Source organism: Bradyrhizobium sp. Ken01 (assembly GCF_055807355.1).
In genome coordinates this window covers 1-42,123 of record NZ_JBVVPC010000061.1, presented here as the reverse complement: position 1 = coordinate 42,123, position 42,123 = coordinate 1, and the positions used below count along the sequence as shown (strand labels likewise).

Here is a 42,123-nt window from a genome sequence, read left to right as displayed (position 1 = left end):
TCAACGCCAAGGCACGCGATGCGCGCACCGCCTACGCCAATGCAACTTGACAACAGAGATAGTCGCTCACCCGGCGCGCGGGACGATGCTTCGCATCGCCCGGGCGCGCCGACCTCTCCCGCAAGCGGGAGAGGCTCAGACCGAACCAGCGGTGAGATCAACTTCGCCAATTCGCACGAGATGCCAGCTAGATCTTGTTGTTCTCCGGCGCGATCCCGAGCCGCCGGACGATCTCCGTCCCCACGGCGCGCGCCTCGAGCCTCGACCCGATCCGAGGGCTGCGAAACCGTCGTCCTGAGAGCAAGCGGATCACGACGATGCAGTGCTCGTCCTCGGACCGGCCGCGGCGCTCGACCGTGATCGTCTTGACGTCGCGCCCTTCGATGTGGTCGGCGCGCAACGTGCCGTCGCCCCACAGGCGTTCGACGCGGATATCGCCCTGGCGGATGATCCAGAAGGCGCCGGTCACAAGGTTGGCATATCGATAAACGCCGAAAGCGGCGATCGCGCCGACCGGCAGCAGCATGATGTCGACCGGCCCGGGCGACAGGCCACGCCAAAGCCTGTAGGCGTAGGGAACGGCGCACAATGCGACGACGATCAGTGCGACGATCCTGATGTCTCTCTTCGAGAACGGCTCGAGGGGGTCGCCGAGACGCATCTCGGGATTGCTGGCATCGAGCGGATTGACAGGAGACTCGACGTCGGGAACGTCGAATTGCGCGGCGATCCGCGCCACCGTGTCATGCACGTGGGTGACATCGGTGATCGGCGGCGACGTCAGGCGCTCACCGGAGGCGAGCGTGAAGGCGAGCTGGAAGCGGGCTTTCGCCCTCTTGCTTCCGGGAACCTGCAATCCCCTGATGTCGTCTTTGGCAACGATCCGCGTCTTTAGTTTTCCGAACGGACGCTGCTCCCCGATCAGGATCTCGTCCGGCGTGATGATCCACACCACCGCTGGCGCCAGCATGATGATTCCGACGAACGCCGCTCCCACCAGCAGCGCGACCACGGAGATGATCACCTCCAGGAGGTCGTGCGTGAACAGGCCCGGCGTGAAGCACAGTGCAACGGCGGCCGCAAAGCCGGACATGACCAGCCGCTGCGCGATCGAGGCGCCTTCACGAAGGCGAATGTCGGTGCTGCTGGTGGCGTCGTCCATTGCGGGCGGCTGATTCCGTAGCCCGCGAAACTCCACGGACGGGTCCGTGGAGTCAAGCAGCAACGGCGAGACCCGCGCCGGGTGTTAGCTATTGGCGTTCAGCAGCTTTGCCACGGTGCGGTCGATCTCGTCATAGCGGCCTTCGCCCGCGTGCTGGAACACGATCTTGCCGTTCTGGTCGATGATGTACTGCGCCGGCCAATACTGGTTGCTGTAGGCGTTCCAGGTCCTGGAATCATTGTCCTGCGCCACCGGATAGGTGATGCCGTGCCTCTTCAGCGCCGCCTGGACATTGGAGGCCGAGCGCTCGAACGGGAATTCCGGCGTGTGCACGCCCACCACGACGAGACCCCGGTCCTTGTACTTGGTGTAGAGCTCGGTGACGTGCGGCAGCGTGTTGACGCAGTTGACGCAGCCATAAGTCCAGAAGTCGACCAGCACGACCTTGCCGCGGAGGTCGGCGAGGCTGAGCGGCTTCGAGTTGAACCAGTTGTTGATGCCGGCGAAGTCGGGCGCAGTCTGCTGGCTTGCGGCAGCGGTGACGACAGGGACAGCACGCGGAGCCTCGTCGCAGATGCCGGGGATGACGGCGCCTGTTACGGCGATGCCGATCAGAGCGGCGGAGACGGCGAGCAGTTTGAAAGTCATGGACGAGTCCTCCGGTTGAGATGCGCGATGATCACAGGCCGATCTGGCCGGTGGGATAGAAGCCGGTGAGCCACGCCACGATCAGCGTGTCGTATTGAAAATAGGCGGCGAGCGCGAAGCCGATCACGACGACGCCAAAGCCTTGCTGAAGGCGCGGCGAAATGCGCGCGAGACTGCGCACCCGCGTGGTCGCGGCCTGCCCGCCATAGGCGATCGCCAGCATGGGGATAGCCGCGCCGATCGCGTAGGCGATCAGCAGCGTGCCGGCCCAGCCAACATTCTTCGTCGTGGCGACCAGCGTCAGGATCGAGCCGAGCACCGGGCCGGCGCAGGGCGTCCAGACCAGGCCGAGCGTGGTGCCGAGCACGAGTCCGCCGAGCGCGCCCTCGCGCTGCGTCGCGCCGGAATTGCCGAGATCGAGCCAGCCGTTGAGCCGGATCGACAGCCATTCGAACGGCGCCGGCCACAGCATCAACAGGCCGAAGCCGAGCAGCAGGATCGAGGCCGCCTCGCGCAGCACGTTCGGATCGAAATCGAACAGCCGCGTGATGGCGCCGAGCAACAGCGCGGTCGCGGAGAACGAGATGACGAAGCCGAGCGCGATCATCGCGGGGCGCAGATGCGAGCTGCGACCGATCGAGGCGCCGAGCAGGATCGGCAGCATCGGCAGCGTGCACGGCGCGGCGATGGTGAGGATGCCGGCGAGGATCGCGAAGAGAAGTTCGAGCATCGGGGGCACTCGTGAAGGGGGGCACGAGGATGGTTCGGGATGGATGTGTCGGACGTTACGCGCCGTCACACGTTCGTGACGGGAGTGCTGCTGCCGCGGCGGCGGTGCGTTCCCTCCCCCCTTGTGGGGGAGGGTTAGGGAGGGGGGTAGCCCAGGAGATGGTCTACCCGTCTGGCATCATGCCGCGCGCATAAGTCGAGAGAGTCCCCGTGTGGCACCCCTCTCCCTGCCCCTCCCCCACAAGGGGGGAGGGAATGAGAGAGACGTGTCCGCCTCACTCGAGCGCAGCGCCGCAGCCCACCCCCAAATACAAAACGACCCGGAGGGGGGCATCCCGTCCGGGTCGTTGGAGGTCTTGGGAGGTTTAACGAAACCGTATGAGAGCTTTATAGAAGGGAAGTTTTTCCGCCTGATGTTGTGCTTTGTTTCAATTGTTTCGTGGGCGGTAACACTTCCGTGTCCGGGATAGGGCCAAAGCTTGCGTCCTATCCCCTTGAAATGTCTAAGCTTCAGGCTGCGAAGCGCTCGACGCCGGCGCCCTTAAGCAATTCGGCGAGTTGCTTGCGGGCATAGAACATCCGGGTCTTCACCGTGCTCTGCGGGATGCCGATGATCTGACCGACCTCCTCCACCGACTTCTCATGGTAGTAGACGAGGTTGATGATTTCGCGATGCGCGGGTGACAGCTTCTGAACGCAGGCGCGCAGGATCGCGCTGGTGTCGCTGCGGTCGAGCGAGGTCTCCGGCGTGTCGCAGCCGTCGGCGATCTGGCGCACGTCTTCCTGGTCGATGTCCTCGAAACGGCGCTGGCGCATCGCGGTCAGCGCCTTGAAGCGGGCGATCGAGAGCAGCCAGGTCGAAACCTGCGAGCGGCCCTGGAATTGGCCGGCGGTCCGCCATACGTCCAGAAACACCTGGCTGACGAGGTCTTCCGCCGTGGTAGCGTCGCGCACGATCCGCAGGATGAAGCGGTACACGCGCACATTGTGTCGGCAATAAAGGATGTGCATGGACGTCCGGTTGCCGTCGGCAATGCTTTCGAGAAGCATGTCGTCCGAGGTCGCCTGAGCGGCAATGATGCTCTGGCTGGCTTGGGCGTTGATGGCGATGACGTTCGGCATTGACTTGGCTCCCCGTAGCGCCGCAACCGAGCGGCGTTTCCTTGGACCAAAGTGTTAATGAGCCAACGTTTCGGGACGTCTGCACGAAAAGGAGAAAATGGTTTCGTGCGCCATCAAATTGTTTCGTCGGATTAGCTGCGACGAAACATTCGAGGCAAAAAAGCGTGGAATTTCAATGTACGGAAAATACGGGGATGGGGATTAGGCGACGAGCGGAGGCGCCGGGAACATATTTCCGGGGTTTGCGTTCGATGTCGCCCAATCCCAGCTGTCGTCTTGGCCTAGTGCGCAATTGCGCACGGGGGGCCAGGACCCATAACCACGGAGTGGGTTCGGCGAAGACACGAGGGACCAGCCTCGCGCAGCAACTTCTGCTTGGGGTAATGGGTCCTGGCTTTCGCCAGGACGACAATGGGGCCCCTACGCCTTCTCGCCCGCCGGCGAGAACAGATAGCCGCCGCCGCGGATGGTGCGGATCACGGCCGGCTTTGCCGGATCGGGCTCGATCTTGCGACGGATGCGCATGATGCGCAGATCGACGGCGCGGTCGAAGGCTTCGGCATCGCGCGCGTTGGCCAATTCCAGCAGGCGCTCGCGCGACAGCACGCGCTTCGGATTGGCCGCGAACACTTTCAAGAGCCCGAACTCGGATGCGGTCAGCGGGTGCTCGTTCCCCTCGTCGTCGCGCAGGGCCTGCGCTTCGAGATCGAGCCACTTTGTCCCGAACCGTACCAATTGCTCCTTGTCCGATTTCGCAGCCGCCGTTTCCGCCACGGCTTTCGCCGGCGCGCTCCGGCGCAGCACCGAGCGGATGCGCGCCATCAGCTCACGCAGCTCGCACGGCTTGGCCACGTAATCGTCCGCGCCAAGCTCGAGGCCGACGACGCGGTCGATCGGGCTCGCCGTCGCCGTCAGCATGATCACCGGCACGTTGATGCGGCTCTTCAGGTCACGGATGATCGAGAGCCCGTCTTCCTCGGGCATGTTGAGGTCGAGCACGACGAGGTCGGGCATGCTGCCGTCGATCGCCGTGCGCAAGGACTTGCCGCCGTCGCACAGCGTCACGGTGAAGCCGTGCATCTTGAGGTAATCGCCGACCATCTCCCGGGCCGGGGCCTCGTCGTCGACGATCATGATGTGCTGGCTTTGGGTCATGGTCCTGAGATCACGGGATTTCGGTCGCGGGGAGGGTGATGGTGAAGGTCGAGCCCTTGCCGGGGCCCTCGCTCTCGGCGGTCACCTCGCCGCCGTGCATGTCGATGATACGCTTGACGATGGATAACCCAAGCCCGGTCGAGCTCTCGCCGGCGGTCGGTTTTGCCGACAGCCGCTGGAACCGCCCGAACAGGCGGCCGAGATCCTCCGGCGAGAGGCCGGCGCCCTCGTCGCTGACGCGGATGATGGTGTCGCCGCCCTCATGGCTGACGACGACGCCGATCTTGCCGCCGATCGGCGAGTATTTGATGGCGTTGCTGATTAGATTGTCGATCGCCTCGCGGATGCGGTCGGTGTCGCACATGGTGACGATGTTGACGGGCGCGGTGACGCTGATCGCCTGCTGCTTGTTGACGGCGAGCGGCTGGTTGGCCTCGGCAACCTCCTTGACCAGGGCCGCGACGTCGACGGGCTCGCGGCGGATGGTGATGTCGAAGGCGTCGGCCATCGCGTCCGAGATCAGATGGTCGACCATCGTGGTCAGGCGCTTGGTCGCATCGCGGATGTGATCGACCTGGGCGACCACGCCGCCTGACGACGCGCCGGTCGAGATCAGCTCCTTCAGCATCTCGGTGCGGCCGAGGATGACGCCGAGCGGGTTCTTCAGATCGTGCGCAACGGTGCCGAGGATTTCGTTCTTGAAGCCGTTGGCGCGCTGCAGCCGCAGCCATTGCGCCGAGAGCCGGCGGTTGGCCTGCATCAGCGCGCGGGTGCGCTGGGCGACACGGTCTTCCAGCTGGGTGTTGGCGGCCTGGAGCTGCTGGTAGAGGATGACGTTGTCGAAGGCGATCGAGAGCCGGCTGGAGAAGATCTCGACCAGCGAGCGGTCGGTCTCGGACAGCTCGCGCTCTGCCTGCAGCAGCACCACGACCTCGCGGCCGCTTCCGGTGCGCAAATAGATCACGCTGCGGTGGTCGGCGAACTCGTTCTTGCGGCCCTGGAAAGCGGCTTCCACCATCGCGCGCAGATCGGGATCGAGCGCCTTCGACGAGGTCGTGCCGATGAAGCGGCTGTAGCAGCCGCTGCCGGCGAGCACCGAGAGTTCGGGGTCGATGCCGCCATTGTCGCGCAAGACCAGGATGCCGGCGCAATCGACGTTGAGCAGCGAGGCGAGCTGGGTCAGCACGCCCTCGGCGAGCCGCTGCATCGACTTGAAGTCGTACAGCGTGGAAGCCGCGTCGATGATGATCTCGAGTCCGCGCCTTGTCTGCAGCATGCGCTCGAGCTGCTGGTAGGAGCGCAGCGCCGCGGTCAGCGAGGTGAACAGCTTGTCGGCGGTGAGCTCGGTCTTGGCCTTGTAGTCGTTGATGTCGTACTGCACGATCACGCGCCGCTCGGGCGCCTGGCCGGGCTGTCCGGTGCGCAGGATGATGCGGACGGTCTCGTTCTTGAGCTCGTTGCGGATGTACTCGACCAGCTCCAGGCCGGCGACGTCCGTTTCCATGATGACGTCGAGCAGAACGGCGGCGATGTCGTTGTGCGCGGCCATCAGCTTGCGACCTTCCGCCGCGGAATGGGCAGAGAGGATCTCCAGGCCCTGGCCGTTGAGCGAATAGTCCGAGAGCGCAAAACGCGTGCCGTCATGCACGGCCGGATCGTCGTCGATGACGGCGATCTTCCATTTCCGGGCGTCAACATCCTCCGATGCAGTATCGGTGTCGTCGATCAGGTGGAGGACATCGTCCTGTTCGGCCATTGAGAAGTCCCGTCAGTCTCTGTGCTTTGCGCGCCGCCCCTGGCGACCCGGGGCATGATAATGCGAAATGTAGTGCCTTGTCCCAGCTTGGATTCCAGCATCATGCGACCGCCAAGCTGCTGGGTGACGAGGTTATAGACGATATGGAGGCCGAGTCCCGTGCCACCTTCATTGCGCCTGGTGGTAAAGAATGGGTCAAAGGCCTGGCGCTGCACGTCGGAGGTCATGCCGGCCCCGTCATCGGTGAAGATGATCTCGACGTCATCGGCCCCGCGGGGCCGTGCCGAGATCGTGATCGTGCCGGCGCGACCATCGGCAAAGGCGTGGTTGGCGGCATTGAGGAAGAGGTTGGTCAGGATCTGGCCGTAGGAGCCGGGATAGCCGTCGAGCAGCAGCCCCTCGGGCATGTCGACATGGAGCGTGATCGGCGAGCGCTTCAGCACCGGGCGCAGGCTCGCGATGATCTGGTCGGTGGCTTCGCTCAGTGAGAACTGCCGCCGCTCGGCATGGGAGCGGTCGACCGCGACCTGCTTGAAAGACTGGATCAGTTCGCCGGCGCGCTGGAGGTTGGCGACGAGTTGCTGCGAGGCGTCGCGCGAGGATTGCACGAATTCTTCCAGCTGCGAGCGGCGCAGGCCGCCGTCGCCCTTGAGCTGGGCCTCGAAAATCTCGGTGCGCCGGGCAAAGCTCGACGCAACGGTGAGGCTGATGCCGATCGGGTTGTTGACCTCGTGCGCAACGCCGGCGACGAGGCCGCCGAGGGCTGCGAGCCTCTCGGCATCGATCAGATTCTGCTGCGCGGCATTGAGCTCGAGCAGCGCGCTCTCGGCCTTCTCCTTGGACGCGCGCAGCTCGTCCTCGGTCTGGCGCTTGGCGATCGCGTTCTCGCGGAACACTTCCACCGCGCGCGCCATGGCGCCGACTTCGTCGCGCGCGCGCGTGCCCTGCACCTCGCGGCCGAGGTCGCCGAGCGTGATCGCGCGCATCGCCGCCATGATCTGCTGCAGCGGCAGCCGGATCGACAGTGCGATCAGCACGCCGGCGGTGAGGATGATGCCGAGGAAGATCACCGCGATGGAAAGAACGCGACGGGAGATGTCCGCCAGCGTGCGGTCGAACGTCTCCTGCGCCTTCTGCTCGCGCTGGCGCATCTTGGTGGAGAGGTCGTCGATGGCACCGATCGCCTCGGCCTGGTTGGCGTCGATGGTGTTGCGCAGCAGCTCGGTACGGTTCGTGAGCTGCTCGGAGAGCTTTGCAAAGCCTTCGCGCAGCGCGGCGGTCCGGGCCGCGAGCCGCCGCAGCGCCATGCGCTGGAGGTCGTTGTCGGCGAGGTCGATCATCACCGGGATGGTCTTCTCGATCGTCTCGGTGTTGCGGCGGGCGTCGTCGGCCGCACCCGATGACAGCGACAGATAGTAGGAATTGGCCGCGACCAGCATCGCGGTGAAGGCCTCGCGCGACTTGCCCAGCGAAGGCCAGATCAGCGCGTCGCGATGGCCGGTGGCGCCTTCGATGATCGAGTAAAGCCCGGCCATGTCCCTGGCCGGTCCCTGCACCTGATCCTCATAGGTTTTGGCGATGGTGGCCTGCACGCCGCGCAGCTCGCCGAAGCCGTTGAGGAAGCGGTCGGTGGTGCGCTCCAGCTCCTCGACCGAACCCGACAGCATCGGGTCCTTGGCGGCACGGTTGGCCAGCGTCCCCAGCACCGCCTCGCGCAGCAGCAGGATCTCGGCGAACAGGTCGGGGCTCGGCTGGTTGATGTAGCGGTGGATCAGATTGTGCAGCCGCCCGGTCTCACTTTCGAGCAGCGCCAGAATCCGGTCGGACTCGCGCACCTGGCGCACGTCGTCCCAGGCCGAGCCGAGCACCTGCGAGCCGTTCCAGATCAGCCCGACCAGCACGATGACCACGGCGGAGTTCAGCGCCGCGATCGACAGGATGCGCCAGCGGATCGGCACCGCCCGGAGCACGCCGACCAGCCGCGCACGTAGCCGCCCCATCGGGCCGGGCGACCTGTCTGCATGCTCGCTGTGTCCAAGCCCGGGCAAGAGGCCTCACTCCACCTTACGAATGCGTTCGATCAGCGCGGCCGCGGCCGGATCTTGCCCGGCCTTGGCGTAGATCGCGACCATCGCATCCTCGAACGGCTTGCGGTCGATATCCCTGACGATGGTGACGCCCGCTGCTTCCGCCTTGCGCTGCGACTGCTCCTCGAGGTCGCGCCATTTCTCGCGCATGAATCGGCTGGAGCGCTGCGCGGCTTCCTTGAAGATGGTCCGATCGTCGACTGAGAGGCTTTTCCAGGCCTTCAGCGAGATCACCAGCACTTCGGGGCTCATCGTGTGCTCGGTGAGTGCGAGGTAGCCCGCATGCTTGTAATGGTCCGTCGTCACGTAGGATGGCCAGTTGTTCTCGGCGCCGTCGATCAAATGGTTGGCAAGCCCGGCAAGCACCTGCCCATAGGGCATCTCGACCGGCTCCGCGCCGAGCGCGCGGATCATCTGGCTCATCAACTCCGACTGCTGCACCCGGATCCGCAATCCCTTGAGGTCCGCGACACTCCGCACAGGCCGGGCGCCGTTATAGATCGACCGCGCGCCGGAATCGTAGAAGGCGAGGCCAACGAAGCCATAGGGCTCGAAGCTGCCGAGGATCTCGCTGCCGACCGGCCCGTCCAGCACCTTCTGCATGTGCTCGATGGACCGGAACAGGAACGGCATCGCCAGCACGTTCATCGCCGGAACGAAGTTGCCGATCAGCGCCACATTGGTCCGGTTGAGATCGATCGCGCCGACCCGGGTCTGCTCGATGGTCTCCTTCTCCTCGCCGAGTTGGCGGGAGTGGAACACCTTGACCTCGTGCCGGCCGCCGCTGCGCTCGGCGATCAGGGCGCCCATGTAGCGCAGCGCCTGCACGGTCGGATAATCCTCGGTCTGGGTGTCGGCGGCGCGGAATTCGCGCGCAGCGGCTCCCGTCGCGCAGATGGCGATCAGAAGCGCGACGAAAACCACCCCGGTCCGCGTGCGTTCGGCACGGTTCAACACTGGCACACTCAACCCCTCAGTGGTGGAGTCTATGGCGGGAGGAAAAGGTTCAATGCAATCTAGCAGATGGTCGTGGGAAGGCCATCCCGCCCGGGGCTTCGGCGTGATTGTGCGGCGCGGCCGGCGCTCATTCCCGGTTGAAACCGCAAATGCCGCGCCTTAAGCAGGGACAGCCGCTTTCGTCGTGCGGCATGGAAAGAGCCATCGTGACTTCAGCATCGCGCCTTTTGCAGGTCGCCGCCGCCTTTGCGGCCCTCTCATTGGCCGCGCCGGTGCGTGCCGCGACCGACATCGCCTGGTGGCACGCGATGTCCGGCGAACTCGGCCGGCAGCTCGAGAAGCTCGCCTCCGACTTCAACGCCTCGCAGACGGATTATCGCGTCGTACCGACTTACAAGGGCAGTTACACCGAGACGGTGACGGCCGCGATCTTCGCCTTCCGCTCGCGCAGCCAGCCCGCGATCGTCCAGGTCAACGAGGTCGCCACCGCCACCATGACCGCGGCCAAGGGCGCGATCTATCCCGTGTTCAGCCTGATGCGGGACATGAACGAGCCGTTCTCGCTCAATGACTATCTTCCCGCCGTTTCCGGCTACTACACCGATGCGGCCGGCAATCTGTTGTCGTTCCCGTTCAATTCGTCGACGCCGATCCTCTATTACAACAAGACCATGTTCCGCGACGCAGGGCTCGATCCGGACGCGCCGCCGAAGACCTGGCCGGAGCTCGGCGCTGCGGCAAAGCGCCTGCGCGATCGCGGCGCGGCGTGCGGCTTCACCACGTCCTGGCCGTCCTGGATCCATGTCGAGAATTTTTCAGCCTTCCACAATCTGCCGCTGGCGACGCGGACCAACGGCTTCGCCGCGCTCGATGCGGAATTGACCATCAACAATCCGTCTCTGGTGCGCCATGTCGCCGAGCTCAGCGAGTGGCAGAAGACCAAGGTGTTCGACTATAGCGGCCGCGGCCAGTCGGCCGAGCCGCGCTTCCAGAACGGCGAATGCGGCATCTTCATCGGCTCCTCGGCGACGCGCGCCGACATCAAGGCGAATTCGAAGTTCGAGATCGGCTACGGCATGATGCCGTATTGGCCCGACGTGAAAGGCGCGCCGCAGAACTCGATCATCGGCGGCGCCACGCTGTGGGTGCTGCGCGACCGGCCCCGCGAGGAATACAAGGGGGTTGCGCGATTCTTCGCCTATTTGTCGCAGCCCGGCGTTCAGGCCGCCTGGCACCAGAACACCGGCTATCTGCCTGTGACCCGCGCCGCCTTCGAGCTGACCCGCGCGCAAGGTTTTTACGAGCGCAATCCGGGCTCGGCGATCTCGTTCGAGGAGATCACGCTGCATCCGCCGACGGAGAATTCGAAGGGCATCCGGCTCGGCTCCTTCGTGCTGATCCGCGGCGCGATCGAGGACGAGCTGGAGCAGGCCTTTGCCGGCCGCAAGAGCGCGCAAGCCGCGCTCGATGCCGCGGTCGAGCGCGGCAACAAGATCCTGCGCCAGTTCGAGCGCGCCAGCCCGGATAGGTAGAGTTCTCAGATTGGACCTCTCTTTAACAGCGAAGGAAGTGCGCCCCCTCTCCCGCTTGCGGGAGAGGGTTGGGGAGAGGGGCTCTCTGCAAAGGGACAATCCCCTAGAGGAGAGAACCCCCACCCGGCGCTTCGCGCCGACCTCCCCCGCAAGCGGGAGAGGTGCGCCGTCTGCTTGGCGCGCATCAAATCAAGCAAAACCCGCTTGCCTCATCGGGCGCGCATGACCAGCGTTCCATCGCAAATCTTGCCAACTTTCACCGACGCTGCTGACTTTCGCGCGTTTCGCTCCGACCCACCGCGATGGCTGCCGATCGCCATCGACATCGCCAGCAGCCACGAGCTCGATGTCAGCGCGCCGCACGTGTTTGCGACCGGCACCAATCTCGTCGTCGGCTTCGGCGATCACCTGATCCTGAAAATCTTCCCGCCGCTGCTGCGCGCGCAATTCGTTTCCGAGCGCGGATCGCTGACCCAGCTTGCCGGCCGCCTGGACCTGCCGATCCCCGAGATTGTCGCGGAAGGCGAGCGCGACGGCTGGCCTTATCTGATCGTCACACGCCTTGCCGGCACGCTCGGCTCGGAGGTCTGGCCGCAATTACCTGAAGCGCAGAAGGAACGCGTGCTGCGCCAGATCGGCGAGACCATCGCGTCCGTACAGCGCGCGCCGCTCGGGCCGCTCGCGCAGATCGAGCCGCGCTGGGGAGACTTCATGCGCGCCCAGATGCAGGGCTGCAAGGCGCGGCACACGCGTCTCGGCCTTGCGCCAAAATTCCTCGCCGGCCTCGACGATCTCCTGCGCGATGCGCCCGCGCTCATTCCGATGGATGCGCCGGTGATCCTGATCGGCGAATACATTCCGGAGAACTTCCTGCTCGCCTGCGACGACGGCCAATGGTCGCTCGCCGGCCTGTTCGACTTCGGCGACGTGCTGGCGGGATGGCGCGACTACGATCTGCTCGGCCCCAGCGCCTTCATGGCAGCGGGCCGGCAGGGGAGGGTGCGCAGCCTGCTCGAAGGCTTTGGCTATGCGAAGCCGGACTATGCGCTGAAGCGCCGGCTGATGGCCCTGATGCTGCTGCACCGCTCCAGCGACCTCAACAGCCACATCTGCATCGAGAGCTGGCAGGAGCAGGCGAATGATCTGGTCGAGCTGCAGGAGCTGATCTGGCCGGGGTGATTGCCGGGGATCCCCACCGTCGTCCTGGACAAGCGAAGCGCAGATCCAGGACCCCTTACCCCAGGGAGGGGTTTTGCGAAGATTCGTAGTTGCCAGCTTCGCGCCGCAACTCCTGCTTGGGGTAATGGGTCCTGGCTTTCGCCAGGACGACGGTGGTCCAATAGGCCGCCTGCCAAACAAGCGAGACTCCATTCAGCTTATTTTATGAGCAAATGCGCATCTTTGTATGCAATGCCCCAAGACTTGGTTTCTGATCGATGGTTCGATCAATAGCTATTTCATTTAGATATTTCAAACTCTTATGCCGGTTTAAATTCTCATTAAGCCTTGGCACGAACCTTGCGAATCCAGTTCCAACCAGAAAACTTTGTGTTGGAGCCATTTCATGAAGCGCCGCGATTTCCTCAAGTCCGTTTCCGGATTGGCCGCAGGCGCGGCGCTTCCGGCCATGCCCTCCGTGGTTTCTTCGGCCTATGCCGATGCGCGCTCGGAGACGCTGCTGATCGTCTCGGAAGGCGGCCCCAACAATCTCGACATCCACGGCGTCGGCACCAACGTGCCCGGCTATGAGGTGTCCTGGAATTGCTACGACCGCCTGATCAGCCACGAGATGAAGACCGGCCCCGGCGGCGTGCCCTATTACGATCGCGACAAGTTCAAGGGCGAACTCGCCGAGGACTTCAAGATCGACGACATGTCGGTCACCTTCAAGCTGAAGAAAAATGCCAAATTCCATGACGGCGCGCCTGTGACCGCCAAGGACGTCAAGTGGTCGCTCGACCGCGCCGTCAGCGTCGGCGGCTTCCCCACCTTCCAGATGAGCGCGGGCTCGCTCACGAAACCCGAGCAGTTCGTCGTGATCGACGACTACACGGTGCGTGTCGACTTCCTGAAGAAGGACAAGCTGACGATTCCCGATCTCGCGGTGATCGTGCCCTGCATCGTCAATTCCGAGCTGGTGAAGAAGAACGCCAGCGAAAAAGACCCATGGGGTCTCGAGTACACGAAGCAGCAGACCGCGGGCTCCGGCGCCTACAAGGTGACGAAGTGGACCGCCGGCACCGAAGTCGTGATGGAGCGCAATGACGATTGGGTCGGCGGCCCGCTGCCGAAGATCAAGCGCGTGATCTGGCGCATGGTGCCGCAGGCCGGCAATCGCCGCGCGCTGCTGGAGCGCGGCGACGCCGACATTTCCTACGAGCTGCCGTTCAAGGATTTCCAGGAGATGAAGGCGAGCGGCAAGCTCAACGTGGTGTCGCTGCCGTTCTCCAACGGCATCCAGTATATCGGCATGAACGTGACCAAGCCGCCGTTCGACAATCCCAAAGTGCGTCAGGCGGTCGCCTACGCGATTCCCTACCAGAAGATCATGGACGCGGTGATGTTCGGGCTGGCAAACCCGATGTTCGGCGCGCCCAAGGACAAGCCGACCGAAGTCGCCTGGCCGCAGCCGCACAAATACAACACCGACATGGACAAGGCGAAGGCGCTGCTCGCTGAAGCTGGTTATCCCAACGGCTTCGAGACCACGATCTCGTTCGACCTCAATTTCGCCGGCGTGAATGAGCCGCTCTGCGTGCTGGTGCAGGAGAGCCTGGCCCAGATCGGCATCAAGACCACCATCAACAAGGTGCCCGGCGCCAACTGGCGCACCGAATTAAACAAGAAGGAGATGCCGCTCTTCACCAACGTATTCTCGGGCTGGCTCGATTACCCCGAATACTTCTTCTACTGGTGCTATCACGGCAACAATTCCGTCTTCAACACCATGAGCTACAAGTCGGCGGAGATGGACAAGCTGATCGACGGGGCGCGCAATGCTGCCGCCACCGGTGACACCGCGACCTACGACACCGACGTGAAGGGGTTCGTCGATCTCGCCTACAGCGACATCCCGCGCATCCCGCTGTACCAGCCCTTCGTCAACATCGCGATGCAGAAGAACATCAGCGGCTACCAATACTGGTTCCACCGCAGGCTGGATTACCGCGCGATGGCGAAGGGGTAAGGGGGCGTGGCGGGCGCTGTCCTTCAGAGTGAGGTGAGCACGCTCTTCAGGCTCCCTCCCCCCTTGTGGGGGAGGGTTGGGGAGAGGGGTAGCCACAAGCTCAGATCTCTCCCGGAGCCACCCCCCTCCCTGCCCCTCCCCCACAAGGGGGGAGGGAACGCAGCGGCGCAGGCCGTTCAAGTTTGCTCCCAATTGCAAGGCAGAAGGAGGAGCACCCCATGCTGACCATGATCGGCAAGCGCCTGATGTTCGCGATTCCCTCGCTGATCGGGGTCGTCATCGTCACTTTCCTGCTCACACGCGCGCTGCCGGGTGATCCCGCTGCGTACTTCGCCGGCCCCGCCGCAACGAAAGAAGCCGTCGAGCAAATCCGTAAAAAGCTCGGCCTCGACAAGCCGCTGATCGAGCAGTTCTTCCGCTACACCAACGATCTCGCCCATGGTGATTTCGGCAACTCGCTCACGACGGGCCAGCCGGTCGCGGCCGAAATCCGCAATCGCCTGCCAGCCTCCGCCGAGCTGACGCTGCTCGGCCTCATCGTCTCGATCGTGATCGCCATCCCGCTCGGCGTGCTGGCGGCGACGCGGCCGGGATCGTGGGTCGATCATCTCTGTCGTGTGACGACGACGGCCGGCGTGTCCCTGCCGGTGTTCTTCACCGGCCTGGTGCTGGTCTATGTCTTCTATTTCCGGCTCGGCTGGTCGCCCGCGCCGCTCGGCCGGCTCGATGTGTTCTACAGCGCGCCGCCGACGGTCACAGGCTTCTATCTCATCGACACCCTGATCGCGCGCGACTTCGAGGCGTTCCGTTCGGCATGCAGCCAGCTCATCCTGCCGGCGACGACGCTTGCGATCTTCTCGCTGGCGCCGATCGCGCGCATGACGCGCGCCTCGATGCTGGCGGTGCTGTCGTCGGAATTTGTGCGCACCGCGCGCGCCAGCGGCCTGTCGCCGGCGACCGTCATCGTCACCTACGCCTTCCGCAACGCGATGCTCCCCGTCATCACCACGCTGAGCATGGTGTTCTCGTTCCTGCTCGGCGCCAACGTGCTCGTGGAAAAAGTGTTCGCCTGGCCCGGCATCGGCTCCTATGCGGTCGAAGCGCTGATCTCGTCGGACTTCGCTCCGGTGCAGGGTTTCGTGCTGACCATGGCGGTCATGTACGTGCTGCTCAATCTCGTGATCGACATTCTTTATGGGGTGATCGATCCGCGCGTGCGCTTGGAAGGGTAGGGGAACACAATGAGCTCCGTTGCGCCTGCTGTTGAACCCGTCGGTCCCGCGCGGACGTCAGGGTTCGTCGCGCTCCTCGAACAGACCCGCTACGTGCTCGGCGAGAACAAGGTCACCGGTTTTGCCTTCGCGTTGCTGATCGTGATCCTCCTTGCCGCGATCTTCGGCCCCTATGTGGTGCCGTATGACCCGCTGGCGTCCGACACCGCGGCGTCGCTGAAGCCACCCTCGGCCGCGCACTGGTTCGGCACCGACCAACTGGGCCGTGACATCTTCAGCCGGGTCGTGGTGGCGACGCGGCTCGATACGTTCATCGCGGTCGCCTCCGTCGCGCTGGTGTTCCTGATGGGCGGACTCGCCGGCATCGCGGCCGGCTATTTCGGCGGGTGGACCGATCGCATCGTCGGCCGCATCGCCGACACCATCATGGCGTTCCCGTTGTTCGTGCTCGCGATGGGCATCGTTGCCGCGCTCGGCAACACCGTGCAGAACATCATCCTGGCCACGGCCATCGTGAACTTTCCGCTCTACGCCCGCGTCGCGCGCGCCGAAGCCAATGTCCGCCGCAACGCCGGCTTCGTGCAGGCCGCGCGTCTGTCCGGCAATGGCGAATTCCGCATTCTTCTGGTGCATATCCTGCCGAACATCATGCCGATCATGATCGTGCAGATGTCTCTGACCATGGGCTACGCCATCCTCAATGCCGCCGGTCTCTCGTTCATCGGCCTCGGCGTGCGTCCGCCGACAGCCGAATGGGGCATCATGGTCGCCGAAGGTGCCGGCTTCATGGTGTCAGGCGAATGGTGGATCGCGCTATTCCCGGGCCTCGCTTTGATGATCGCCGTGTTCTGCTTCAACCTCCTCGGCGACGGCCTGCGCGACATCGTCGACCCCCAGCGGAGGACGTGATGATGATTACGAATTCCGCTGTATCGCTCCCTCCCCCCTTGTGGGGGAGGGTTGGGGAGGGGGGTAGCCCCGGGAGAGGTCTGAGTTCGTGGCTAGCCCCCTCCCTGCCCCCAAGAGCGAGCTTCGCTCGCCTCGGACCCCACAAGGGGGGAGGGAATGAGAGAGCGGTGCCCGCCTCACACGCAAATTCCACTCAGAAATTATTCAATAAATTCAACTGCTTCCCTACTGTGCATGGGGTTGTTTTCGAGCTTTTGAGTGTCGGGAGGCATCCATGACCGCCCAGCCCCTGCTCGACGTCCAGGACCTCACCGTCGAATTCACCACCCGCCGCGGCATCGTCAAGGCGGTGCAGCACGTCAACATCTCCGTTGCCAAGGGCGAGACGCTGGCGATCGTCGGCGAGTCCGGCTCCGGTAAATCGGTGACGTCGTATGCGGTGATGCGCATCCTCGATCGTGCAGGGCGGATCGCCGAGGGCTCGGTGATGTTCTCCGGCATCGACGTCAAGGCCGCGACCGAAGACCAGATGCGCGATTTGCGTGGTCGCGAAGTCTCGATGATCTTCCAGAACCCGCGCGCCGCGCTCAACCCGATCCGGAAAGTGGGCGACCAGATCGAGGACGTGCTGCGCACCCATGTCCAGCAGGCCATGGTGTCGGATCGCGGCGAGAAGGCGATCGAGGCGCTGGAGCAGGTCAAGATCGCCCGCCCGCGCGAGCGCTATCATGCCTATCCGTTCGAATTGTCCGGCGGCATGTGCCAGCGCGTCGTCATCGCGCTCGCGCTCGCCTGCAATCCGCAGCTGCTGATCGCCGACGAGCCGACGACGGGATTGGACGTCACCACGCAGAAGGCGGTGATGGATCTGATCGTCGAGCTGACCAAGCGCAAGGCGATGTCGACCATCCTGATCACGCACGACCTCGGCCTTGCGGCCGCCTATTGCGACCGCGTCGTGGTGATGGAAAAGGGCCGGGTGGTCGAGACCGCGAAAGCCGCCGACATCTTCGCCAACCCTCAGCACCCCTACACGAAGAAGCTGATGCGCGCGACGCCGCGGCTCGGCGTAAGCCTGCGGGATCTGTTGCCGGAGGAGGAAGGCTCAGCACTCGCCGCCACGAGCGCAGTATCCGCGGAATTGGCTCCGACCGCCGCGGCGGGCAAGACGCCACTTCTCCTCATCGACAAGCTGGTCAAGGAATATCCCCGCCAGGGCGCGACCGCCACGCTCGGCAAATTGTTCGGCCGCAAGCCGCCGGTGGAACCGGATGTGTTCCGCGCGGTCGACGGCATCAGCTTCTCGGTCGGTCACGGCGAGAGCGTTGGCCTGGTCGGCGAGTCCGGCTGCGGCAAATCGACCACCTCGATGATGGTGATGCGGCTGCTGGACCAGACCTCGGGCCTGATTCAGTTCGACGGCGAGGACATCGGCGCCATCGCGCCCGCCGGCTTTGCCCGGCTGCCGCAGCGCAGCCGCATCCAGATGGTGTTCCAGGATCCGACCGACAGCCTCAACCCGCGCTTCACCGCCGTGCGCGCCATCGCCGATCCCATCATGCAGCTCGGTGACATCAGGGGGCGCGACGCGCTCCGCGCCCGCTGCGAGGAGCTCGCCACCATGGTGGGCCTGCCGCACAATCTGCTGGATCGCTTTCCCCACCAATTGTCGGGCGGCCAGAAGGCCCGCGTCGGCATCGCCCGCGCCATCGCCCTGCACCCGAAACTCGTCATCCTGGACGAGCCAACCGCCGCGCTCGACGTTTCGGTCCAGGCGGTGGTCCTCAATCTGCTCCAGGACCTCAAGGCGCGGCTAGGTATGAGTTATCTGTTCGTCTCGCATGATTTGAACGTAGTGCGCTTGTTGTGCGATCGTGTCATTGTCATGCGGGCGGGTCGAATCGTCGAGGAAGGGTCTTCCGAGAGGGTCTTGAGCGATCCGCAGGACGATTACACCAAGGAACTGCTGACGGCGATCCCGCATCCGCCGCTGCAGACACTGGGCGCACACTGAGAGCTTGTTTGGGAGCGTGATGGCCGAGCCGCTGGACGATTATATCGACGCTGTCACGAAAGCGCTGGCGTTGCCGGTCGAGGAAGCATGGAGGTCGTCCATCCGCGCCAATCTCGAGGTCTCGCTGCGGCTCGGCCGCCTCGTCGACGAATTCGCGCTGCCGGACGAGACCGAGCCGGCGCCCATCTTCACCGTCTGACGCCGCCATGACGACCAAGCCAGAGATGACGGCTGCCGAGATCGCGAGTGCGGTTGCGGGCCGCAAGATGTCGGCGCTCGATGCGACCGAAGCGGCGCTTGCGCGCATCAAGCAGCATGACACCACCCTCAACGCATTCACCGACGTCACCGCCGATCGCGCCCGTGCCAAAGCGCGCGCGATCGATGCCGATATCGCCGCCGGCAAGACCGTCGGCCCGCTTGCCGGCGTGCCCTTCGCGGTGAAGAATTTATTCGACGTCGCAGGCCTCGCCACGCGCGCAGGCTCGAAGATCAACCGCGACCGCGTGCCCGCCACGCGCGACGCCACGCTGATCGAGCGGATGGAAGCGGCCGGCGCCGTGCTGGTCGGCGCGCTCAACATGGGCGAATACGCCTACGACTTCACCGGGGAGAACGTCCATGACGGTCCCTCGCGCAATCCGCATGACACGACGCGGATGAGCGGCGGCTCCTCGGGCGGATCCGGCAGCGCCGTCGGCGGCGCGCTGGTGCCGATCGCGCTCGGTTCCGACACCAACGGTTCGATCCGCGTGCCGTCCTCGTTCTGCGGCATCTTCGGCCTGAAGCCGACCTATGGCCGGCTCTCTCGCGCGCGCTCTTTCCCGTTCGTCGCGAGCCTCGATCATCTCGGTCCGTTCGCGCGCTCCGTCACCGATCTCGCGCTCGCCTATGACGCCATGCAGGGCCCGGATGCGGACGACGCCGCCTGCACCACCACACGTGGTCTGGAGCCGACGCTGCCGCTGCTTGCCAATCCGGTTTCGGACCTGCGCATCGCCATCGCCGGCGGATACTTCCAGACCAATTTGTTTCCGGAAGCCGTCGAAGCCGTCAGCCGCGTCGCGAAGGCGCTGGGCGCAACGCGCGTGGTGGACGTGCCCGAAGCCGCGCGGGCCCGCGCGGCGGCCTATGTCATCACCACCACCGAGGGCGCCTCGCTGCATCTCGACCGGCTGCGCAAGCGGCCGAACGATTTCGATCCTGCCGTGCGCGACCGGCTGATCGCGGGCGCCATGGTGCCGGCGCCGCTGGTCGACCGCGCGCAAAAATTCCGCCGCTGGTATCGCGCGCAGCTCGCGGAGATTTTCAAATCCGTCGACGTACTGATCGCGCCCGCGACGCCCTGCACCGCGCCAAAACTCGGCCAGGTCAATTTCAACCTTGGCGGGGTCGAGCTGCCGGTGCGCGCCAATATCGGCATCCACACCCAGCCGATCTCCTTCATCGGCCTGCCCGTGGTTGCCGTGCCGGTGCCGCTCGAGCCGCTGCCGATCGGCGTGCAGATCATCGCCGCACCCTGGCGCGAGGACATCGCGCTGCGCGTCGCTTACGCGTTGGAGAAGATGGGCGTCGCCGCCGCGCCCAGCCCAAAAGGATTTTGAGATGGAGATCGATCTCCCCGACGTGATCGCGGACGTCAAAGCCGCGTTCGACCGCTACGAGCAGGCCCTGATCACCAACGACGTCGCCGTGCTCGGCGAGCTCTTCCGCAACGATCCCCGCACGCTGCGCTATGGCATCGGCGAGAACCTCTACGGCTATGAGGCGATCTCCGGGTTCCGCGCCGGGCGCTCGCCGGTCGGCCTCAACCGCCGCACCGCGAAAACCGTGATCACCAGCTATGGCCGCGACACCGCGGTTGCCTCCACCCTGTTCTATCGCGACACGATGCCGGGCAAGGTCGGCCGGCAGATGCAGACCTGGGTAAAATTCCCGGAGGGCTGGCGCGTCGTCGCCGCTCATGTCAGCATCATCGACGAGTCGAAAGAGACCTGACCGTATGATGCTTGACGATCTTCCGCCCGGAACGCTGCCGGCCGAACCGGCGGTGCCGCGTGTCGACCGGGCGTCGCCATCAGCCCACAAAATCACGCGCGCCGAGGAGCTGCGCCTGCAGCTCGCCGATGAGATCGTACGCGGAGCTCTGCCGCCCGGCGCGCCGCTTGATGAGACCGATATCGCGCGCCGCTTCAGCGTTTCGCGTACCCCGGTCCGGGAAGCGCTGCACCAGCTCGTGGCAAGCGGCCTCGTCGAAGCACGCGCCCATCGCGGCGCGGTGGTGGCACAGCCTTCGTTCGAACGGCTGACGGGCATGTTCGAGGCGATGGCGGAGCTGGAAGCGCTGTGCGCGGGCCTTGCCGCGGAACGCATGTCGGCTGCCGAGCGTCACGGTCTGGAAGCCATCCACGAAGAGCTGCGGGTGTTGAGCTACGCCGGCAATCCCGAGCGTTTCCACGAGGTCAACGAGCGCTTCCACAACGCGATCTATGCGGGATCGCAGAACGGCTACATCGCCGAGATCACGCTGGCGACGCGGGTGCGCGTGCAGCCGTTCCGCCGCGCCCAGTTCCGCAACCTCGGCCGCCTCGCCAAGTCGCAAGCCGAGCACGACCGCGTCGTCGTCGCCATCATGCGCGGCGACAAGCAGGGCGCCGCCGCCGCGATGCGCGCGCATATCGAGCTCGTGCGCGGGGAGTACGAGATCTACGCGGTGTCGGTGTAGGGCAACGGCGGGTCAATTTACTCGCTGTCGTCCCGGCGAAGGCCGGCAACTGTTATGTTGGCTTGGTGTGCAGGTACGGTTTCCTGTCGCGCATGATGGCATTGAGGACTGTGAGCAGCTTCCTGGCGACGGCAATGAGGGCGAGTTTGGCTGGTTTGCCGGTCTGTCGCAGTCGGGTGTAGAAGGCTTTGAACGGATCGGCGCGGCGAACCGCGTTCAGAGCGGCCATGTAGAGGGCGTCACGCACGCGCTTTCGGCCCCCGGCGATCTTGCGTTTGCCACGGAAGGCGCCGCTGTCAACGTTGAAGGGGGCCAGGCCGGCAAGCGCCGCAATTTGTTTCGGTCCGACCCGGCCGAGTTCCGGCATCTGTGCGATCAGCTGCATGCAGGCTACGGGACCTACGCCGGGAAGTGACCGTATCAACTGCGCATCATCCGAGATTTCCGGCTCAGTCTTGATCAATGCGCTGATGTCGGCCTCGATCTCGGCGATCTCGCTGTCGAGGACTTCAATGAGACGGCCGATACGATCGGCCATGGCGCGGTCATCGGCCTCGCTGCGCCGGTTCTTCTCCTGAGCACGCATGAGGACCAGCTGATCCCGCCGTTTTGCCAGCCTGGCCAGCGCATTGCGGGCGGGATTGGCGGCTTGCTCGGTGGCCGGCTGCATGGCCCGGGCAAAGCTCGCCAGCATCCGCGCATCGATCGGGTCAGTCTTGGCCAGCTGGCCACTGGCGCGCGCAAAGTCGCGGGCCCGGGCCGGGTTGATCCGGGCGAAACGGATGCCGGCCTGACTGAGCGCCTCGCGAAGCTCGATGTCATAGACACCCGTGGCTTCGAAGACGACCAGCACATCGCATCGCCAACGCGCCACGATCTGTGTGATGGCCTGTGTCGCGTTGGCGATGCGCTCCGGCACGCCCAAGCTCTCATCGAAGATATCGAGATATCGTTTGGAGACGTCGATTCCGACGCAACGAAGGGGTATCATCATGGTGCCTGTCCCTGTGATGCGAGGTCTGTTGGCGCAGCCTCGTGCAACTGTTCAGGTTGATAGATGGAACGGGCGGGAGACCGAGCCGGCTCACGGCGTCAAGCGCCAAGGACCCAACGGCTTCCCGCCCACCCTCATCCTGACAGACTTCCAAGACACAGGGACCCATAACCCCAGGGAGTGGTTGTGGCACGAGATGGTAACTCCGAGTCTTCGCCAAACTTCGTCCTGTGGTTATGGGTCCCGGATCTGCGCTTCGCTTGTCCGGGACGACCGTGGTATTGAGCTCAGGCCCTCGCTGCTTCCGCCATATATTTCCGCCATCCACCATACGCGGTAATATCTCGCGCCTCGCCCAGCACCTCGGGCTCGACGAGAAATCCCTTCACGCTGCGGCCATCGGCGAGCCGCACCGTGCCGATCGCCATCGGCGCGGGAATCGCGTTGACGAATTTGCCGAAGGCGGACGACGACAGCGACCAGATCTCCAGCTCGATCGACGCGCCCTTGCCGGTTTCGACGCGCAGCATGCCCGGCTTCGGCGGCGTGGTCGTCAATGCGTAGAGCTTGTAGTCCGCCGCGGTCCTGGTCGCCTCGATCAGGCGCCCGTTCAGCGCTTTCAATTCGCCGTTCAGCGCCATGCCGGAGAGATGCGCGCCGACCACGGCGATGGGAATCTCGTCGCTGCCACTTGCGGCAAGCGACGCCAGCGCGGGTTGCGCTACGCCCTTTGCGCCAAGCGTCAACTTGGTGTCCGCATGGAACACGCGGCCGATGCTCGCGAGCAGCGCGTCGTGGCCCGTGGGCGCAAGCAGCGTGATGCCGAACGGGATGCCGTCGGCGCGCATTGCCGCTGGCAGCGCGAGACCGCAGAGGTCGAGCAGATTGACAAAGTTGGTGTAGGTGCCGAGCCGGCTGTTGAGCTCGATCGGATTGGCCAGCACCTGCGCGGTCGTGTAGGCCGTTGGCGCCGTCGGCAACACCATCGCGTCGATATTGGTGAAGGTGCGCTCGGCGATCTTGCGCAGGCCCTGCAGGCGATAGAGCGCGGAGAAGGTGTCCGCCGCCGTCAGCCGCGCGCCGGCGGCGGTGATCTCGCGCGTCACGGGATGGATCGCATCCGGCGCGGAGGCGAGCAGGTCGCGGATCACGAGGTAACGCTCCGTGACCCACGGTCCCTCGTAGAGCAGCCGCGCCGTCTCGTAGAACGGCTCGAGGTCGAATTCGACGAGCGTTGCGCCAAGCGCGGTCCAGCGCTTCAGCGCATCGGCGTAAGCCGCTTCCGCCTTCTTGTCGCCGAAGAAGATCAGCTGCCCGCTGCGCGGCACGCCGAGGCGCAGGTTTGCCGGGAGCGGGGTGAGCGCGCCAAGCGGCCGGTCGCGCGAGAACGGATCGGCCTGGTCGGGACCTGCCATCACCGACAGTGCGAGCGCGGCGTCGTCGACCGTCAAAGCGAATACCGAGATGCAGTCGAGCGTCCGGCAGGCCGGCACCAGGCCAGCGGTCGAGATCATGCCGAGGCTCGGCTTGAGGCCGACGATGTTGTTGAGCATTGCCGGCACGCGCCCGCTGCCGGCGGTGTCGGTGCCCAACGACAGCGGCACCAGCCCGGCGCCGACGGCGGTGGCCGATCCCGAGCTCGATCCGCCGGGAATGAGGTCCTCGCGGATCGCGTTTCGGGGGATGCCGTAGGGTGAGCGCACGCCGACCAGGCCGGTCGCGAACTGGTCGAGATTGGTCTTGCCGATGATGATGGCGCCCGCGGCACGCAGCCGCTGCACCGCGGTCGAATCGTGTGTCGGGGTGTACGAGAAAGCCGGGCACGCCGCAGTGGTCGGAAATCCCAGCGCGTCGATATTGTCCTTCACCACGACCGGTACGCCATAGAGCGGCAGGGTGGCTGCCTCCTTGGTGGCGAGCTTCTCGGCTTCCGCGATTGCGTCCTTCTCGTCGCGCAGGCTGATGAAGACGGCGGGATCGTTGTGGTCGCGGATGCGCTGATAGGTGCGCGCGACCGTCTGCGCCGGGGTGAGCGTGCCCGCGCGATGCGCGGCCACGATCGCGGCGATCGTTTCAGGCTGCTCAGCCCCCATTTCAGCCCTCATGTCGACAAACTCCGGCTACGTCTCTTCAGCCGGATCGAAGCAAGCGATGTGCCATTGTGTACAGAATTCGGGCAGGACAAGTGCTCCGGATATTATCGAGAGATCAGTGGCTTGTGGGATAATTCGAGCGCCGGCGGGCCCGCGTGTCAGCGCCCTGTTACGGGCATTTGCGCAAATAATGGGCAGCTCGCCCTGCCCGAGCTTGCGCCCCAACAATTGTCGTGGCCAACATGCCGGCCAACGCGGTCCGGACGAGGCTGCGGCCGGTCCCGGCTCCGGGCGAGGAGGAAACCATGACAGCCGCCCCTCGCGGTGATGCTTCGAGCTTGTTCGCGACACCCAGAACCGTAGCTGACCATCGCGCCGACGGCAGCATCGTGCTGCGCTCGCCCGAGCCCCTGGGCAATGGCGCGCGTTGCGTCGGCGACTGGCTAGAGCAATGGGCGAGGCAGAGGCCCGATGCGATTTTCCTCGCGGAGCGCGGCAGCGCCGAAGCGCCATGGACCACCGTCACCTATGCGCAGGCGCTGCGCCAGGTGCGCGCGGCAGCGTCATGGATTCTGGCGCAAGGTCTCAGTCCGGAGCGCCCGCTCGCGATCCTCTCCGACAACAGCGTCGATCATGCGCTGCTGGCACTCGCGGCCCAGCATGTCGGCGTGCCCTCGGCGGCGATCTCCCCGGCCTATTCGCTGATGTCGAAGGATTTTGACAAGCTCAAGAGCATGATTACGCTGCTTGAGCCCGCCGCGATCTATGTCTCCGCGACGAGGCCGTTTGCGGCGGCGCTGGCCGCGATCAAGCCCCTGCATAGCGCGCAGATCATCAGCGGCAATGCCGACGATACCGATGCGCTGGCCTTCCGCACCATCGCGGCAACGCCGGAGAGCCCCGACGTCGCAACGGCTTTCTCCGCAGTGACGTCCGATACGATCGCGAAATTCCTGTTTACCTCCGGCTCGACCGGCACGCCGAAAGCCGTGATCAACACCCACCGCATGCTCACGTCCAGCCAGCAGGCCAAGGCCCAGACGTGGACCTTTCTCGAACAGGCGCGCGAAGATGTCGTCATTCTCGACTGGCTGCCCTGGAGTCACACGTTCGGCGCCAACCACAATTTCAATCTGGTGCTGCGCAATGGCGGCTCGCTCTATATCGACGGCGGCAAGCCGGCGCCCGGCCTGTTTGCGACGTCACTCGGCAATCTCAGAAGCGTGATGCCGACGGTCTATTTCAACGTGCCGCGCGGCTTCGACATGTTGATTGCGGCGCTGCGCGACGACGAGGAGTTGTGTCGCCGCTTCTTCAGCGAGGTGAAATTCGCCTTCTACGCAGGGGCTGCGCTGCCGCAGAATCTCTGGGACGCGCTCGAACAGCTCTCCATCAAGACCGTTGGCCGCGCGATGCCGATGGTCTCGGCGTGGGGCTCGACCGAGACATCGCCGCTGGCGACCGACTGCCATTTCCTCGCGGAGCGCTCGGGCAATATCGGCGTGCCCATACCCGGCACCGAATTGAAACTCGTCACCTCCGGCGACAAACTGGAGGTGCGTGTGCGCGGCCCCAACGTCACGCCGGGCTACTGGAAGGCGCCGGAGCTGACCAGGCAGGCGTTTGACGACGAGGGCTTTTATCTTATCGGTGACGCCGTGAAGTTCGCCGATGCGAACCGGCCTGAGCGCGGCCTGTTCTTCGACGGCCGCGTCGCGGAGGACTTCAAGCTCAATTCGGGCACCTGGGTCAATGTCGGCACGCTGCGCGTCGCCGGCATCGCCGCGCTGGCGCCGCTCGCGCAGGACATCGTCGTCACCGGCCATGGCGGCGACGAGGTGCGCTTCCTGGTCTTTCCCAACATCTCTGCGTGCCGCGCGCATGCCGGCCTGCCCGAGACCGCAGGCGTCAACGACGTGCTCGCGCATGACAAGGTCAGAGTCGCGATCGCGCAGGGTCTGGCGAAGCTCAAGCAACACGGCGCCAATTCCTCCGGCCACGCCACGCGCGCGCTGCTGCTCGCGGAGCCGCCGTCGGTCGACGGCGGCGAGATCACCGACAAGGGCTACATCAACCAGCGCGCCGTGCTGACGCGGCGCGCCGATGCCCTGGCGCGGTTGGATGACGATGTCTCGGGTGAGTGGATCGGTTGCGGCAGTTAGCCCGTCCACGCCCGCGCTAGCTGCTCTCGTGCCCCGGACGCAGCGCAGCACGCAGTGATGCGCTGCAGAGCCGGGGCCTATCTTGCTTAATGCGCGCGGTCGCATGGATCCCGGCTCTGCGCAGCAGCGTTTCACGCTGCAGCGCGTCCGGGACACGAGAGTTGGGCAAGCCTAAATACGCCAGCCAACCTGCCGCATTCTGCTGCATGATTCTTTTGTTGCCTCGGCAACTAATTTATGCGAACCGTTCCAGACAAGGATGACGGCGGAAGGAACCGCCGCGTCGGATCGGAGGAAGCAATGCTCGGCAGAGAGGGCGCCGCGGGCGAGCGCCTGCGCATGCGTGAACATGACGGCGACCGCAGCTCGCTGCGTGGCCCGTCAGGTCTCGGTGCTGCCGGTCACCGCGCCGAGATTCTCGTGCAGGCGGCGCAACAGGTCGATCAGCACCTCGCGCTCGTCCTTGTCCAGGCAGGACAACAGGCGCCGTTCGCGCTCGAATGCCGCGACGATCACCTTGTCATGGATGGCGCGGCCCTTCGCGGTCAGCGCGATCGAATGGGTGCGCCCGTCGTTGGGATCGGTGCGGATCGAGATCAGCGCCCGCTTTTCCAGGCCGGCCAGCGTCCGGCTCACCGGGCCCTTGTCGAAACCGATGACATGGCAGATGCGCGAGGCGGGGATGCCGGGCTCGATCGCCAGCAGCGACATGATCCGCCATTCCGTGACGTTGACGCCGAACTGCCGCTGATAGAACGCGGTGGCGCTGTTGGAGAGCTTGTTGGCGATGAAGGTGATGAACGCCGGGACGTAGCGGTCGAGATCGAGCGTCGGTCCCGTTTCGGCGGGCGCAGGTTTTTGGCGGGCTCTGGTCGAAGACGGCGGCATGTCGGGATTCTGTCTCGCGGCGTGTCTGGAGACCTAAGAGTAAGCGCCGCCCTTTCACAAGTTCAAAATGAGGGAGGACTTCCATGAGCACTTCCAGCTCCCCGGAAATCACCGGTTCGTCGCCTGTCCCGCATCTCGACGTCGATCCTTTCGCAATGGAGTTTTTCGCCGATCCCTATCCCACGCATGAGCTGTTGCGGGAGGCCGGACCTGTCGTCTATCTCGACAAGTGGAGCGTCTACGGCGTGGCGCGCTATGCCGAAGTTCATGCCGTGCTGAATGATCCCGCGACCTTCTGCTCCAGCCGCGGCGTCGGCCTCTCCGACTTCAAGAAGGAGACGCCGTGGCGGCCGCCGAGCCTGATCCTCGAAGCCGATCCGCCCGCGCACACCCGCACCCGCGCGGTGCTGTCGAAAGTGCTGTCGCCGACCGTGATGAAGCAGGTGCGCGACCGCTTTGCGGCGGCGGCGGAGCAACGTGTTGATGCTCTGCTGGAGAAGCGCAGCTTCGATGCGATCACCGATCTCGCCGAGGCCTATCCGCTCTCGATCTTCCCGGATGCGTTGGGCTTGAAGCCCGAAGGCCGCGAGCATCTCATCCCCTATGCGAGCCTCGTCTTCAACGCGTTCGGCCCGCCGAACCAGCTGCGGCAGGACGCGATCGCGCGCTCGGCGCCGCACCAGGCCTATGTCACCGAGCAGTGCCAGCGCGACAATCTCGCGCCCGGCGGCTTCGGCGCCTGCATTCACGCCCGTGTCGACGACGGCGAGATCACGGCGACCGAGGCGCCGCTGCTGGTGCGCTCGCTGCTGTCCGCCGGCCTCGACACCACCGTGAACGGCATCGGCGCCGCCGTCTATTGCCTCGCGCGCTTCCCCGACCAGTGGCAACGCTTGCGCGACGATCTCACGCTGGCGCGCAACGCTTTCGAGGAAGCCGTCCGCTTCGAGAGCCCGGTGCAGACGTTTTTCCGCACCACCACGCGCCAGATCGAGCTGTCCGGCGCAACGATCGGCGAGGGCGAGAAGGTGCTGATGTTCCTCGCCGCCGCCAATCGCGATCCGCGGCGCTGGGACAAGCCGGACAGTTACGACATCACCCGGCGTTCGTCCGGCCATGTCGGCTTCGGCTCCGGCATCCACATGTGCGTCGGCCAGCTCGTCGCGCGTCTCGAGGGCGAGGTGATGCTGACCGCACTGGCGAAGCGCATTGCCGGGATCGAGATCACGGGCGAGCCGAAGCGCCGCTTCAACAACACGCTGCGGGGGCTCGACAGCCTGCCTGTGACCATCACTCCGGCCTGACGAGAAGTTCTATGCCCGCCATCATTTTCATCCATCCCGACGGCAAGTCCGATCGCATCGAAACCGGCGTCGGCGAGAGCGCCATGCAGGCCGCCACCCGTCACGGCCTCGACGGCATTCTAGCCGAATGCGGCGGCAACGCGATGTGCGCGACCTGCCACGTCTATGTCGACGACACCTGGCTCGCGCTTTTGCCGGCAGTGGCCGATGACGAGGACGCGCTGCTCGACGGCACCGCGACCGAGCGGCTGCCGAACAGCCGCCTGTCGTGTCAGATCCACATCACGCCCGCGCTGGACGGGCTCGTGCTGAGACTGCCGGAGCGGCAAGTCTGAGTCTTCAACGTGCCGGCAACGACCGGCGCGGCATCACATCGAACAGGGGAGGGAACCATGAGACATCTGAAGTGGACGCTTGCGTTGGCGGCGAGCCTGATTGGCGGAGCGGCAACTGCCGAGATCTCGGACAACGTCGTGCGCGTCGGCGTGCTCAACGACATCTCCGGCATCTTCCAGGACACCAACGGCATGGGCTCGGTCGAGGCCGCGCGCATGGCCGCTGAGGATTTCAACGGCGGCGGCAAAGGCATCAAGGTCGATATCGTCTATGCCGATCACCAGAACAAGGCCGACGTCGGCAACGCCATCGCGCGCAAATGGCTCGATGTCGAGGGCGTCGACGCCATCGTCGACGTGCCGAACTCGGCCGTTGGCCTCTCCATCAACACGCTGCTGCGCGACAGCCGCATGACGTTTCTCGCATCGTCCACCGCGAGCTCCGATCTCACCGGCAAGGCCTGCTCGCCCAACACCATCCAATGGGTCAACGACACCTGGGCGACCGGCAACACCACGGCGGCCGCCATGGTGTCGCGCGGCGGCAAGGAGTGGTATTTCCTCACGGTCGATTTTGCGCTCGGCAAGGGCATCGAGACGGAAGCTCAGAAATACATCGAGGCGCATGGCGGCAAGGTGATCGGATCCAGCAAGCATCCGCTCGGCACGTCCGACTTCGCGTCGTTCCTGTTGCAGGCGCAGGGCTCGAAGGCGCAGGTGATCGGGCTCGCCAATGCCGGCGGCGACACCATCAACGCGGTGAAGCAAGCGGCCGAGTTCGGGATCCAGCAGGGCGGACAAAAGCTCGTCGCCTTCCTGCTCTTCATCAACGACGTCCACGGCATGGGCATCAAGGTCGCGCAAGGCCTCCAGCTCATGGAGGCCTTCTATTGGGACATGAACGATGACACCCGCGCCTTCGCCAAGCGGTTCGCCGCGCGGCCCGGCATGAACGGCAAGATGCCGAGCGGCAACCAGGCCGGAGTTTATGCCTCCACGCTGGCTTATCTCAACGCGGTCGCCGCAACCGGCAGCGACAATGCCAAGGATGCCGTGCCCGAGATGAAGAAGTTCAAGGGCAAGGACAAGCTGTTCGGCGACACCACGATCCGCCAGGATGGCCGCGTCGTGCATCCGATGTATCTGTTCGAAGTGAAGAAGCCGGAGGAGTCGAAATATCCGTACGACTATTACAAGCTGGTCTCGACGATCTCCGCGGAGCAGGCGTTTCGACCGCTGGCGGAGGGTGGCTGCGGGTTGGTGAAGTGATCGTAGCGAAGAGCGTAGCTGCACCCTCTCCCCTTGCGGGAGAGGGTGGCTTCGCGTGAGCGAAGGCGGGTCAGGGGTTCTATCCTCACGAATGGTCTTGCGAGTGGAGAGAACCCCTCATCCGGCGCTTCGCGCCACCGTCTCCCGCAAGGGGAGAAGGAAACAACCTACACCACCTTGCTGCTTCCCTGCGTGATCAGCCGCGCGGCGCGCTGGTCGCGGGCGTAGATCCAAAGCCAGCTCAACGCGACGCTGAGGCGGTGGCGCAAGCCGATCAGGAAGTAGATGTGGGCGATGCCCCAGATCCACCACGCGATGGTGCCGCGCAATTTGATGCGCCCGAAGTCGATCACCGCGAGCCGCTTGCCGATCTGCGCGAGGCTGCCGGAGTGCTTGTAGCGGAACGGGCCGGTCGGCTCCTGGCGCAGCCGCGCCTTGATGGTCTCGGCCACGTGGCGGCCCTGCTGCTTGGCGGCCGGCGCGATGCCGGGCACAGGCTTGCCGTCCCAGGCGTTGATCAAGACGGTATCGCCGATCGCAAAGATTTCGGGATGACCGGGGATGGTAAGATCGTCTTCGACCTGCACGCGCCCGGCACGATCGGCCGGTGCGCCCAGCCACTCGGCCGCGGGCGAGGCGCGCACACCGGCGGCCCAGATTCGTGTCTTGGCTTCGAGCAGCTTGCCGCCGAACACCACGCCCTCGCGATTGATCTCGGTGACGGCCTGTCCGAGCACGACCTCGACACCGATTTTTTCCAGCGAGGCCTGCGCATAGGCCGAGAGATCATCGGGAAAGCCTGCGAGCACGCGCGGGCCGGCCTCGATCAGCACCACCCGCGCCTTGTTGGTGTCGATGTTGCGGAAGTCGGCGGGCAATGTGTGGTGCGCCATTTCGGCGATGGTGCCAGCGAGCTCCACGCCGGTGGGGCCGGCGCCGACGATGACGAAAGTCAATCGCGCTGCGCGCTTTTCGGGATCGGTCTCGCGCTCGGCGCGCTCGAACGCCACCAGGATGTGACGGCGCAGCGTCGTCGCGTCCTCCAGCGTCTTCAGGCCTGGCGCGAACTGTTCCCATTCGTCGTGGCCGAAATAGGCATGCCGCGCGCCGGTGGCGAGCACCAGCGTGTCGTAAGGCACCTCGCTGCCGTCGTCGATCAGTACGCAGCGCCTGCCGGCGTCGATGCCGCTGACGGTCGCAAACAGCGTCGTCACATCGCGCCGGTCGCGCATCAGGTGCCGGACCGGCCATGCGATCTCGCTGGTGGCGAGCGAGGCGGTGGCGACCTGGTAGAGCAGCGGCTGGAACAAATGATGGTTGCGACGGTCGATCAGCGTGATCTCGACCGGGCTGCCGGCAAGCCGGTAGGTCGTCTCCAGCCCGCCGAAACCGGCTCCGACGATGACGACGCGATGCGGTGTCGTGGTCATGATGCGCCCTCGAATCTCGCTGCTCTATTCTCTCATTTAAGTGCGGATTGGGCGTGGCGGTCCAATAGCCGTCATCAATGGACGGATAGGCTAAGGATATCGAGTGTATCGCTATCCCGCGAAAAAGCGCCGCAGCCTCATCCGAAGTAAGTAGAATTATATTTCTTGCTATCGCCGATCGCGGCGAAATATGGTGCAGGGGCGGGCGCTGAGCCATTGGCGGCGCGACAGATTTTGCGTTCAATAGAGATGACCCGGGGCGGCAATCACCCCGCTTCCGGGCATAATAATATGGAGGGGAGTGGTTATGAGGACGGCATTCTGGCTGGCGGGCGCAGCGGCGCTGGTGCTGGCAGGCCCGGCATTCGCCGGCGACACCATCAAGATCGGGTTCGTTTCGACCTTCAGCGGCCCGACTGCCGTGATCGGCAACGACATGCGCAACTCCTTCGAGCTCGCGCTCGATCACCTCGGCCGCAAGATGGACGGCAAGCCGGTCGAGGTGATCTACGAGGACGACGGGCAGAAGCCCGACGTCGGCAAGCAGAAGACCGAGAAGCTGGTGCAGTCCGACAAGGTCGATTTCATCGTCGGCTACATCTGGTCGAACGTGCTGCTGGCCTCGCTGAAGACCGCGGTGGACTCGCAGACCTTCCTGATCTCGGCCAATGCCGGCCCGTCCCAGCTCGCCGGCGAGCTCTGCTCGCCCTATGTGTTCTCGACCTCCTGGCAGAACGACCAGACGCCGGCCGCCATGGGCCTCTACATGAACGCGAACGGCGTCAAGAGCGTGTTCCTGATCGGCCCGAACTATGCTGCGGGCAAGGACATGCTCTCGGGTGTGAAGAGTACCTTCAAAGGCGAGATCAAGGGCGAGGAGTATACGGTCTGGCCGAGCCAGCTCGACTTCTCCGCCGAACTGGCGAAAGCCCGTGCCTCCGGCGCCGAATCGATCTTCGTGTTCTATCCCGGTGCGGCCGGCGCGCAGTTCCTCAATCAATATGTCCAGGCCGGCCTCAAGAGCACCATGCCGCTCTACACCGCCTTCACTGTCGACGAGACGACGTTGCCGTTGCAGAAGGAGAATGCGTTCGGGGTGTCTGGTGCGCAGGAGTGGGTGAACGACCTCCCGAACGAGCAGAACAAGAAGTTCGTCGCCGACTACCGCAAGAAATATCCGGGCGCCCGGCCGAGCTATTACGGTGCGCAGGCCTATGACGCGGCGCAGCTCATCAATAGCGCGGTGGTCGCCGTCGGCGGCGACACCAGCAAGAAGGATGCGATGAAAGCCGAGATGGAGAAGGCCAACTTCAAGTCGCTGCGCGGCCCTTTCAAATACGGCAACAACCACATCCCAATCCAGAACTTCTATTTGCAGGACGTGGTGAAGGGCGCCGGGGGCGAGCTTACGCTGAAGACCGCCGCCACCATCGTCACGGCCGACCAGGACCGCTTCCACGACAAGTGTCCGATGAAGTGAGCTGGTTGCTTCTCCCTCTCCCCGTTCTTAAGGGGAGAGGATAGGGGTGAGGGGCTGTCTCTACGAGCTGCCCAGTCGCCGAACTCTCACGTTCTCACCACGTCATTGCGAGCGCCGCGAAGCAATCCAGAATCTTTCCGCGGAGGAATTCTGGATTGCTTCATCGCAAGGCTCCTCGCAATGACGGCGTGGAGAGATTCTACACCCGCGGCATGCTCACAGGCCGCACCTCTCGGGCCTGCGCCGCAAGCCTGATGCCGGCATTGGCCGCGCCGAAGCCCTGATAGTCCCTTCGCTCCACGATCTCGAAAAAGAAGCGCTCGTCGAAGATGTGGGTATAGACCTGGAAGAACTCCCCGTCGCCTTCGCGATCGTAGAGAATGTGGTTGGCGCGCAGCTGGGCCATCAGCTCGGGTGCGAGGTCGTATTTGGCTTCGATGTCGTCGTAGTAATTGTCGGGGATATCCAGGAAATCCGCGCCGCGCTTGCGCATCTCCGCGACCGCCGCAAAGATGTCCCGGCATGTGAACGCGACGTGCTGCACGCCCGAGCCGAAAAACTCCGAGATGAAGCGGGCCGGCAGCGTGCGGTTAGCGGATGAGCCGTTGAGCACGAAGCGCAGGCTTTGGTCGCCGTTGATGACGGCCTGGCTTTGCACGAGGCCCCTGGGATCGGCGATCTCCATCTGCGGCAGCCGCTTGAGGTCGAGGATGCCGGTGTAGAACAGCAGCCACGACAGCATCTCGTCATAGGGCATCGACTGCGCGATGTGATCGACGGCGAGCAGGGCGTCGGCGCCGGCGTCGCTCGGTACCTGTTCGAAATCCGTGTCCCAGTTCTTGCCGGCCTGGTCCAGGAAGTAAAGCAGGCTGCCGCCGACGCCGTGGATCGCGGGGATCTCCAACTCGCCCGGTCCGACCGGCTGGTAGAAGGTGCGCGCTTTCAGTGTCTCGGCGCGCTGCATAACAAGGCCGGCATTGTCGACATCGAGCGCGATGGCGCAGACGCCGGGGCCATGCGTCACGTAGTGCGAATGCGCAAAGCCGTCGGTCTCGGAGTTGACGACGAGCTCGACCTTGCCCTGCGACCAGCGCTCTACCGCCTTGCTGCGATGCTTGCCGGTCTTTCGGAAACCGAGCTGCGAAAGCAGGCGGGCGAGTTCGCCGGCCTTGGTCTCGTTGACGGCAAACTCGATGAATCCCGTGCCTCCACTTTTGGGCTTGGGCGCCAAGGGTTCGCTGATGAGCTTTGGCCAATCCGGTGCAAGCTGGTCCTCCAGCAGGATCAGCGAACGCAGGCCGTCGACCGCGGTCTGCACGGCCGAGCCGGCGCGGAACTGGTCGTTGAAGATCTCCAGCGACAGTGGCCCGGCGTAGCCGGTCGCCGCGATCGCCGCCATGAACTCGCCGACCGGGAGATCGCCCTGGCCGGGGAAGGAGCGGAAGTGCCGGCTCCACGACAAGATGTCGAGCTCGAGCTTCGGCGCATCCGCAAGCTGGACCAGGAAGATCTTGTCACCGGGGATCGAGGCCATCGCGCGGACCGGAAAGCCGGGGGCCAGTGCGTGAAAGCTGTCGAGGATGATTCCGATCGCGGGGTGATCGGCACGGCGCACGATCTCCCAGGCGTCGCGGTAGTCGTTGACGTGGCGTCCCCAGGCCAATGCCTCGTAGCCGACGCGCAAAGATCGTTTGGCCGCGCGCTCGCCGAGCTCGCGAAAATCATCCGCGGCGCGGTCGATGCCGCCGAGCGAGGCCGGCGACACGTTGGAGCAGATCAGCAGCAGGTCGGTGCCGAGCTCCTGCATCAGGTCGAACTTGCGTTCGGCGCGGGCAAAGTTGCGCGACCGCTGCGGCTCCGGCATGCCCTCGAAATCGCGGAACGGCTGAAACGCACAGATCTCGAGATTGAGGCCCCGGCAGAGCTTTGCGATGTCACGCGGGCCGGCGCCGAACGACAGCAGATCGTTCTCGAAAATCTCGACGGCGTCGAAGCCGGCGGCTGCAATGGCGCGGAGCTTCTCGTCGAGGGCGCCGGAGAGAGAGACCGTTGCGATCGAGCGTTTGGTCATGCTGCGTTGTCCTCCATCGCTCCGCCCAGGAACAATTGTCCGATGCGGGGATCATTCAAAATGCGCTTCGCGCCGTCGATCATGCGGGTCTGGCCGAGTTCGAGCACGATGCCGATGTCGGAAATCTCCAGCGCCGAGCGTGCGTTCTGCTCGATCATCAGAATGGTGACGCCGCGGTCGCGCAGGGATTTCAGGATATCGAAAGTCTGCTGCACCATCAGCGGTGACAGGCCGATCGAGGGTTCGTCGATCAGCACGAGCTTCGGCTCGAGCAGCAGCGAGCGGGCGATTTCGAGCTGTTTCTGCTCGCCGCCGGACAGCGTGGAGGCCTGCTGCGTCGATTTCCGCCGCAGCGCCGGGAACAGGTCGAGAGCGGCCTCGATCCGGCTCCGCAGGTCGATGCCCTTGCCCGCCGAAACGCCGCCAAGCTCGATGTTGTGGCGCACCGACAGCTCCGGAAAGATGTTGCGGCCCTGCGGCACGTAGCAGATGCCGGCATTGAGCAGCGCGCGCTGGCTCAAATGGGTGACGTCGCGGCCGGTGAAGTTGATCTTGCCCTCGCGCAGCTTGAGCAGGCCGAAGATCGCCTTGAACACGGTGGATTTGCCGGCGCCGTTCGGGCCGATGATGGTGGTGATGGTGGCCTGCGGCACGGCGAAGGTGGTGCCGTTCAGGATCGTCATCTTGCCGTAACCGCCGACGAGATTGTGAACCGAAAGGATCGGATCGCTCATGATGGCTCTCCCTAGTGTCCGAGATAGGCTTCGATCACGGCAGGTTCCTTGCGGACCTCGTCGGGCCGTCCCATCGCCAGCACCTTGCCTTCCGCCATCACCATCACGCGCGAGCACAGCGACATCACGAATTCCATGTTGTGCTCGATCACGACGAAGGTGGCGTTCTTCTCGCGGTTGATCGCCACCAGCCGCTCCTTCAAATCCGTCAACATCGACGGGTTGACGCCGCCGGCGGGCTCGTCGAGCAGCACCAGCCGCGGTCCGCCCATGAAGGCCATGGCGGCGTCGAGCAGTTTTTGCTGGCCATAGGATAAACCGCCGGCCGGCTCGTCGGCGAGATGATCGAGCTTGAAAAAGCCGATCATCTGGTTGGCGGCCTCCGTGAGGCCGGCATCGGAGCGGCCGACCAGCCGCGAGGCCATGCTGCCCTGGTGCTCCTGGCCTGCGAGGATCAGGTTCTCGCGCACCGAGAGTTTTGGGAACACCTGCAGAAGCTGGAAGGTGCGGCTGACCCCGAGCTTGTTGAGCTCGGCGGGGCGCAAGCCCGTGACGACCTTGCCGTCGAGCTTGACCTCGCCGCCGCTCGGCGTGAGCTGGCCGAGGATGCAGTTGAACAGGGTCGACTTGCCGCAGCCGTTCGGTCCGATCAGGCCGAGGATCTCGCCCTCGCGGACGTCGAAAGAGACGCCGCCGACGGCGCTGATGCCGCCAAAATTCTTCTTGATGTCGGTGACTTCGAGGACAGCGCTCATTGCACCGTCTCCAGCCGGGACTTTGCGACGGCGCGCTGAGCCGAGGCCGCTTTGGTTCGGCGCTCGGCGAGATAGCGGTCGAGGATTCCCAAAATGCCGGTCGGTGACCAGATCAGCAGCCCCATCACCGCGATCGCGTAGAGCATCAGATAATAGCCCTCGGTGAAGCGTAGCCATTCCGGCAGCAGCACCGCGATCATCGCGCCGAGGAACGGACCCAGGAAGAATCCGGCGCCGCCGACGATCACCATCATCAGGAGGTCGAGCGAGAGCGACAGGTTGAACGGCACGGGATCGATATATTGCGTCAGCGGCGCGTAGAGCGCGCCGGCGACCCCGCCGAGCGCGGAGCCGATCGCGAACGCCATCAGCGTATAGCGTCGCGTGTCAACGCCTAGCGACTGCGCCCGTAGCGGGTTTTCGCGCAGCGCCATGAAGGCGCGGCCCCAGGGCGAGCGGATCAGCCACCACACTGCGAGCGACACGATCGCGAGCGAGCCGAGACAGACATAGTAGAACGGCAGCGGCTTGTTGGTCGCGATGCCGAAAATATGGGGCCGCGGAATGTTGGAGATGCCGTAGATGCCGCCGGTGAGCCAGCTCTCGTTGCGAAACACCAGGAAGGCCAGCGTAGAGAAGGCGAGCGTGACGAAGGCGAGGTAGTGGTGCTGGACCCGCAGCGCCGGATAGCCGAGCACCCAGCCGACCGCGAAGCTCAAGGCCATCGCGACGACGATCGCCGCCGGCAGCGGCCAGCCATGGGTGGTCATGATCGCCGCGGCGTAAGCGCCGATGCCGACGAAGGCGCCCTGTGCCAGCGACACCTGGCCGGCATAACCGAGCGTGAGGTTGAGGCCCATTGCGGCGATGGCCATCACCGCCCACTGGCTCAGGATGAACAGGCCGTAGCGGTTGAAGTTCATGGGGGCAACGATCAGCGCAGCGATGACGACGAGGCCGAACGCGATCTTGAGAGGTTTGGCGAAGCCGCTCATACGGTGCGTTCCTCGGCGCGGCCGAGCAAGCCCTGCGGCCGGAACAGGATGACGGCGATCAGGAAGATCATCGGCACGGCGGCGCGGTACTGCGTCGAGACATAGGCGGCCGCGAGATTGTCGAGCACGCCGATCAGGAGACCGCCTGCGATCGCGCCGCGTACCTGGTTGAACCCGCCGACGATCGCGGCGATGAAGGCGGCCTGGCCCAGCACCTCGCCGGACGTGAATTTCGCGAGGTAGATCGGCGTGATCAACAGCGAGGCGAGAGCGACCAGGAATGCGTTGATCAGGAAAGTCAGGAGAATCATCCGTTCGACGGGGACGCCGATGATGCGCGCCACCGTCGGGTTCTGCGCCGCCGCCTGCATCTGGTGGCCGAGCGAGGTGCGGTTGAGAAGCGCAGTCAGGCCGAAGACGGCAAGGATGGCGAGGACGAGGACGCCGATGCTTTGCAGCGAGACGGCATGGCCGAGGATGGAGACGTCGCCGGTCGGCACGATCGAGGGGAAGGGTGAGGCTTCGGCGCTGAAGAACTGCTTTACGGCCTCCTTGAGGCCGATCGCGAGCGCCATGGTCGCGATCGCGAGCGGCAGCACGCCGTGGCGCATCATCGGATCCACCAGCAGCATCTTGAAGGCGAGGCCGAGCAAAAGCATCGAGAGCAGGATGCCGAGGATGATCGCGAGCCAGAACGGCGCGCCGGCATGCATCGCCGCCAGCATCAGGAACGCCGGCAGCATCACGAACTCGCCCTGCGCGAAATTGATGGTCTGCGATGTCTGCCACAGCAGCGTGAAGCCGACCGCGACCAGCGCATAGATCGCTCCGGTGGCAAGTCCCGCGACCAGAAGATCGAACAGATTGGACATTTTCCCCTCTCTCTCTCCTGCCTCTCCCCGCTTGCGGGGAGAGGGTCGGGGTGAGGGGGAGCCTCCGCGAGGTCGCTGAGAGTTGGACTCGTGGAGGCTCCCCCTCACCCGGAATTTGCTTGCGCAAATTCCGACCTCTCCCCGCACGCGGGGAGAGGCGAAGAACACCTCACTTCACCTTCGGCAGCACCTGCTTCACGATCTGCTTGCCTTCGACCACCTCGACCAGAAAGCTCTGGCGGTCGATGTCGCCGGTGTCGCTGAAGGTGACGTCCATCAGGATGCCCGGCTCGTCGGCGGCCTTGATAGTCAGGCCGTGCAGGGTGTCGGCGAACGCCTTGGAATCGACCTTGCCCATCTTGTCGGTGGTGGCCTTCACCATGTAGACGGCGAGATAGCCTTTCAGCCCATTATGGTCGGGCACGTAATTGTACTTCTTCGCGAACTTGTCGCGAAACGCCTTGATCAGGTCGACCGGCGCATCGGTGGTGAGACCGACATGGCCGCGCGCGCCGTTGGCGGCATCGCCCGCGAGCTCGATCACCTTCTGCCCGATCAGCGTGGTTTCGCCCATCAGCGGCGCGGTGACGCTCTGGCGCTTCAGCTCCTTGAGGATGCGCGCGCTCTCTTCCTCGTTCAAATAGACGAACACGGCGTCGGGATTGGCGGCCTTGATCTTGCCGACGTCGGCGGCGAAATCGACTTGACCCGCTTCGGTGGAGAGATCGGCGACGACCTTGGAGCCGAGACGGTCGAGCTCCTTGACGACGACATCGCGACCGCCGCGGCCAAAATCATTGTTGACCCAGACCACCGCGACCGACTTCGCCTTCATGTCGTCGTGAATGTATTTGGCGACCTTCGGCATCGACGATTGCTGGCCGAACGAGGTGCGGAACAGGAATTTGTTTCCGCCTTGCGTCAGCTCGGCGGCTTCGCCGCCCATGATCTGCGCGATGCCGGCCTCGGCCGCCAGCGGCGCGGTCACCTTCACGGACCCGGAATAGCCGGGTCCGAGCAGCACATAGGGCTCGGCGTCGAGCGCCTTCTGCACCTGCGCGCGCGCGACGCCCGGGTTGGATTGCGAATCCGCATGAGTGACTTCCAGCTTGCGGCCGAGCACGCCGCCCTTGGCGTTGATCTCCTCGATCGCGAGATCGATGCCGTTCTTCCAGTTGGTGCCGACGGTAGCGCCGCCGCCGGACAGCTCGGCGACGTCGGCAAGCTTGATCGCCTGGGCGTGGACGCTGGATGCAGTCGCGAAGGCAAGCAGGGCGCCCGCCAGAATGGTCGATTTCATGGTCTCTCCTCCGATTTCTTTTGATGTTACGTGCGGCCTTGTGTCCGGCCGCTTCGGTTACGCTGCGTGATAGGCCGGGCTTCGTGCCGCCATCACCTCGTTGAATGCCTCTCCCATGATCTCGGTGGATGGGGCAAGGCCAGTGAACAGTTCGAAAGCGTCGGCGGCCTGGTAGATCGCAAGCTCCCGGCCGGTCATGATCCGCGCGCCCTTGGCTTGGGCAGCCGCCAGCAGCGGCGTGATCAGCGGCGAATAGACGGCGTCGGCGACCCACAGGTTTTGACGCAACAGCGTCGGCGCGACCGGCGTTTCCCGGTTCGGCAGCATGCCGACCGGCGTGCCGTTGACGAGGCCGGTTGCGCCGTCGAGCGCGTCCTCGACGCTTGCGGCGACCCTGGCGCCACCCTGCTTGACGAGCAGCGCGGCGAGTTTTTCGGCGCGTGCCGGCTCGCTGTCGAAGATGCGGATGTCGGTCACGTCAAGGCTCGCCAGCGCAAAGGCGATTGCCTTGCCGACGCCGCCGGTGCCGATCACGGCGACCGCGTTTCCAGAGGCCGCCAGCAGCGGCGCGACGGCGCGCGCAAAGCCCGTCGTGTCGGTGTTGTGGCCGATCAGCCGGCCGTTGCTGACGACGACGGTGTTGACCGCCCCCATCGCGGCCGCGCCCGGTGCCAGTTCATCGAGCAGCGGGACCACCGCCTCCTTGTACGGAAACGTGACGTTGACGCCGGCAAAGCCGAGGCGCCGCACGCCTTCCAGCATCATGGCGAGCTCGGCCGAGCCGGCGCCGGCCACTTCGATGAGCTGATAATGTCCGCGCAGGCCAAGCCCCTCCGCGGCGCGCTCATGCATGGCGGGGGAGGCGGAATGCGCGATGGGTGCGCCGATCAGGCCGGTCAGGAGCTTTTTGGATGCGGCAGGTCCGCGCTTTGACATGGTTCGCTATCGTCTCGTTGGGAGCGTTTGGTCCCGGCCACTAGCGGGGAAATCCGCTCAATTCCAAGGGGCTTCCCCTGGCAACGATAGCCTTTCCTCGGCCTAACACAATTACCCTTTTGTCCTGCAAACCTAACATAATGTTATCTCTTCCGCCCCCGTGGCGGCGCGGCCCTGCCTTTGCCCCGCGACGGCTCGACCGCGCGCATCTCCGCGCGCAGGGACTCGATGAAATACTCGACATGAAGCGACAGCGGCGCGCCGCGCTTCACCGCGATATAGGTCTCGAATCGCGTCGGCTCGGTGATCTTGATCAGTTCGATGCCGGGATAGCCCCCATGGGCCACCGTGAACTGGTCGATGATGGCGATGCCGAGCCCCGCCTTCACCAGCGCGCAGACCGTGGTGCCGAAGCGGGCGCGGATGGTGATGTTGTACTCGAGGCGGTGGCGCGCGAAGATCTCGGCCATGATCCGCCCGTAGGGATCGTTGGGATCGATGCCGATCAGCGGATAGCGGGTGATCTCGGCGGCGGAGACCTGCTTGCGGCCGGCGAGCTCGTGGCCCGGCGGCACGATGCAATAGAGCTCGCCCGAGGCGAGCGGCATGAAGTCGAGCCCGGAATGCTCCAGGCGGTAGCTCATCGCCACGCACTCGCCGCGGCCGAGCATGAGGTAGTCGATGGCTTCCTCGAGCTTTAGAATGTTGATATCGATGCCCAAATCCGGATAGCGCCGCCGGACCCGCTCGATTGCGCGCGGCACCATGACTTGCGAAATGCTCGGCACCGAGCCGATGCGCAGCTCCGACAATCCGCCGCGGCCGATCTTGGAGATAATCTCGGAGAGGTCATCGACCTTCTTGTAGACGCCGTTGATCTGCTCGAAGATGTTCTCGGCTTCCGGTGTGGGGAAATAGCGGCCGTTCTGGCGCTGGAAGAAGCGGATGCCGAGCGAGCGCTCGGTGTATTTGACGAGGCGGCTGATGCCCGGCGCCGAAACGTTCAGCAGCTTCGCCGCGCCGCCGATAGTGCCCGTCACCATCACGGCACGGATCACTTCAACCTGGCGCAGCGTCATCATTTTCTGGGCATCCGAATGATCATCGTTGGCGGCGCTGCGTTTCTCTCTCCCCTTGTGGGGGAGGGTGGACCGCCGCGATAGGGCGAGGGGTTCTCTCCCCGTGCGAGCCTCGCGCATTTGAACGCGTGGAAACAACCCCTTGTATCTGCACGGCCAGCATTTGTGCGATGGAAGTGACTTAGCGCCTTGGCCGGTGGCCACCGGCCAA

Annotated in this window: 35 protein-coding genes; 15 read left to right on the top strand and 20 right to left on the bottom strand. The window is 64.8% G+C overall.

Annotated elements, in window-relative coordinates; all coding sequences use genetic code 11:
• Nucleotides 1-187 precede the first annotated feature (187 nt).
• The 8 genes from AC0L3S_RS35325 to AC0L3S_RS35290 form a co-directional block, all read right to left on the bottom strand.
• Nucleotides 188-1,162: a hypothetical protein gene (locus AC0L3S_RS35325; protein WP_473266603.1), complete on the bottom strand. Its 975-nt coding sequence runs from the start codon at nucleotides 1,160-1,162 to the stop codon at nucleotides 188-190.
• 84 nt (nucleotides 1,163-1,246) lie between these two features.
• Entirely contained in the window at nucleotides 1,247-1,810 is a 564-nt protein-coding gene (locus AC0L3S_RS35320; RefSeq protein WP_473266601.1) for a thioredoxin family protein, read from the bottom strand.
• Between the two features lie 31 nt (nucleotides 1,811-1,841).
• The gene (locus AC0L3S_RS35315) at nucleotides 1,842-2,540 is read right to left on the bottom strand and encodes a cytochrome c biogenesis CcdA family protein (RefSeq protein ID WP_473284414.1); all 699 of its coding nucleotides are present in this window, start codon (nucleotides 2,538-2,540) and stop codon (nucleotides 1,842-1,844) included.
• A gap of 509 nt (nucleotides 2,541-3,049) precedes the next feature.
• Nucleotides 3,050-3,661, bottom strand: a complete 612-nt coding sequence (locus AC0L3S_RS35310; RefSeq protein WP_247495466.1) for a sigma-70 family RNA polymerase sigma factor — start codon at nucleotides 3,659-3,661, stop codon at nucleotides 3,050-3,052.
• Between the two features lie 420 nt (nucleotides 3,662-4,081).
• Entirely contained in the window at nucleotides 4,082-4,816 is a 735-nt protein-coding gene (locus tag AC0L3S_RS35305; protein ID WP_007597984.1) for a response regulator, read from the bottom strand.
• Nucleotides 4,817-4,826: 10 nt separating this feature from the next.
• Nucleotides 4,827-6,572, bottom strand: a complete 1,746-nt coding sequence (locus tag AC0L3S_RS35300; protein ID WP_473284412.1) for an ATP-binding response regulator — start codon at nucleotides 6,570-6,572, stop codon at nucleotides 4,827-4,829.
• Nucleotides 6,542-8,572 carry a sensor histidine kinase gene (locus AC0L3S_RS35295; RefSeq protein WP_473266923.1) on the bottom strand — a complete coding sequence of 677 codons (2,031 nt, stop codon included), beginning with the start codon at nucleotides 8,570-8,572 and terminating at the stop codon, nucleotides 6,542-6,544. Before AC0L3S_RS35295 ends, AC0L3S_RS35300 begins: the two co-directional genes overlap by 31 nt.
• 54 nt (nucleotides 8,573-8,626) lie before the next feature.
• Entirely contained in the window at nucleotides 8,627-9,622 is a 996-nt protein-coding gene (locus AC0L3S_RS35290) for a TRAP transporter substrate-binding protein (RefSeq protein ID WP_473284410.1), read from the bottom strand.
• 185 nt (nucleotides 9,623-9,807) lie between these two features.
• Here AC0L3S_RS35290 and ugpB point away from each other — a divergent pair, with 185 nt between their 5' ends.
• The 10 genes from ugpB (at nucleotide 9,808) to AC0L3S_RS35240 (ending at nucleotide 21,215) form a co-directional block, all read left to right on the top strand.
• Complete coding sequence (gene ugpB, locus AC0L3S_RS35285) at nucleotides 9,808-11,148, top strand: sn-glycerol-3-phosphate ABC transporter substrate-binding protein UgpB (protein ID WP_473284419.1); 1,341 nt, start codon at nucleotides 9,808-9,810, stop codon at nucleotides 11,146-11,148.
• A 222-nt stretch (nucleotides 11,149-11,370) separates the two neighbouring features.
• A complete protein-coding gene (locus tag AC0L3S_RS35280; protein ID WP_473284408.1) occupies nucleotides 11,371-12,327 on the top strand; it encodes an aminoglycoside phosphotransferase family protein in 957 nt (318 codons plus the stop codon).
• Nucleotides 12,328-12,712: 385 nt separating this feature from the next.
• Entirely contained in the window at nucleotides 12,713-14,335 is a 1,623-nt protein-coding gene (locus tag AC0L3S_RS35275; protein ID WP_473284405.1) for an ABC transporter substrate-binding protein, read from the top strand.
• Nucleotides 14,336-14,553: 218 nt separating this feature from the next.
• Complete coding sequence (locus tag AC0L3S_RS35270; protein ID WP_007597968.1) at nucleotides 14,554-15,567, top strand: ABC transporter permease; 1,014 nt, start codon at nucleotides 14,554-14,556, stop codon at nucleotides 15,565-15,567.
• Between the two features lie 9 nt (nucleotides 15,568-15,576).
• Nucleotides 15,577-16,476, top strand: a complete 900-nt coding sequence (locus tag AC0L3S_RS35265) for an ABC transporter permease (protein ID WP_473284403.1) — start codon at nucleotides 15,577-15,579, stop codon at nucleotides 16,474-16,476.
• Nucleotides 16,477-16,750: 274 nt separating this feature from the next.
• A complete protein-coding gene (locus AC0L3S_RS35260) occupies nucleotides 16,751-18,490 on the top strand; it encodes a dipeptide ABC transporter ATP-binding protein (RefSeq protein WP_473284401.1) in 1,740 nt (579 codons plus the stop codon).
• A 19-nt stretch (nucleotides 18,491-18,509) separates the two neighbouring features.
• Nucleotides 18,510-18,689, top strand: a complete 180-nt coding sequence (locus AC0L3S_RS35255) for a DUF4089 domain-containing protein (RefSeq protein ID WP_473284399.1) — start codon at nucleotides 18,510-18,512, stop codon at nucleotides 18,687-18,689.
• Nucleotides 18,690-18,696: 7 nt separating this feature from the next.
• On the top strand, nucleotides 18,697-20,094 hold the full coding sequence (locus tag AC0L3S_RS35250) for an AtzE family amidohydrolase (RefSeq protein ID WP_473284397.1): 1,398 nt from the start codon (nucleotides 18,697-18,699) through the stop codon (nucleotides 20,092-20,094).
• Nucleotide 20,095: 1 nt separating this feature from the next.
• The gene (gene hpxZ / locus AC0L3S_RS35245) at nucleotides 20,096-20,488 is read left to right on the top strand and encodes an oxalurate catabolism protein HpxZ (RefSeq protein WP_007597958.1); all 393 of its coding nucleotides are present in this window, start codon (nucleotides 20,096-20,098) and stop codon (nucleotides 20,486-20,488) included.
• A 4-nt stretch (nucleotides 20,489-20,492) separates the two neighbouring features.
• Nucleotides 20,493-21,215 (top strand): GntR family transcriptional regulator, encoded by a 723-nt coding sequence (locus tag AC0L3S_RS35240; RefSeq protein ID WP_473284395.1) that lies wholly within the window; start codon nucleotides 20,493-20,495, stop codon nucleotides 21,213-21,215.
• Between the two features lie 52 nt (nucleotides 21,216-21,267).
• On the opposite strand, the gene AC0L3S_RS35235 is transcribed toward AC0L3S_RS35240, so the two are convergent.
• Together AC0L3S_RS35235 and atzF are read right to left on the bottom strand one after the other, a co-directional pair.
• The gene (locus AC0L3S_RS35235; protein WP_473284393.1) at nucleotides 21,268-22,209 is read right to left on the bottom strand and encodes an IS110 family RNA-guided transposase; all 942 of its coding nucleotides are present in this window, start codon (nucleotides 22,207-22,209) and stop codon (nucleotides 21,268-21,270) included.
• A gap of 287 nt (nucleotides 22,210-22,496) precedes the next feature.
• Nucleotides 22,497-24,302, bottom strand: coding sequence for an allophanate hydrolase (gene atzF / locus AC0L3S_RS35230; RefSeq protein WP_473284417.1), 1,806 nt, complete (start codon nucleotides 24,300-24,302; stop codon nucleotides 22,497-22,499).
• 305 nt (nucleotides 24,303-24,607) lie between these two features.
• Here atzF and AC0L3S_RS35225 point away from each other — a divergent pair, with 305 nt between their 5' ends.
• Complete coding sequence (locus AC0L3S_RS35225) at nucleotides 24,608-26,464, top strand: feruloyl-CoA synthase (RefSeq protein ID WP_473284391.1); 1,857 nt, start codon at nucleotides 24,608-24,610, stop codon at nucleotides 26,462-26,464.
• 381 nt (nucleotides 26,465-26,845) lie between these two features.
• Here AC0L3S_RS35225 and AC0L3S_RS35220 read toward each other — a convergent pair whose 3' ends face one another.
• Nucleotides 26,846-27,352: a MarR family winged helix-turn-helix transcriptional regulator gene (locus AC0L3S_RS35220; protein ID WP_473284388.1), complete on the bottom strand. Its 507-nt coding sequence runs from the start codon at nucleotides 27,350-27,352 to the stop codon at nucleotides 26,846-26,848.
• Nucleotides 27,353-27,435: 83 nt separating this feature from the next.
• On the opposite strand from AC0L3S_RS35220, the gene AC0L3S_RS35215 reads away from it, so the two are divergent.
• The 3 genes from AC0L3S_RS35215 to AC0L3S_RS35205 are packed head-to-tail and all read left to right on the top strand — an operon-like array spanning nucleotide 27,436 to nucleotide 30,260.
• On the top strand, nucleotides 27,436-28,656 hold the full coding sequence (locus AC0L3S_RS35215; RefSeq protein ID WP_473284386.1) for a cytochrome P450: 1,221 nt from the start codon (nucleotides 27,436-27,438) through the stop codon (nucleotides 28,654-28,656).
• 11 nt (nucleotides 28,657-28,667) lie between these two features.
• Entirely contained in the window at nucleotides 28,668-28,991 is a 324-nt protein-coding gene (locus tag AC0L3S_RS35210; protein WP_473284384.1) for a 2Fe-2S iron-sulfur cluster-binding protein, read from the top strand.
• Nucleotides 28,992-29,048: 57 nt separating this feature from the next.
• Nucleotides 29,049-30,260, top strand: coding sequence for an ABC transporter substrate-binding protein (locus tag AC0L3S_RS35205; RefSeq protein WP_473284382.1), 1,212 nt, complete (start codon nucleotides 29,049-29,051; stop codon nucleotides 30,258-30,260).
• A gap of 167 nt (nucleotides 30,261-30,427) precedes the next feature.
• On the opposite strand, the gene AC0L3S_RS35200 is transcribed toward AC0L3S_RS35205, so the two are convergent.
• Nucleotides 30,428-31,690: an NAD(P)/FAD-dependent oxidoreductase gene (locus AC0L3S_RS35200; protein WP_473265859.1), complete on the bottom strand. Its 1,263-nt coding sequence runs from the start codon at nucleotides 31,688-31,690 to the stop codon at nucleotides 30,428-30,430.
• A gap of 307 nt (nucleotides 31,691-31,997) precedes the next feature.
• On the opposite strand from AC0L3S_RS35200, the gene AC0L3S_RS35195 reads away from it, so the two are divergent.
• Nucleotides 31,998-33,170 carry an ABC transporter substrate-binding protein gene (locus tag AC0L3S_RS35195; RefSeq protein ID WP_473265860.1) on the top strand — a complete coding sequence of 391 codons (1,173 nt, stop codon included), beginning with the start codon at nucleotides 31,998-32,000 and terminating at the stop codon, nucleotides 33,168-33,170.
• A gap of 199 nt (nucleotides 33,171-33,369) precedes the next feature.
• Here AC0L3S_RS35195 and AC0L3S_RS35190 read toward each other — a convergent pair whose 3' ends face one another.
• From AC0L3S_RS35190 to AC0L3S_RS35155, 8 genes are all read right to left on the bottom strand, one after another.
• A complete protein-coding gene (locus tag AC0L3S_RS35190) occupies nucleotides 33,370-35,241 on the bottom strand; it encodes a bifunctional sugar phosphate isomerase/epimerase/4-hydroxyphenylpyruvate dioxygenase family protein (RefSeq protein ID WP_473284379.1) in 1,872 nt (623 codons plus the stop codon).
• Nucleotides 35,238-35,975 (bottom strand): ABC transporter ATP-binding protein, encoded by a 738-nt coding sequence (locus AC0L3S_RS35185; protein ID WP_473284377.1) that lies wholly within the window; start codon nucleotides 35,973-35,975, stop codon nucleotides 35,238-35,240. Before AC0L3S_RS35185 ends, AC0L3S_RS35190 begins: the two co-directional genes overlap by 4 nt.
• A gap of 11 nt (nucleotides 35,976-35,986) precedes the next feature.
• On the bottom strand, nucleotides 35,987-36,730 hold the full coding sequence (locus AC0L3S_RS35180; RefSeq protein ID WP_473284374.1) for an ABC transporter ATP-binding protein: 744 nt from the start codon (nucleotides 36,728-36,730) through the stop codon (nucleotides 35,987-35,989).
• A complete protein-coding gene (locus tag AC0L3S_RS35175; protein WP_473265864.1) occupies nucleotides 36,727-37,725 on the bottom strand; it encodes a branched-chain amino acid ABC transporter permease in 999 nt (332 codons plus the stop codon). Before AC0L3S_RS35175 ends, AC0L3S_RS35180 begins: the two co-directional genes overlap by 4 nt.
• Nucleotides 37,722-38,597 carry a branched-chain amino acid ABC transporter permease gene (locus tag AC0L3S_RS35170; protein ID WP_007615760.1) on the bottom strand — a complete coding sequence of 292 codons (876 nt, stop codon included), beginning with the start codon at nucleotides 38,595-38,597 and terminating at the stop codon, nucleotides 37,722-37,724. Before AC0L3S_RS35170 ends, AC0L3S_RS35175 begins: the two co-directional genes overlap by 4 nt.
• Before the next feature lie 169 nt (nucleotides 38,598-38,766).
• On the bottom strand, nucleotides 38,767-39,897 hold the full coding sequence (locus AC0L3S_RS35165; RefSeq protein WP_473284372.1) for an ABC transporter substrate-binding protein: 1,131 nt from the start codon (nucleotides 39,895-39,897) through the stop codon (nucleotides 38,767-38,769).
• A 57-nt stretch (nucleotides 39,898-39,954) separates the two neighbouring features.
• Nucleotides 39,955-40,833, bottom strand: coding sequence for a shikimate dehydrogenase (locus tag AC0L3S_RS35160; protein WP_473284370.1), 879 nt, complete (start codon nucleotides 40,831-40,833; stop codon nucleotides 39,955-39,957).
• 143 nt (nucleotides 40,834-40,976) lie between these two features.
• Nucleotides 40,977-41,915 carry a LysR family transcriptional regulator gene (locus tag AC0L3S_RS35155; RefSeq protein ID WP_473265867.1) on the bottom strand — a complete coding sequence of 313 codons (939 nt, stop codon included), beginning with the start codon at nucleotides 41,913-41,915 and terminating at the stop codon, nucleotides 40,977-40,979.
• Nucleotides 41,916-42,123: the final 208 nt, after the last annotated feature.

What these genes read in the sequence shown, in the direction of transcription:
- AC0L3S_RS35325 (WP_473266603.1), bottom strand. Translation starts at nt 1,162, where the DNA reads ATGGACGACGCCACCAGCAGCACCGACATTCGCCTTCGTGAAGGCGCC.
- AC0L3S_RS35320 (WP_473266601.1), bottom strand. Translation starts at nt 1,810, where the DNA reads ATGACTTTCAAACTGCTCGCCGTCTCCGCCGCTCTGATCGGCATCGCC.
- AC0L3S_RS35315 (WP_473284414.1), bottom strand. Translation starts at nt 2,540, where the DNA reads ATGCTCGAACTTCTCTTCGCGATCCTCGCCGGCATCCTCACCATCGCC.
- AC0L3S_RS35310 (WP_247495466.1), bottom strand. Translation starts at nt 3,661, where the DNA reads ATGCCGAACGTCATCGCCATCAACGCCCAAGCCAGCCAGAGCATCATT.
- AC0L3S_RS35305 (WP_007597984.1), bottom strand. Translation starts at nt 4,816, where the DNA reads ATGACCCAAAGCCAGCACATCATGATCGTCGACGACGAGGCCCCGGCC.
- AC0L3S_RS35300 (WP_473284412.1), bottom strand. Translation starts at nt 6,572, where the DNA reads ATGGCCGAACAGGACGATGTCCTCCACCTGATCGACGACACCGATACT.
- AC0L3S_RS35295 (WP_473266923.1), bottom strand. Translation starts at nt 8,572, where the DNA reads ATGGGGCGGCTACGTGCGCGGCTGGTCGGCGTGCTCCGGGCGGTGCCG.
- ugpB (WP_473284419.1), top strand. Translation starts at nt 9,808, where the DNA reads ATGGAAAGAGCCATCGTGACTTCAGCATCGCGCCTTTTGCAGGTCGCC.
- AC0L3S_RS35280 (WP_473284408.1), top strand. Translation starts at nt 11,371, where the DNA reads ATGACCAGCGTTCCATCGCAAATCTTGCCAACTTTCACCGACGCTGCT.
- AC0L3S_RS35275 (WP_473284405.1), top strand. Translation starts at nt 12,713, where the DNA reads ATGAAGCGCCGCGATTTCCTCAAGTCCGTTTCCGGATTGGCCGCAGGC.
- AC0L3S_RS35270 (WP_007597968.1), top strand. Translation starts at nt 14,554, where the DNA reads ATGCTGACCATGATCGGCAAGCGCCTGATGTTCGCGATTCCCTCGCTG.
- AC0L3S_RS35265 (WP_473284403.1), top strand. Translation starts at nt 15,577, where the DNA reads ATGAGCTCCGTTGCGCCTGCTGTTGAACCCGTCGGTCCCGCGCGGACG.
- AC0L3S_RS35260 (WP_473284401.1), top strand. Translation starts at nt 16,751, where the DNA reads ATGACCGCCCAGCCCCTGCTCGACGTCCAGGACCTCACCGTCGAATTC.
- AC0L3S_RS35255 (WP_473284399.1), top strand. Translation starts at nt 18,510, where the DNA reads ATGGCCGAGCCGCTGGACGATTATATCGACGCTGTCACGAAAGCGCTG.
- AC0L3S_RS35250 (WP_473284397.1), top strand. Translation starts at nt 18,697, where the DNA reads ATGACGACCAAGCCAGAGATGACGGCTGCCGAGATCGCGAGTGCGGTT.
- hpxZ (WP_007597958.1), top strand. Translation starts at nt 20,096, where the DNA reads ATGGAGATCGATCTCCCCGACGTGATCGCGGACGTCAAAGCCGCGTTC.
- AC0L3S_RS35240 (WP_473284395.1), top strand. Translation starts at nt 20,493, where the DNA reads ATGATGCTTGACGATCTTCCGCCCGGAACGCTGCCGGCCGAACCGGCG.
- AC0L3S_RS35235 (WP_473284393.1), bottom strand. Translation starts at nt 22,209, where the DNA reads ATGATGATACCCCTTCGTTGCGTCGGAATCGACGTCTCCAAACGATAT.
- atzF (WP_473284417.1), bottom strand. Translation starts at nt 24,302, where the DNA reads ATGGGGGCTGAGCAGCCTGAAACGATCGCCGCGATCGTGGCCGCGCAT.
- AC0L3S_RS35225 (WP_473284391.1), top strand. Translation starts at nt 24,608, where the DNA reads ATGACAGCCGCCCCTCGCGGTGATGCTTCGAGCTTGTTCGCGACACCC.
- AC0L3S_RS35220 (WP_473284388.1), bottom strand. Translation starts at nt 27,352, where the DNA reads ATGCCGCCGTCTTCGACCAGAGCCCGCCAAAAACCTGCGCCCGCCGAA.
- AC0L3S_RS35215 (WP_473284386.1), top strand. Translation starts at nt 27,436, where the DNA reads ATGAGCACTTCCAGCTCCCCGGAAATCACCGGTTCGTCGCCTGTCCCG.
- AC0L3S_RS35210 (WP_473284384.1), top strand. Translation starts at nt 28,668, where the DNA reads ATGCCCGCCATCATTTTCATCCATCCCGACGGCAAGTCCGATCGCATC.
- AC0L3S_RS35205 (WP_473284382.1), top strand. Translation starts at nt 29,049, where the DNA reads ATGAGACATCTGAAGTGGACGCTTGCGTTGGCGGCGAGCCTGATTGGC.
- AC0L3S_RS35200 (WP_473265859.1), bottom strand. Translation starts at nt 31,690, where the DNA reads ATGACCACGACACCGCATCGCGTCGTCATCGTCGGAGCCGGTTTCGGC.
- AC0L3S_RS35195 (WP_473265860.1), top strand. Translation starts at nt 31,998, where the DNA reads ATGAGGACGGCATTCTGGCTGGCGGGCGCAGCGGCGCTGGTGCTGGCA.
- AC0L3S_RS35190 (WP_473284379.1), bottom strand. Translation starts at nt 35,241, where the DNA reads ATGACCAAACGCTCGATCGCAACGGTCTCTCTCTCCGGCGCCCTCGAC.
- AC0L3S_RS35185 (WP_473284377.1), bottom strand. Translation starts at nt 35,975, where the DNA reads ATGAGCGATCCGATCCTTTCGGTTCACAATCTCGTCGGCGGTTACGGC.
- AC0L3S_RS35180 (WP_473284374.1), bottom strand. Translation starts at nt 36,730, where the DNA reads ATGAGCGCTGTCCTCGAAGTCACCGACATCAAGAAGAATTTTGGCGGC.
- AC0L3S_RS35175 (WP_473265864.1), bottom strand. Translation starts at nt 37,725, where the DNA reads ATGAGCGGCTTCGCCAAACCTCTCAAGATCGCGTTCGGCCTCGTCGTC.
- AC0L3S_RS35170 (WP_007615760.1), bottom strand. Translation starts at nt 38,597, where the DNA reads ATGTCCAATCTGTTCGATCTTCTGGTCGCGGGACTTGCCACCGGAGCG.
- AC0L3S_RS35165 (WP_473284372.1), bottom strand. Translation starts at nt 39,897, where the DNA reads ATGAAATCGACCATTCTGGCGGGCGCCCTGCTTGCCTTCGCGACTGCA.
- AC0L3S_RS35160 (WP_473284370.1), bottom strand. Translation starts at nt 40,833, where the DNA reads ATGTCAAAGCGCGGACCTGCCGCATCCAAAAAGCTCCTGACCGGCCTG.
- AC0L3S_RS35155 (WP_473265867.1), bottom strand. Translation starts at nt 41,915, where the DNA reads ATGATGACGCTGCGCCAGGTTGAAGTGATCCGTGCCGTGATGGTGACG.